At 70.5% G+C, this 54743-nt stretch carries 55 protein-coding genes and 1 pseudogene (2 of these 56 cut by a window edge); 31 read left to right on the top strand and 25 right to left on the bottom strand.

Annotated elements, in window-relative coordinates; all coding sequences use genetic code 11:
- A protein-coding gene (locus BLR99_RS00510; RefSeq protein ID WP_017438676.1) for a c-type cytochrome crosses the window boundary here: on the top strand, positions 1–195 show its 3' end. It extends 849 nt beyond the left edge of the window; only the last 195 of its 1044 coding nucleotides appear in the window; the start codon falls outside the window, past its left edge; it ends in the stop codon at positions 193–195.
- Here the strand turns inward: BLR99_RS00510 and fabB are convergent.
- The 3 genes from fabB to BLR99_RS00495 all read right to left on the bottom strand — a co-directional run bounded on the left by fabB (position 189) and on the right by BLR99_RS00495 (position 3297).
- Entirely contained in the window at positions 189–1415 is a 1227-nt protein-coding gene (gene fabB / locus BLR99_RS00505; RefSeq protein ID WP_017438675.1) for a beta-ketoacyl-ACP synthase I, read from the bottom strand. The genes BLR99_RS00510 and fabB overlap by 7 nt on opposite strands.
- Complete coding sequence (gene fabA / locus BLR99_RS00500) at positions 1412–1954, bottom strand: 3-hydroxyacyl-[acyl-carrier-protein] dehydratase FabA (protein ID WP_011797196.1); 543 nt, start codon at positions 1952–1954, stop codon at positions 1412–1414. The genes fabB and fabA overlap by 4 nt, the downstream gene beginning before the upstream one ends.
- Before the next feature lie 245 nt (positions 1955–2199).
- The gene (locus tag BLR99_RS00495) at positions 2200–3297 is read right to left on the bottom strand and encodes an asparaginase (RefSeq protein WP_011797197.1); all 1098 of its coding nucleotides are present in this window, start codon (positions 3295–3297) and stop codon (positions 2200–2202) included.
- A gap of 142 nt (positions 3298–3439) precedes the next feature.
- On the opposite strand from BLR99_RS00495, the gene BLR99_RS00490 reads away from it, so the two are divergent.
- The gene (locus tag BLR99_RS00490) at positions 3440–4378 is read left to right on the top strand and encodes a LysR family transcriptional regulator (RefSeq protein ID WP_048857662.1); all 939 of its coding nucleotides are present in this window, start codon (positions 3440–3442) and stop codon (positions 4376–4378) included.
- 51 nt (positions 4379–4429) lie between these two features.
- Here the strand turns inward: BLR99_RS00490 and lnt are convergent, their stop codons facing one another.
- The 5 genes from lnt to BLR99_RS00470 all read right to left on the bottom strand — a co-directional run bounded on the left by lnt (position 4430) and on the right by BLR99_RS00470 (position 8650).
- Complete coding sequence (lnt, locus tag BLR99_RS00485; RefSeq protein WP_048857663.1) at positions 4430–6034, bottom strand: apolipoprotein N-acyltransferase; 1605 nt, start codon at positions 6032–6034, stop codon at positions 4430–4432.
- 2 nt (positions 6035–6036) lie between these two features.
- A complete protein-coding gene (locus BLR99_RS00480; RefSeq protein ID WP_011797200.1) occupies positions 6037–6921 on the bottom strand; it encodes a CorC family transporter in 885 nt (294 codons plus the stop codon).
- A 242-nt stretch (positions 6922–7163) separates the two neighbouring features.
- The gene (locus BLR99_RS22350) at positions 7164–7343 is read right to left on the bottom strand and encodes a hypothetical protein (protein ID WP_133246128.1); all 180 of its coding nucleotides are present in this window, start codon (positions 7341–7343) and stop codon (positions 7164–7166) included.
- On the bottom strand, positions 7340–8008 hold the full coding sequence (locus tag BLR99_RS00475; RefSeq protein WP_074686535.1) for a GNAT family N-acetyltransferase: 669 nt from the start codon (positions 8006–8008) through the stop codon (positions 7340–7342). Before BLR99_RS00475 ends, BLR99_RS22350 begins: the two co-directional genes overlap by 4 nt.
- Before the next feature lie 159 nt (positions 8009–8167).
- Complete coding sequence (locus BLR99_RS00470; protein ID WP_013596422.1) at positions 8168–8650, bottom strand: Lrp/AsnC family transcriptional regulator; 483 nt, start codon at positions 8648–8650, stop codon at positions 8168–8170.
- Positions 8651–8815: 165 nt separating this feature from the next.
- On the opposite strand from BLR99_RS00470, the gene BLR99_RS00465 reads away from it, so the two are divergent.
- The 6 genes from BLR99_RS00465 to BLR99_RS00440 all read left to right on the top strand — a co-directional run bounded on the left by BLR99_RS00465 (position 8816) and on the right by BLR99_RS00440 (position 14680).
- Positions 8816–9772 (top strand): esterase/lipase family protein, encoded by a 957-nt coding sequence (locus BLR99_RS00465; RefSeq protein WP_048857664.1) that lies wholly within the window; start codon positions 8816–8818, stop codon positions 9770–9772.
- A 24-nt stretch (positions 9773–9796) separates the two neighbouring features.
- Entirely contained in the window at positions 9797–10798 is a 1002-nt protein-coding gene (locus BLR99_RS00460) for a lipase chaperone family protein (RefSeq protein ID WP_228193953.1), read from the top strand.
- Positions 10799–10962: 164 nt separating this feature from the next.
- Positions 10963–12099: a 4-hydroxyphenylpyruvate dioxygenase gene (hppD, locus tag BLR99_RS00455; RefSeq protein WP_011797205.1), complete on the top strand. Its 1137-nt coding sequence runs from the start codon at positions 10963–10965 to the stop codon at positions 12097–12099.
- Positions 12100–12209: 110 nt separating this feature from the next.
- Positions 12210–13178, top strand: coding sequence for a Bug family tripartite tricarboxylate transporter substrate binding protein (locus tag BLR99_RS00450; RefSeq protein ID WP_017439055.1), 969 nt, complete (start codon positions 12210–12212; stop codon positions 13176–13178).
- Positions 13179–13236: 58 nt separating this feature from the next.
- A complete protein-coding gene (gene phhA, locus BLR99_RS00445; RefSeq protein WP_041827599.1) occupies positions 13237–14076 on the top strand; it encodes a phenylalanine 4-monooxygenase in 840 nt (279 codons plus the stop codon).
- 217 nt (positions 14077–14293) lie between these two features.
- Positions 14294–14680 (top strand): hypothetical protein, encoded by a 387-nt coding sequence (locus tag BLR99_RS00440; protein WP_046059817.1) that lies wholly within the window; start codon positions 14294–14296, stop codon positions 14678–14680.
- Positions 14681–14711: 31 nt separating this feature from the next.
- Here the strand turns inward: BLR99_RS00440 and BLR99_RS00435 are convergent, their stop codons facing one another.
- Positions 14712–15632, bottom strand: coding sequence for an esterase/lipase family protein (locus tag BLR99_RS00435; protein WP_046059850.1), 921 nt, complete (start codon positions 15630–15632; stop codon positions 14712–14714).
- Positions 15633–15858: 226 nt separating this feature from the next.
- On the opposite strand from BLR99_RS00435, the gene BLR99_RS00430 reads away from it, so the two are divergent.
- The 7 genes from BLR99_RS00430 to rbsD all read left to right on the top strand — a co-directional run bounded on the left by BLR99_RS00430 (position 15859) and on the right by rbsD (position 24036).
- Positions 15859–17544 carry an AMP-binding protein gene (locus tag BLR99_RS00430; protein ID WP_046059816.1) on the top strand — a complete coding sequence of 562 codons (1686 nt, stop codon included), beginning with the start codon at positions 15859–15861 and terminating at the stop codon, positions 17542–17544.
- Positions 17545–17897: 353 nt separating this feature from the next.
- The gene (locus BLR99_RS00425) at positions 17898–18854 is read left to right on the top strand and encodes a sugar ABC transporter substrate-binding protein (protein WP_046059815.1); all 957 of its coding nucleotides are present in this window, start codon (positions 17898–17900) and stop codon (positions 18852–18854) included.
- A gap of 122 nt (positions 18855–18976) precedes the next feature.
- Positions 18977–20605, top strand: coding sequence for a sugar ABC transporter ATP-binding protein (locus tag BLR99_RS00420; protein ID WP_048857665.1), 1629 nt, complete (start codon positions 18977–18979; stop codon positions 20603–20605).
- Positions 20602–21591: an ABC transporter permease gene (locus BLR99_RS00415; protein WP_011797212.1), complete on the top strand. Its 990-nt coding sequence runs from the start codon at positions 20602–20604 to the stop codon at positions 21589–21591. Before BLR99_RS00420 ends, BLR99_RS00415 begins: the two co-directional genes overlap by 4 nt.
- Positions 21592–21608: 17 nt before the next feature.
- The gene (locus BLR99_RS00410; protein WP_017439625.1) at positions 21609–22670 is read left to right on the top strand and encodes a LacI family DNA-binding transcriptional regulator; all 1062 of its coding nucleotides are present in this window, start codon (positions 21609–21611) and stop codon (positions 22668–22670) included.
- Complete coding sequence (rbsK, locus tag BLR99_RS00405; RefSeq protein WP_046059811.1) at positions 22667–23647, top strand: ribokinase; 981 nt, start codon at positions 22667–22669, stop codon at positions 23645–23647. Before BLR99_RS00410 ends, rbsK begins: the two co-directional genes overlap by 4 nt.
- A complete protein-coding gene (rbsD, locus tag BLR99_RS00400) occupies positions 23644–24036 on the top strand; it encodes a D-ribose pyranase (protein ID WP_011797215.1) in 393 nt (130 codons plus the stop codon). Before rbsK ends, rbsD begins: the two co-directional genes overlap by 4 nt.
- A gap of 7 nt (positions 24037–24043) precedes the next feature.
- Here the strand turns inward: rbsD and BLR99_RS23625 are convergent, their stop codons facing one another.
- Positions 24044–24166 carry a hypothetical protein gene (locus BLR99_RS23625; protein ID WP_266104290.1) on the bottom strand — a complete coding sequence of 41 codons (123 nt, stop codon included), beginning with the start codon at positions 24164–24166 and terminating at the stop codon, positions 24044–24046.
- Between the two features lie 101 nt (positions 24167–24267).
- Between BLR99_RS23625 and BLR99_RS00390 the strand changes: the two are divergent.
- Positions 24268–25220 (top strand): annotated as a pseudogene (locus BLR99_RS00390) (MBL fold metallo-hydrolase).
- 67 nt (positions 25221–25287) lie between these two features.
- Here BLR99_RS00390 and BLR99_RS00385 read toward each other — a convergent pair.
- Positions 25288–27270 carry a lytic transglycosylase domain-containing protein gene (locus BLR99_RS00385; RefSeq protein ID WP_061855823.1) on the bottom strand — a complete coding sequence of 661 codons (1983 nt, stop codon included), beginning with the start codon at positions 27268–27270 and terminating at the stop codon, positions 25288–25290.
- A gap of 14 nt (positions 27271–27284) precedes the next feature.
- Between BLR99_RS00385 and BLR99_RS00380 the strand changes: the two genes are divergently transcribed.
- Positions 27285–27860 carry a 5-formyltetrahydrofolate cyclo-ligase gene (locus BLR99_RS00380; protein ID WP_011797218.1) on the top strand — a complete coding sequence of 192 codons (576 nt, stop codon included), beginning with the start codon at positions 27285–27287 and terminating at the stop codon, positions 27858–27860.
- Positions 27861–27982: 122 nt separating this feature from the next.
- Here the strand turns inward: BLR99_RS00380 and BLR99_RS00375 are convergent, their stop codons facing one another.
- Entirely contained in the window at positions 27983–29770 is a 1788-nt protein-coding gene (locus tag BLR99_RS00375) for a diguanylate cyclase (protein ID WP_228193952.1), read from the bottom strand.
- 204 nt (positions 29771–29974) lie between these two features.
- On the opposite strand from BLR99_RS00375, the gene BLR99_RS00370 reads away from it, so the two are divergent.
- The gene (locus tag BLR99_RS00370; RefSeq protein WP_011797220.1) at positions 29975–30661 is read left to right on the top strand and encodes a glutathione S-transferase family protein; all 687 of its coding nucleotides are present in this window, start codon (positions 29975–29977) and stop codon (positions 30659–30661) included.
- Here the strand turns inward: BLR99_RS00370 and BLR99_RS00365 are convergent, their stop codons facing one another.
- Entirely contained in the window at positions 30662–31123 is a 462-nt protein-coding gene (locus BLR99_RS00365) for a hypothetical protein (RefSeq protein ID WP_017438757.1), read from the bottom strand. It abuts the gene before it with no gap.
- Positions 31124–31314: 191 nt separating this feature from the next.
- On the opposite strand from BLR99_RS00365, the gene BLR99_RS00360 reads away from it, so the two are divergent.
- Positions 31315–32505, top strand: coding sequence for a YopJ family acetyltransferase (locus tag BLR99_RS00360; RefSeq protein ID WP_158296393.1), 1191 nt, complete (start codon positions 31315–31317; stop codon positions 32503–32505).
- Positions 32506–32550: 45 nt separating this feature from the next.
- Positions 32551–33810 carry a multifunctional CCA addition/repair protein gene (locus BLR99_RS00355; protein ID WP_048857667.1) on the top strand — a complete coding sequence of 420 codons (1260 nt, stop codon included), beginning with the start codon at positions 32551–32553 and terminating at the stop codon, positions 33808–33810.
- Positions 33811–33836: 26 nt separating this feature from the next.
- Here BLR99_RS00355 and trxC read toward each other — a convergent pair whose 3' ends face one another.
- Positions 33837–34292, bottom strand: coding sequence for a thioredoxin TrxC (trxC, locus tag BLR99_RS00350; protein ID WP_011797223.1), 456 nt, complete (start codon positions 34290–34292; stop codon positions 33837–33839).
- A gap of 123 nt (positions 34293–34415) precedes the next feature.
- Here trxC and otsB point away from each other — a divergent pair, with 123 nt between their 5' ends.
- Genes otsB through BLR99_RS00330 form a run of 4 tightly spaced genes read left to right on the top strand, consistent with a single transcriptional unit; the run spans position 34416 to position 38793 of the window.
- On the top strand, positions 34416–35153 hold the full coding sequence (otsB, locus tag BLR99_RS00345) for a trehalose-phosphatase (RefSeq protein ID WP_074686531.1): 738 nt from the start codon (positions 34416–34418) through the stop codon (positions 35151–35153).
- Positions 35150–37093 (top strand): glycoside hydrolase family 15 protein, encoded by a 1944-nt coding sequence (locus tag BLR99_RS00340; RefSeq protein ID WP_170838007.1) that lies wholly within the window; start codon positions 35150–35152, stop codon positions 37091–37093. Before otsB ends, BLR99_RS00340 begins: the two co-directional genes overlap by 4 nt.
- Before the next feature lie 36 nt (positions 37094–37129).
- On the top strand, positions 37130–38509 hold the full coding sequence (gene otsA, locus BLR99_RS00335; RefSeq protein ID WP_074686529.1) for an alpha,alpha-trehalose-phosphate synthase (UDP-forming): 1380 nt from the start codon (positions 37130–37132) through the stop codon (positions 38507–38509).
- 23 nt (positions 38510–38532) lie between these two features.
- Positions 38533–38793 (top strand): helix-turn-helix domain-containing protein, encoded by a 261-nt coding sequence (locus tag BLR99_RS00330; protein ID WP_041827601.1) that lies wholly within the window; start codon positions 38533–38535, stop codon positions 38791–38793.
- A 12-nt stretch (positions 38794–38805) separates the two neighbouring features.
- On the opposite strand, the gene BLR99_RS00325 is transcribed toward BLR99_RS00330, so the two are convergent.
- Complete coding sequence (locus BLR99_RS00325; protein WP_074686672.1) at positions 38806–39741, bottom strand: ROK family protein; 936 nt, start codon at positions 39739–39741, stop codon at positions 38806–38808.
- 153 nt (positions 39742–39894) lie between these two features.
- Between BLR99_RS00325 and BLR99_RS00320 the strand changes: the two genes are divergently transcribed.
- On the top strand, positions 39895–40353 hold the full coding sequence (locus tag BLR99_RS00320; RefSeq protein ID WP_074686527.1) for a GNAT family N-acetyltransferase: 459 nt from the start codon (positions 39895–39897) through the stop codon (positions 40351–40353).
- A gap of 58 nt (positions 40354–40411) precedes the next feature.
- Here the strand turns inward: BLR99_RS00320 and BLR99_RS00315 are convergent, their stop codons facing one another.
- The 3 genes from BLR99_RS00315 to BLR99_RS00305 all read right to left on the bottom strand — a co-directional run bounded on the left by BLR99_RS00315 (position 40412) and on the right by BLR99_RS00305 (position 43022).
- Positions 40412–41323 (bottom strand): amino acid ABC transporter substrate-binding protein, encoded by a 912-nt coding sequence (locus tag BLR99_RS00315; protein ID WP_017439509.1) that lies wholly within the window; start codon positions 41321–41323, stop codon positions 40412–40414.
- Between the two features lie 115 nt (positions 41324–41438).
- Positions 41439–41633 carry a DUF2905 domain-containing protein gene (locus tag BLR99_RS00310; RefSeq protein WP_017439510.1) on the bottom strand — a complete coding sequence of 65 codons (195 nt, stop codon included), beginning with the start codon at positions 41631–41633 and terminating at the stop codon, positions 41439–41441.
- Positions 41634–41873: 240 nt separating this feature from the next.
- Entirely contained in the window at positions 41874–43022 is a 1149-nt protein-coding gene (locus tag BLR99_RS00305; RefSeq protein WP_074686670.1) for a class I SAM-dependent methyltransferase, read from the bottom strand.
- Between BLR99_RS00305 and BLR99_RS00300 the strand changes: the two genes are divergently transcribed.
- Both BLR99_RS00300 and BLR99_RS00295 read left to right on the top strand, forming a co-directional pair.
- On the top strand, positions 43021–43842 hold the full coding sequence (locus BLR99_RS00300) for an SDR family oxidoreductase (protein WP_074686525.1): 822 nt from the start codon (positions 43021–43023) through the stop codon (positions 43840–43842). The two genes, BLR99_RS00305 and BLR99_RS00300, sit on opposite strands and share 2 nt — an antisense overlap.
- Positions 43843–43909: 67 nt before the next feature.
- Entirely contained in the window at positions 43910–44281 is a 372-nt protein-coding gene (locus tag BLR99_RS00295; protein WP_017440054.1) for a dihydroneopterin aldolase, read from the top strand.
- 17 nt (positions 44282–44298) lie between these two features.
- Here the strand turns inward: BLR99_RS00295 and BLR99_RS23320 are convergent, their stop codons facing one another.
- The 4 genes from BLR99_RS23320 to BLR99_RS00275 form a co-directional block, all read right to left on the bottom strand.
- Positions 44299–44496, bottom strand: a complete 198-nt coding sequence (locus BLR99_RS23320; protein ID WP_041828234.1) for a YbdD/YjiX family protein — start codon at positions 44494–44496, stop codon at positions 44299–44301.
- Between the two features lie 80 nt (positions 44497–44576).
- On the bottom strand, positions 44577–46640 hold the full coding sequence (locus tag BLR99_RS00285; RefSeq protein ID WP_011797242.1) for a carbon starvation CstA family protein: 2064 nt from the start codon (positions 46638–46640) through the stop codon (positions 44577–44579).
- A gap of 153 nt (positions 46641–46793) precedes the next feature.
- Positions 46794–47453 (bottom strand): response regulator, encoded by a 660-nt coding sequence (locus BLR99_RS00280; RefSeq protein ID WP_011797243.1) that lies wholly within the window; start codon positions 47451–47453, stop codon positions 46794–46796.
- Positions 47450–48886, bottom strand: coding sequence for a cache domain-containing protein (locus BLR99_RS00275; protein ID WP_074686521.1), 1437 nt, complete (start codon positions 48884–48886; stop codon positions 47450–47452). The genes BLR99_RS00280 and BLR99_RS00275 overlap by 4 nt, the downstream gene beginning before the upstream one ends.
- Before the next feature lie 161 nt (positions 48887–49047).
- Here BLR99_RS00275 and ttcA point away from each other — a divergent pair, with 161 nt between their 5' ends.
- From ttcA to BLR99_RS00255, 4 genes are all read left to right on the top strand, one after another.
- Positions 49048–49980 carry a tRNA 2-thiocytidine(32) synthetase TtcA gene (ttcA, locus tag BLR99_RS00270; RefSeq protein ID WP_074686519.1) on the top strand — a complete coding sequence of 311 codons (933 nt, stop codon included), beginning with the start codon at positions 49048–49050 and terminating at the stop codon, positions 49978–49980.
- A 66-nt stretch (positions 49981–50046) separates the two neighbouring features.
- Positions 50047–50748: a DUF4136 domain-containing protein gene (locus BLR99_RS00265; protein ID WP_074686517.1), complete on the top strand. Its 702-nt coding sequence runs from the start codon at positions 50047–50049 to the stop codon at positions 50746–50748.
- Positions 50749–50770: 22 nt separating this feature from the next.
- The gene (locus tag BLR99_RS00260) at positions 50771–51412 is read left to right on the top strand and encodes a histidine phosphatase family protein (protein WP_011797247.1); all 642 of its coding nucleotides are present in this window, start codon (positions 50771–50773) and stop codon (positions 51410–51412) included.
- A complete protein-coding gene (locus BLR99_RS00255; protein WP_011797248.1) occupies positions 51396–52574 on the top strand; it encodes a DSD1 family PLP-dependent enzyme in 1179 nt (392 codons plus the stop codon). Before BLR99_RS00260 ends, BLR99_RS00255 begins: the two co-directional genes overlap by 17 nt.
- Positions 52575–52582: 8 nt before the next feature.
- On the opposite strand, the gene BLR99_RS00250 is transcribed toward BLR99_RS00255, so the two are convergent.
- The 3 genes from BLR99_RS00250 to ruvB all read right to left on the bottom strand — a co-directional run.
- On the bottom strand, positions 52583–53197 hold the full coding sequence (locus tag BLR99_RS00250) for a phage tail protein (protein WP_011797249.1): 615 nt from the start codon (positions 53195–53197) through the stop codon (positions 52583–52585).
- A 98-nt stretch (positions 53198–53295) separates the two neighbouring features.
- On the bottom strand, positions 53296–53907 hold the full coding sequence (locus BLR99_RS00245) for a phage tail protein (RefSeq protein WP_011797250.1): 612 nt from the start codon (positions 53905–53907) through the stop codon (positions 53296–53298).
- Between the two features lie 555 nt (positions 53908–54462).
- Positions 54463–54743, bottom strand: partial view of a Holliday junction branch migration DNA helicase RuvB gene (ruvB, locus tag BLR99_RS00240; protein ID WP_074686515.1) — the 3' end only. Its footprint extends 793 nt past the window's final position; only the last 281 of its 1074 coding nucleotides appear in the window; its start codon lies beyond the right edge, outside the window; the stop codon is at positions 54463–54465.

Genomic DNA, 54743 nt, shown 5'->3' with positions numbered 1-54743 from the left:
CAGGCGCTCGACATCGCCGCCTTCCTGAACGACGACGCCACGCCCCGCCTGCAGAACCCGAACCGGCTGCGCCTCTACCCGGACCCGGCCCTGCGACCGCAGGGCTTCGCGATCCCGGAGCATTTCCCCGGCCAGCCGCAGGCCTACCGCCGGGCGAAGTTCGGCCCGTTCCGCGACGTCAACGAGAACTACTGACCGTCCCAGCGCCGCAGCACCAGGCTGGCATTCGTGCCGCCGAAACCGAAGCTGTTGGACAGCGCGGTACGCAGCGGTGCCTCGCGCGTGGCGGCCGCCAGGGGCATGCCTTCCACGGCGGGGTCGGGCGTCTCGACATTGGCGGAGCCGGCGATGAAGCCCTTCTGCAGCATGATGAGGCAGTAGATCGCCTCCTGCACCCCGGTGGCGCCCAGCGAGTGGCCGGTGAGCGACTTGGTGGAGGAGAACGGCGGCACCGCGTCGCCGAAGACCGCGCGGATGGCGCGCAGTTCCGGCACGTCGCCCACGGGGGTGGAGGTTCCGTGGGTATTGATGTAGTCGATGGGCGCGTCCAGGCCCTCGATGGCCTGGCGCATGCACGCGATGGCACCGTCGCCCGAGGGCGCGACCATGTCGGCGCCGTCGGACGTGGCGCCGAACCCGATCACCTCGCCGAGGATGGTGGCGCCGCGCGCCTGGGCATGCTCCAGGCTTTCGAGCACCACGGCACCGCCGCCGCCCGACAGCACGAAGCCGTCGCGGTTCGCGTCGTAGGCGCGCGAGGCTTTCTCGGGCGTGTCGTTGTACTTGCTGGACATCGCGCCCATGGCGTCGAACAGCAGCCCCATGCCCCAGGTGACCTCTTCGCCGCCGCCGGCGAACATCACGTCCTGCATGCCCCAGGCGATCTGCTGGGCCGCCGCGCCGATGCAGTGCGCGGACGTGCTGCAGGCCGAGGTGATCGAATAGTTGATGCCCTTGATGCCGAAGTTCGTCGAGAGGCAGGCCGAGACGGTCGAGCTCATGCAGCGCGTGACCTGGTAGGGCCCCACGCGGCGGATGCCCTTGGAGCGCAGGATGTCGGCGGACTCGATCTGGTTCTCGGGCGAGCCTCCGCCCGAACCCATGATGAGGCCGGTGCGCGGGTGCGAGACCTGGTCCGGCGCCAGGCCCGACTGGGCAATGGCGTCTTCCAGGGCGATGTGGGCATAGGCCGCGGCATCGCCCATGAAGCGCAGCTGCTTGCGGTCGATGCGCGCTTCCAGGTCGATGTCGGGCACGCCAGCCACCTGGCTGCGCATGCCCAGTTCGGTGAACTTCGGCATGGCACGGATGCCCGGGCGGCTCTCGCGCAGCGAGGCCTCCACGGTGGCGAGGTCGTTGCCGATGCAGGAAACGATGCCCGCGCCGGTGATGACGACACGCTTTCTCATGCTCATGCCCCCGCCTCCTCCCGCGCCGGCGCAGCCGCCGCGGCGTCTTCCTTCTTGAACAGGCCCACGCGCAGATCGGAGGCCACATAGATTTCCTGGCCGTCGGCCAGCAGGCGCGCATCGCCGATCGCCATGACCAGCTTGCGCTTGATGACGCGCTTGATGTCGATCTCGTAGGTGACGAGCTTGACGTTGGGGCCCACCTCGCCGGTGAACTTGACCTCGCCCGCGCCCAGTGCGCGCCCCCGGCCCGGCAGTTGCAGCCAGGTCAGGTAGAAACCGATGAGCTGCCACATCGCGTCCAGGCCCAGGCAGCCCGGCATGACCGGGTCGCCCTGGAAGTGGCAGTCGAAGAACCAGAGATCCGGCCGCACGTCCAGTTCGGCGCGAATCTTCCCCAGCCCGTGCGCGCCGCCGTCGGCGTCGATGTGCGTGATGCGGTCGAACATCAGCATGGGCGGCAGCGGGAGTCGTCCGCTGTCAGGGGTGAACAGCCTGCCTTCGCCCGAGGCGATCAGTTGTTCATAGGAAAAGGATTCAGCCATTGTCAGTCGTGCTCCAGGTCGGCGCGCAGCGCCGCGTTTCGTGTGCGCGGCCCTTGCATCGCCGAGGGCCGCGGATGCGCATTATCCAGTCTGCGGCGTACGCGCCTACCGCACGGGGGCGACAGACCCCATGCGGGAATGCCGCACCCGCTTGACGCCGCGCAATAAAAAGGGCCGCGCACGGCGGCCCTTCGGGAGATCCGGCCCGGCGGCAGGCGTGCCGCCGGGCCGTGCGGCCGAGCCGCTCAGTATTGCCAGAAGATGCGCTGCAGTTCCTGGCTGGTCTGGGGCTTGGTCAGGGCGACGGCCGCCAGGATGCGGGCCTTCTGGGGGTTCAGGTCGTGCGCGACAACCCAGTCGTACTTGTCGTCGGGCTGCTCGGCGTTGCGCAGCACGAACCCGTCGGCCACGCGCGAGGAGCGCACGATCTGCACGCCCTTGCCGCGCAGCTCCTGCAGGGCAGGCACCACGCGGTCGGCCACGGAACCGTTGCCCATGCCGGCGTGGATCAGGGCTTTCACGCCCGAATTGCCCACGGCATCGATGGTCGAGCGCGGCACGTTGCCGTATCCATAGACGATGTCCACGGGCGCCAGGGTGGTGATGTCGTCGATGTTGAACTCCGACTGCATCGTGTGGCGCTTGACGGGGGCGCGGAACCAGTAGGTCTTGCCTTCCACCACCATGCCCAGCGGGCCCCACTGGCTGCGGAACGCCTGGGTCTTGATGTTGACGCCCTTGGTCACGTCGCGGCCGCTCTGGATCTCGTCGCTCATGGTCACCAGCACGCCCTTGCCGGCAGACTCCTTGCTGGCGGCCACCGAGACGGCCTCCAGCAGGTTCAGCGCGCCGTCCGCGGACAGGGCGGTGCCCGGGCGCATGGAACCGACGACGACGATGGGCTTGTTGGTGTGGACGACCAGGTTCAGGAAGTAGGCGGTCTCTTCCAGCGTGTCGGTGCCGTGCGTGATGACGATGCCGTCCACGTCGGATTGCTTGGACAGCGCGGAGACACGCTTGCCCAGCTGCAGCAGCTGGTCGTTGGTGAAGCTCTCGGAAGCGATCTGGAAGACCTGCTCGCCCTTCACGGCCGCCACGTTGGACAGCTCCGGCAGCCCTGCCAGCAGCTTGTCCACCGGCACCTTGGCCGCGGCATAGGAAGCGCTGTTGGCGACCGTGGCGCCTGCGCCTGCGATGGTGCCGCCGGTGGCCAGCACCACGACGTTGGGCTTGGCCGCCGGCTGCGTGGGGGCGGCGGACTGCGTCTGCGCACCGGCCACGAGGCCCCAGGCAGCGAAGGCGGCGCCGGCCAGCAGGCGCTTGATATTCATTTGCGGGAACATGACTCGTTCATCTCCTTGATTAATTGTTACAAGCCCGTGAAACGGGTGCAGTATGGTAGGAAGGCCACAACACGGCAGTGGGGAATAATCCAGGGCCGGGTGTGAATGGAATTCACACCCCCTCCGATCCGCCTCCCATGCCATGAATCTCCGGCAACTAGAAGTCTTCCAGGCCGTCATGCAGACCGGCAACATGAGCGCCGCCGCCCGACTCGTCAGCATCACCCCGTCCGCCGTCAGCAAGACCATCGCCCATGCCGAACTGCAGCTCGGCTATCCGCTGTTCAACCGCGTCCGCGGGGCCCTGGTGCCCACGCCCGAGGCGCAGGCGCTGTTCGCGGCATCGGCCCAGATCCACCGCCAGCTCGAAGAGCTGCGCCGTACCGCCGTCAACCTGCGCCAGCCCGAGGGCGGGCAGGTGCGCCTGGGCGCGATTCCCTCGGTCACGCACACCTTCCTGCCCACCGTGCTGGAACTGCATGCACGCGAATCCCCTCGCGTGAAGGTGGAGGTGCGCACGCTGCACCCCGACCAGATGGCCCAGGCGCTGCTGACACGGACGGTGGATTTCGCCCTGGGCTTCTATCCCCATCCGCATCCGCAGGTATGCAGCGCCATCCTGGTCAGCGGGCCGCTATCGATCGCGGTGGGCCGCGACATCTGGCAGCGGGCCGTGCGCCTGAGCCGCAACGACCCGATCTCGTTCCTGTCCAACACGCCGATGATCCAGTTGCTGGGCGACGATCCCATGCGCGGGCCCATGGCCGGACTGGCCCGGGACCTGGGGGGGCATACCGAGCTGGGCATCCAGGTGCAGACCTCGCAACTGGCAGTGGAGCTGGTGCGGCGCGGCCTCGGCTGGACGGTGGTGGATTTCCTCACGGCCGGCAACCTGGACCCGGCCACGGTAGTGGCGGTACCGCTGCGCCACCTCCCGCCCATTCCCCTGCATGCCTACCATGCCGAGCACCGCCCGCCGGACCGGCACGCGGCCCGGATGCTGGCACGGCTGCCGGGGCTGCTGCACGCGGTGCTGCGGGGCGCGCCCTCGGCGGAGCAGCCGGTGCCATCCGGCGGCTGATCCGGGGCGACGCCGGGCGCCGGCCGGCGGCCGTGGCCCCATGCCGTGGTATCAGCGTCCGCGGGAGCGCAGCGCGAACGCCGCGGCCACCACCAGCCCGCCCAGCAGCCACAGCGGCCACAATCCGGCCCGTGCCGCCCACCAGGCGAACGGGGTGGGCGGCCCGTCGCGCCCCTCCACCTCGCCGCGCAGGATGCCGCGCTGCACCGAGGGCAGGCGCGCGGCCACCACGCCGCGGTGGTCGATCAGCGCGGTGGCGCCGGTGTTGGTGGCGCGCACCATCGGCCGCTCGAATTCCAGCGCCCGCATGCGGCTGATCGCCAGGTGCTGGTCGATGGCCACGGAATCGCCGAACCAGGCGATGTTGCTCAGGTTGATGAACACCGTCGGGGCGGCGGCGCGGTCCGCGAAGCGCGCGGCCAGCTCCTCGCCGAACAGATCCTCGTAGCAGATGTTCGGCGCCAGGCGCTGCCCGGCCCAGGCGAAGGGCGCCTGGACCATCCCGCCCCGGTTGAAATCACCCAGCGGGATGTTCATCAGTTCGGTGAACCACCGGAAGAACGGTGGGACGAACTCCCCGAACGGCACGAGGTGGTGCTTGTCATATTGGTAGGGCGCCGTCCCGCCCGGCGCGTAACCGATGACGGAGTTCGTATAGCCCCGCTCCGGGTCGCCCAGCGGGATGCCGATCAGCGCGGCCCGGCCGCCCCGCGGGCCGCTGCGGGTGAAACGCTCCGCGATGGACTCCAGGTAGCCCGGCACCAGCTGCTGGGGCAACAGCGGGATGGCGGTCTCCGGCGCCACGACCAGAGCGGCATCCGCTTCGCGCAACGCATCGCCGTACCAGCGCAGGGCCATGGGCACGCCGCTGCCGGCCTGGAATTTCTCGTCCTGCGGGATATTGCCCTGCAACAGCGCCACGGACAGCAGGGAGGGGGCTGCGGCCACCGGCGTGCCGCAGCGATCCACCGCGCAGTGGCGCTGCGCGGCCAACCCCGCCCAGGCGCATGCCAGCGCCACGGCCGCGGCCCAGCACCGGGGACGGCGCAGATCGGCGATGCGCAACTGCACGGCCAGCATCGCCAGCAGGGCCGCCACGGCGCCGATGCCATACACCCCCACCCAGCGCGCGAGCACCCGCAAGGGCCCCTCGACGTGCGCATATCCGCCGGCGCCCCAGGGGAAGCCGGTCCACCACACGCCGCGCGCCAGTTCGGCCAGCAGCCAGAGCGCGGCGAAGGAGGCGGCCTGCCAGCCCCTGCGGCGCGGAAGGCGGTCGCGCAGATGCACGAACACCGCCGACGCGGCCGCGTAGTAACTGCCCAGGAAGGCTGCCAGCGCCAGCACCGCCAGTGCGGCCAGCGGCGCCGCCAGGCCGCCGTAGGTGTGCATGGAAATGAACAGCCACCAGAAGGTGCCCGCGAGCCAGGCCGTGGCGAAGGCGGCGCCGAGACCGGCCCCCTGCCCTGCCCCGCGCGCCCACAGCAGGACGCGCGCGAAGGCTGCCAGCGAGGCGAGCTGCAGCCACCAGAGCGGCTCGCCGCCCCAGGGCCAGGCGATGGAAGCCGCCTGCGCCAGCCCGGCCAGCACGGCTGCCGTCCACAGGAGCGCCGCGGGCGCGCGCGGGCGCCCGTTGCCATAGGCTTGCAGGAGCATGGTCAGCCGGCGTCCGGTTCGGCGCCCGGGGGCTGCGGCGACACCTTGAACCAGCGCACCGCGCCGCCCTTGGTGTGCAGCACGACGAAGCGCAGGCCGCCGAGGTCCAGCGATTCCCCGCGGCGCGGCGCATGGCCCAGCTCGTGCGCGATCAGGCCGCCGATGGTCTCGAACTCCTCGTCCTTGTCGGAGCCTTCGAGGGCGGGCAGGTCGAAGGCCTCGGCCACGCGCTCCACGGGCGTGTCGCCGCTCACGCGGTAGGTCCGGTCCGCCAGGGCGAAGATGTCGCCCTCGTCCTCGGGGATGTCGAATTCGTCCTCGATCTCGCCCACGATCTGCTCGAGCACGTCCTCGATGGTGACCAGCCCGGCCACCCGGCCGAACTCGTCGATCACCACCGCCATGTGGATGCGGTTGGCGCGGAACTCGCGCAGCAGGTCGTTCAGCCCCTTGCTCTCGGGCACGTACACCACGGAGCGCAGCAACGCCCGGAGGTTCAGCTCGGGCGCCCGCTGCAGCTTGAGCAGGTCCTTCGCCATGAGGATGCCGATGATGTTCTCGCGCTCCCCCTGGTACACCGGGAACCGCGAATGGGCGGTGTCGATCACCTGGTGCAGCAGCGCCTCGAACGGCTGGTCGATGTCGATCAGGTCCATGCGCGGCGCAGGCACCATCACGTCGCTGGCCGTCATCTCGGCCATGCGCAGGACGCGTTCGAGCATCACGCGCGCATCGGCATTGATGACGTCGTTGTCCTCCGCCTCGGCCAGGGTGGCGATCAGTTCATCCTTGGAATCGGGGCCGGGATGGATGAATTCGATGAGGCGCTGCAGGAACGTGCGCTTGTCTTCGCGGTCGGAGGGGCGCGCAGGGTGGGGGTCGGACACGGTCTCGGTGTGCAGGACGTGCGGTGGTTGTCAGGCCTCCAAGGATAGCGGATGCCCGCGACACTCCCCGCTGGCGTGCCGCGGACCGGCCCTCATACCCTGGCACGAATTCGCCCGGCGCAGCCCGGCCGCTGCGGGCTGCCGCTTCCTGTCATGCCGCCTTCCGGGGCGGCGCTGGCGCCATGCGCGATGGCGGCCGGCGGCCCCTCTACACAGGCAGCACGGCAGGCGGACGAGATAGGTCACGTGCCGGTGTGGGCGAGGCTGGCGCGGGTGGGATTGCGGCTGGCGTCGGGGATGGTGGAGACGCTGCTGGTGGCGGGGGTGGTGGCGCTGGCGGCGGGGAGGATATCAAGATAGCCCGATGGCCGCGCCACGGCCTTGCGGGACGGCAGGTTCCGATGAGCGCGAAGAGGCTTCACGCCCCCGGCGGCGTCCCGCTCCGCGCAGCCTGCATCCCCGCAAGAAATGCCCGGAACTGGCGGGCCTGGCGCTTGAGCTGGTAATCCATCTCGGCCAGGCGGTGCACCACCTTCTGCGCCATGCGCGATTGCAGGCCTGCGGGCGCGATCTCAAGGTAGGCCTCGGATTCCGAGCCGTCCCGGCGCACGACGGCACCGGCATTGCGGGCGATGCGCAGCATGGCGGTGTTTTCGCTGAGCGCGTGGATGAACACCATGCGCACGTCCCGGTTGCGCGCATGCATCACGGCGCGCTCGAAGAGCCGGGCGCCGAAGCCGCGGCCCCGGGCCTGGGCGAGCACGGAGACGCCGAACTCGGCGCAGCTGCGGTGCTCGGCCGCGTCACCGTAGGCCAGGTGGGCGACGGCGATGAGTTCGAGCCGCCGGTTGTAGATGCCGAACACCTCGTCCCGCACGAAGTCGAGCTGCTGCACGTAGCGCAGCACCTGTTCGTCCGATGCGGCGTAGCCGAAGCGCAGGTAGCGGCCGCCGGGCTCCAGGCGCAGCAGGTGGACGGCGATGCGTCCACGGTGCTCGGGGCCCAGCGAGCGGATCGGCACCACGACAGGCGCGCCGCGCCGCACGGGCTGGCGCGGGGGGTGGGTGTCGGTGGCAGGCGCGGGCATGCGCGAATTTTAGGGTTTTCCCCTAGCGCATGGCGTGCCGTGGCCTGGAAACCACGCACACGCCGGCCTTCCGAACTCTCGGGCACGGGCAGTTCCAGACGCCCTGCCCTCGGCGCTCGGTTGCTACTTATTCAATGGCAAACATCTGTCGCCAATGTGTCAGACGGGCACCGCGGTGGTGCTCTTCACGCGGTCGAGCACGAAGCTGGTCTTGCAGTCCTGCACGCTGGGGTGCTTGAGCAGGGTGTCCATGATGAACCGGCTGTAGTGGGCCATGTCGGCCACGACCACGCGCAGCAGGTAGTCCATCTCGCCGGTGAGGGCGGAGCACTCCACCACTTCGGGCCAGGTCTGGACGCTCGCGCGGAACAGGTCCATGGGGTTGCGCTTGTGGCTTTCGGTGTGCTTTTCCAGGCGGACGTTGAGGTAGGCCGTGAGGCCCAGGCCCACGGCCTCCGGACGCACCAGGGCGACGTAGCGGTCGATCACGCCGGCATCCTCCAGGCGCTTGGCGCGGCGCAGCACCGCGCTGGGCGACAGGCCCACCTGTTCGCCGATGACGTCGTAGGTTTCGCGGCCGTTGTCCTGAAGGCAGCGCAGGATCGCCCGATCAAGCCGGTCCAGTGCGTGGGAAGCGCTCATGGCACAGGATTCTACGAAGCCCCGCGTGTGCGGGCACGGCCCGCCGGCGCCCTCCCCGGGTTTGTCCGGGTGGAACGCGGCCATGGGCGGCGAATAATGGAATTCACAAAAAAGAACGGTCGTTCTTTTTTGTGCGCATCACTACAACGACGGAGACAAGCAACCATGAACGGAACCCTTCGCGGCCTCGGCCGCTTCAGGGCGCTGGCGGCGCGCGCCGCCCTCGCCTTTTCCCTGGGCTGCGCATTCACCGTGCCGGCCGCCCATGCGCAGAGCGGCTACACCCAGACGCGCTATCCCATCGTGCTGGTGCACGGCCTGTTCGGGTTCGACTCGGCCCTGGGCGTGGACTATTTCTACGGCATTCCCGATGCCTTGCGCAGGGACGGCGCGCAGGTGTTCGTGGCCCAGGTGTCGGCCACCAACAGCACCGAGGTGCGCGGCGAGCAACTGCTCGCCCAGGTCAAGCAGGTGCTGGCGGTCACGGGCGCAGCCAAGGTGAACCTGGTCGGTCATTCCCACGGCGGCCCGACCATCCGCTACGTGGCGGGCGTGGCGCCGCAGCTCGTGGCATCGGTCACGTCGATCGGCGGGGTGAACAAGGGCTCCCGCGTGGCGGACGTGGTGCGCGGCGTGGCGCCGCCGGGCTCGGTGTCCGAATCGGTGGCGAGCGCCGCGGCCGGTGCGCTCGCGCAGGTGATCAGCGCGGCATCGGGCGGCTCCGGCCTGCCGCAGAAGCCGACGGCGGCGCTCGACTCGCTCACCACGGCCGGCGCGGCGGACTTCAACCGGCGCTTTCCGCAGGGGCTGGCCAGCGGTTGCGGCAACGGCGCCGACGTGGTGAACGGCGTGCGCTACTACTCCTGGACGGGCACGCAGCCGGTCACGAACGTGCTCGACCCGAGCGACGCGGGCCTGGCCCTGCTGGCGCCGGTGCATGGCGAGGCGAACGACGGGCTGGTGTCCGCCTGCTCCTCGCGGCTGGGCCGGCACCTGGGGGACTACCGCCAGAACCACCTCGATGAAATCAACCAGATGGTGGGGCTGCGGCACCTGTTCTCTCCCGACCCGGTGACGCTCTACCGCCAGCACGCCAACCGGCTGAAGCAGCAGGGGCTCTGAGCGATGGCGGCGGCACGCGGGCGCATGGCTGCTGCGCTGCTGGCGGCCGCGGCGCTGGGCCTGGCCGGCTGGTGGGCGCAGCGCGCTACGGCGTACGGAGCCGGAGAGGCGGGGGCGCGCCCTGCAACCCGCCTGGTGGCGGACGCCTCCGCATCCGCGCGCCGGCCGTCCGGCGGGCCCGATCCGCGGTTCCTGGCCTCCCGCTCCACGGCAGAGCTGGAGGCGCTCCAGACCGACCCGCTGCTGGGCGCAGGGTTGCGCGACACGCTGGAAACCCTGCTGCAGGAAGCCCTGGACGCCGGGCCGACCACCGACGCGGCCACGCTCAAGCGCCGGCTGGAGGGCCTGGTGGACCGCCATTTCCCGGCGGCGGTGCGTGCGCGTGCCCTGGCGCTGGCCGGCCGCTACGTGGATTACCGCGCGGCGCTCGGCACGGTGACGCCACCTGCGGACCTGTCCGACCCGAAGGCGCTGCGGGCCTCCATGGAGGAGCGCGACCGGCTGCGCGAGCGTTTCTTCGAGCCTGGCGAAGCGGCCGCCTTGTTCGGGGGCGAAGCAGTGCTGGACCGCCACACGCTCGCGCGGCTGGAGATCCTGCAGGACACCGGCCGCTCTCCGCAGGAGAAGGCCCGGGCGCTCCAAGCCGCCGAGGATGCGCTGCCCGCCGACCTGCGCGCCGCCCGCCAGGCCTACGCCACGCCGCAGGCGGTGGCGGAGCAGACGGCGGCGCTCGATGCCCGCCAGGCCGACGACGCGACGCGCCATGCGGAGCGCAGCGCCCGTTACGGAGCGGCGGCCGCCGACGCCCTGGCGCGCCTGGACGGCGAGGAGCGGCAGTGGCAGCAGCGGCTGGACCAGTACCAGCAGGCGCGGGCCGCACAGGGCGACGGTCCGGCGCTGCAGAAGCTGCGCGAGCAGTTGTTCACGCCCGAGGAGCGACTGCGCGTGGAAGGGCGCTGGCGCTGCGATCCACGCGCCCCGGTACAGCGAGCGGGAGCTGAGGCCGGCTCCATGGCCATGAAATGACCGCCAGGCGGACACCAGGCGGCCGCCGGCTGCGCCGCCTGGCCCCTTGACGCAGTTTTCCTGCACAGGCCCGGCAACGTTGCGATGTTTATGCCAGAAACATGAGCCTGCGTGCGCCTACAGTGGCATGACGCAGATCAACGCGCCAACCCCGGAGACAACGCATGAACACCCCGCTGCCCCACCCCGCCGTCCAGGACACCGCCGCCTGGGAGAACCCGATGGGTACCGACGGCTTCGAATTCATCGAATACGCCGCTCCCGATCCGCAGGCCATGGGCCGGGTGTTCGAGGGCATGGGCTTCAAGCCCGTGGCGCGCCACCGCCACAAGAACGTGACGCTCTACCGCCAGGGCGAAATCAACTTCATCATCAACGCCGAGCCCGACAGTTTCGCGCAGCGTTTCGCGCGGCTGCACGGCCCCAGCGTCTGCGCCATCGCCTTCCGCGTGCACGACGCCAAGGCCGCCTACGAGCGCGCGCTGAACCTGGGTGCCTGGGGCTACGCCGGCCAGGCCGGCCCGGGCGAGCTGAACATTCCCGCCATCAAGGGCATCGGCGACAGCCTGATCTACCTGGTGGACCGCTGGCGCGGCAAGAACGGCGCGCAACCGGGCGACATCGGCAACATCGGCTTCTTCGACGTCGATTTCGAGCCGCTGCCGGGCGTGACCGCCGAGGAGGCGCTGAATCCCAAGGGCCACGGCCTGACCTACATCGACCACCTGACGCACAACGTGCACCGCGGCCGGATGATCGAATGGGCGAACTTCTACGAGCGCCTGTTCAACTTCCGCGAGATCCGCTACTTCGACATCGAAGGCCAGGTCACCGGCGTGAAGAGCAAGGCCATGACCAGCCCCTGCGGCAAGATCCGCATCCCGATCAACGAAGAGGGCAAGGAAAAGGCCGGCCAGATCCAGGAATACCTGGACATGTACAACGGCGAGGGCATCCAGCACATCGCCATGGGCTCGGACGACCTCTACGCCACGGTGGACGCCCTGCGCGGCTCCGGCGTGCGCCTGCTGGACACGATCGACACCTACTACGAGCTGGTGGACAAGCGCATTCCCGGCCACGGCGAGAGCGTGGAAGAGCTGCACAAGCGCAAGATCCTGATCGACGGCAAGAAGGACGCGATCCTGCTGCAGATCTTCAGCGAAAACCAGCTCGGCCCGATCTTCTTCGAGTTCATCCAGCGCAAGGGGGACGACGGCTTCGGCAACGGCAACTTCAAGGCGCTGTTCGAGAGCATCGAGCTCGACCAGATGCGCCGCGGGGTGCTGCAGGGCGCCTGAAAGAACGCCTAAAGCCATTGGCAGGCCGATTGACGTAACCAACTGCATCGGCATGGCCCCCGTCTCTATACTGCGCCGTCCCAATGAGCACGAGAGAGAGAGAGACACCCATGTTGCGCCGCAGTTACCTTTTGGCCGTCCTGCTGGCGGGAGGGGCCTGGAGCGTCCAGGCCCAGAACGCCTCGGCGCCGCTGACCATCGTCGTTCCGTACCCCGCGGGCGGGCCCGTGGACGCGTCCGCCCGCATCGTGGCGGAGGGCGTGCGCGGCACACTCGGCCCCGTGGAGGTGCAGAACAAGCCGGGCGCCGGCGGCACGACGGGCGCGGCGCTGGTGGCCAAGGCTCCGAAGGACGCCAACTGGCTGGTGATGGGCGCGGTCGCCACGCATGCGGTGAATCCGTGGCTGCAGGCAGGCTTCCCGTACGACCCGCTGAAGGATTTCAAGCCGATCGCGCTCGTGGCGCGCACGCCCAACGTGCTCGTCATGGAAGCGGAGCGTGCCAAGTCGCTGGGCATCCGCACGACCGGGGAGCTGGTGCAGTACCTCAAGAAGAACCCCGACCAGTTGCGCTACGGATCGGGCGGCAACGGCAGCATCGGCCACATCGCGGCCGAGATGTTCAAGTCGCTCACCAATACGCGCGTGGCGCACGTGCCCTTCCAGGGATCCGCGCCCGCGCTCAAAGCCCTGCAGTCGGGAGAGGTCGCGTTCTTGTTCGACAACCTCGCCTCGTCGCTGCCGCTGGTCAAGGCCGGCAAGCTCAAGGCCCTCGGCGTGACCAGCCTGGGCCGGGACGACGAGCTGCCGGACGTGCGCAGCATCAACGACGAGGTGCCGGGATTCAACGTGGTGACGTGGTTCGGGCTGTTCGCCCCGGCCTCGCTGCCCGATGAGGATGCCCGCCGCTATGCGGCGGCCATCACCGCGGCGATGAAGGAGCCCGACAGTGCGCAGAAGCTCAAGGAGATGGGCATCGACGCCGAGGACCTGACGCTGGAAACCTTCGGCCAGTTCGTGCGCGCGGAGCACGCGAAGTACGGCTTCCTGATCAAGGCCGCGAAGATCAAGATGGACTGACAGCGCGGGGCGCCCTGGCATGGGCATTCCCGCGCATTGCATAACCAGGAGACATGCCATGGGACAAGCCCCCGTCGTTTACGGCCAATCCGACCGCCCCCCGCGCGGCGACTATGCCCGCGCCGGCAGCGACTACACCTGCGCGCAGGACTATGCGGCCTACACGCCGCAGGACCACGACACCTACCGGCGCCTGTACGCCCGCCAGTCGGCGCTGCTGCCGGGCCGCGCGAGCGAGGCCTTCATCGCCGCCCTGCCCTCGCTGGGCGCGAGCGACCGCATCCCGCGCTTCGACGAGATCAACGAGCGGCTGCAGCGCGCCACGGGCTGGGAGATCGTGGGCGTCCCGGGCCTGATTCCCGAGGTGCCCTTTTTCACGCTGCTGGCGAACCGCAAGTTTCCGGTGACGGACTGGATCCGCACGCCCGAGGAGTTCGACTACATCGTGGAGCCGGACATCTTCCACGACCTGTTCGGGCACGTGCCGCTGCTCTTCAACCCGGTGTTCGCCGACTATGTGCAGCGCTACGGCCAGGGGGGCCTGAAGGCGCACGGGCTGGGTGCCTGCGAGATGTTGTCGCGCCTGTACTGGTACACGATCGAATTCGGCCTGATCCGCGAACGCGGTGCGCTGCGTGCCTACGGGGCGGGCATCCTCAGCTCCTCCGGCGAACTGGAATATTCGGTGAACAGCCCCGAGCCGCAGCGCCTGCCGCTGCAGCTGGAACGCACCATGCGCACGCGCTACAAGATCGACACCTACCAGCAGACGTATTTCGTGATCGACAGCTTCGAGCAGCTGTTCGCGATGACGGAGCCGGACTTCGGGCCGGTGTACGAGCGCCTGCGCGGGCAGGCCGAGTTCGCCGCGGACGAGCGCGAGGCCGTGGCGGCCTGAGGGGCGCCGGAGGACCGCGCAGGGCCGGGAAGGGCCGGCCTGCGTTGGAAGGCGCCCTGCCGGATGACTTCGTGCGCCGGCAATACGTTTCGGGTGGCGCGGGGCGGGAGTGCCGAGGAACGGCGAGGATGGCAGCCAACCTTTTTTGCCGCGCCCGCCGCCGCGCGGGACCGCCCCGTACGGCGCTGCCGGCCCCTTCTTGCACGAGGAAGCCGCCATGACCCGTGTCTCCGGCATCACATCCAATCTGTTGCGTCCGCCTCCAGGCCTGTCGTCCGCGGCCCTGGAAGGCCGCGTCGCCCCCGTCGCGCCGCTGGTACGGCGCTTTCCCTCCGCCGCGCCCGAACCCACCGTGCCCGGCGTCGCGCGCCGCACGTCGTCGGCCGCCTCGATGGCGCCACGCGCCGCCGCGGGCCTGCTGGCGGGGCCGGAAGGGTTCGCCCGGCATGGCCGGCTGCCGCCGCAGTTCCATGCCCAGGGGCAGGCCCGCGCCTCGCGGCAGGCCACCCATGGCACGCCGCTCTGGAGTCCGCGCCCGGCAGCGGAGGCACTGCTGGCGGCGCGCTCCGGTACGCTGCTGCACCGGCAACCGCTCGCCGCCTGAAACGCACCGCTGCGGAGCCGGGCAGCCGTCGTCAGGGCTGCCCCGCGATTTCCAGGCACGCACGCACCACGTCCGGGTGGAATGCCACGTGCACGTGGGCCGCACCGGCCACGAAGCGGTTGTCCGCCCCGGCCAGCATGGCCGTGCTGGCGGGATAGACCACGTTGTCGCAGTCCGAGTGGAAGCAGGTGAAGCGTGCGCGCACGGACGGCGGCTCGGACGCGTCCAGGGCCTGCAGCCACGGGTGCCCCGGCACCATCTGCCGGCCGTTGGCCGAGCGGCTGAGCCGGGCCGCTTCCGTGCCGCCATGCGGCGTGCCGAGCGTGACCACGCGATGCACCCGGCCGATGCCCGTCTCGCCGCAGGCGCGCAGCCAGGCCCGGACCGCAAGGCCGCCCATGCTGTGGCAGATCACGAGCGGAGGCCGTCCCGTGGCTTCGGTCACCCGCCGCACGGCCGCGTCGATGGTGGCAGCGTAGTCGTCGATCGCACCGAAGGGCGGCTCCAGCGTCACGGCCACGAACGCATGGCCGCGGCGGCGCAGCAGCGCGAACCAGGGCATCCAGAAGCCGCGGTTGCACAGGAATCCATGCACCAGCACGACCCCGCGCGGCGTCGCGGTGGCGCCGGCCACCGCGGGTGGAGGCAGCCAGTCCGGCACGGCCGCATGGCGAAAGGGCTGCCACCATCCGAACACCCAACTCGCCCACCGGGTTTCCGCCCACCAGGCACGCAGCACACGCCCCGCAGGAGGGGCCGGTACCGGATCGCCCCGGTTGGCACGCAGCATGACCAGGAACTGCAGTCCCAGCCAGAGACGGGGTCCCACCAGCCAGAGGGCGGCGCCGGCCAACGCCCCGGCGGGTGACAGGGGCCAGAGCCACCCCAGCCAGCCCGCGGCCAGCGCGAGCTGCGCCATCACCATCCACCGCTGCCATCTTGCATTCGTCACGTCGTTCCTTTCCGGTGCCGGGCCGATCGTGCCCTCGTCCAGTCCGGATCCTGTCACACAGGAGACGCGAAGACGCGCACAAGGCCCAAGCCCTGGGACTGACCCGATGGACAGGCGCGCAGGGGTTTCCACAATCGTCGGCGGCTCCCGCCAATCGGCCCTTGCGCCCCTGCAATGCCGCATCAACCGCCCGCTGTCCGGCGGAGCGCGAAAGGAAGACGAATCCATGGACCGGATCTGGCTGAAGAACTATCCCCCCGGCGTGCCGCACGAAGTGGATCCCGAAAGCTACCGCTCGGTGGCGCACCTGCTGGAGGAATCGCTGCGCCGCCATGCGGACCATCCCTTCTCGGTCTGCATGGAGCAATGGATGGACTATGCCGAGCTGGACCGCCTGAGCACCCGGCTGGGCGCGTGGCTGCAGGCCCAGGGACTGCCGCAGGGCGCGCGCGTGGCGATCATGCTGCCCAACGTGCCGCAGTTCGCCGTGGCCATGGCCGCGGTGCTGCGCGCCGGCTACACCTGCGTGAACGTGAACCCGCTCTACACGCCGCGCGAGCTGGAGCATCAGTTGCGCGACTCGGGCGCGGAGGCGATCGTGATCCTCGAGAACTTCGCGCGCACGTTCTCCGAGGTGGTGGAGCGCACGGCCGTGAAGCACGTGGTGCTCACCGCGTTCGGCGACCTGCTCGGGCCCGTGCGCGGGCGCTGGCTCACCTTCGCGGTGCGGCATCTCGCACGCATGGTGCCCGCCTTCGACCTCCCCCTGTCGGACGGCCGCCGCGTGACGACGCTGCCCGCGGCCCTGGCCGAGGGCGCGCGGCACGCGCTCGCACCCAGCACCGCCAGGCTCGATTCCGCCGCGTTCCTGCAGTACACGGGCGGCACCACGGGGCTGTCGAAGGGCGCGGTGCTCACGCACCGCAACATCGTTGCGGCCACCCTCCAGGCGGAGGCCTGGTTCACGCCGGCGCTCGCCCGCATCGGCGACGTGCGCCAGGCCAACAGCATCGCGGCGCTACCGCTCTACCATATCTTCGCGCTCACGCTGTGCCTGCTGGCCATCCGCCAGGGCTCGCACCTCACGCTGATCCCGAACCCGCGGGACATACCCAAGCTCGTGGCGGTGCTGAAGAAGCGTCCCTTCCACCTGCTGCCCGCGGTGAACACGCTCTTCAACGCGCTGCTGCAGAACGCGGAGTTCCGCACGCTCGATTTCTCGCACCTGTGCGTGTCGCAGGCGGGCGGCATGGCCGCTTCGGAGAGCACCGCGCGGCAATGGCAGAAGGTGACGGGCAACACCATGATCGAAGGCTGGGGGATGAGCGAGACCTGCGCCATCGGCACCAACAATCCCGTGGACAACACGGAGTTCACGGGCACCATCGGCCTGCCGCTGCCCGGCATCGACATCGCCATCAAGGACGACGCGGGCGAGAGCCTGCCGGTGGGCCAGTCCGGCGAGATCTGCATCCGCGGCCCGAACGTGATGTCGGGCTACCACCAGCAACCCGGGGAAAACGCCCGCGCCTTCACGGCCGACGGTTTCCTGCGCACGGGGGACATCGGCGTGATGGATGAACAGGGCTACACGCGCATCATCGACCGCAAGAAGGACATGATCCTGGTTTCCGGCTTCAACGTGTTCCCCAACGAGCTGGAACAGGTCATCGCCCTGTGCCCGGGCGTGCTCGAGTGCGCGGCCATCGGGGTGCCCGACGAGAAGCAGGGCGAGGCGATCAAGGTCTTCGTGGTGCGCAGCGACCCGGCGCTCACCGAGGAAGCCGTGGCGCGGTACTGCAACGAGCATCTCACCGGGTACAAGCGCCCGCGCCACATCGAGTTCCGGGATGCGCTGCCCAAGACGAACGTGGGCAAGATCCTGCGGCGAGAACTGCGCTCGCCTCAGTAGCCGCGGGGCGGTGTTCGCGGCAGGCGGCCGCCCCGGCTGCGGCACCGGGGATCCGGGCCTGAAGCCCTGAAGAAGCGTCCGGGCCTGCCACGGGCGGCTCCCTGGCGCCCCGCTTCGCGTGACTTGGCAAGGGCCGCTTTCGTGGGAACCGGCCCTTTTTTGCATCCAGATGTAAACAATTTCAACCCGCCCCGACGGAGATGCCATGCATTCCGGTGTTGCAATGGATAAGCGCAAACGTTTGCGCAAACGTTTTCTTTCGCTACCATAGCACCCCCGCAGGATCCTCTGCCGCGAACGGCGGCAGGCCTGCGCCCGACTATTCTCTTTCCGCCCACAACCAGGAGACTTCCATGACCCTGAACCGCCGCACCCTCCAGACCGCCGCCGTCCTGGCCCTCGCCGGTGGCCTGTTCGCGCAGCCTGCCTTCGCGCAGGACAAGCCCAAGGTCGCGCTGGTGATGAAGTCGCTCGCCAACGAGTTCTTCCGCACCATGGAGGACGGGGCCAAGGCGCACCAGAAGGCGCATGCCTCGGAATACACGCTGGTGGCCAACGGCATCAAGAACGAGACCGACACTGCCGCGCAGATCAAGATGATCGAGCAGGCCGTGGCACAGAAGGTGAACGCCATCGTGCTCGCGCCCGCCGATTCCAAGGCCCTGGTGCCGGCCGTGAAGGCCGCGGTGGACAAGGGCATCCTCGTGGTCAACATCGACAACCGCCTGGATGCCGACGCGCTCAAGGAAAAGAGCCTGAACGTGCCCTTCGTCGGCCCGGACAACCGTGCCGGCGCCAAGCTGGTGGGCGACTACCTGGCCAAGCAGCTGAAGGCCGGCGACAAGGTCGGCATCATCGAGGGCGTGTCCACCACGTTCAACGCGCAGCAGCGCACGCTGGGCTTCCAGGACGCGATGAAGGCCGCCAACATCAACGTGGTCGGCGTGCAGTCCGGCCAGTGGGAAATCGAGAAGGGCAACACCGTGGCCGCCGGCATGCTGCGCGAGCACCCGGACCTGGTGGCGCTGCTGGCCGGCAACGACAGCATGGCGCTGGGCGCCGTGGCCGCTGTGAGGGCCGCCGGCAAGGCCGGCAAGGTGCAGGTGGTGGGCTACGACAACATCAACGCCATCAAGCCCATGCTGGCCGACGGCCGCGTGCTGGCCACGGCCGACCAGTACGCCGCCAAGCAGGCGGTGTTCGGCATCGAGATGGCGCTGAAGGCCCTCGCCGCCAAGACGCCGCAGGCCCAGCTGCCAGCCGAGGTCAAGACCGAAGTGGTGCTGGTGACCAAGGGCACCGGCAAGTAACGCAGCGGCGGCGCGCGAGGGCAGGAGGCGCTGCAGGGCGCCGCGTTCACCTTCCGCGCACCGCATGGCCGACGCCGCGCGCAACCCGCGCGGCATTCCTCTTTTTTCCGGGTTCGCACACCGTGGCCGACCATTCATCCCCCATCGCCGCCGCGCCGGCGCCCGCCCCCGTGCCCCTGCTGGAAATGCTGGGCGTGGGCAAGGACTACGGTCCCACCACCGTGCTGCACGGCGTGACGCTGTCGCTGCATGCCGGCGAAGTGCTCGCGCTCACCGGCGAGAACGGCGCGGGCAAGAGCACGCTGTCCAAGATCCTCTGCGGGCTGGAGCCCGCCACGCGCGGCAGCCTGCGCCTGGCGGGGCAGCCCTATGCGCCGTCTTCCCGCCGCGACGCCGAGCACCAGGGCGTGCGCATGGTCATGCAGGAGCTGGGCCTCGTGCCGACGCTCACCGTGGCCGAGAACCTGCTGATGGGCCGGCTGCCGCACCGCATGGGCTGGCTGCGCCGGCGCGCGATGCACGATGCCGCGCGCGCGCAGCTCGCCAAGATCGGGCTCACGGGCATCGATCCGGCGACACCCGTTTCCCGCCTGGGCATCGGCCAGCAGCAGATGGTGGAGATCGCCCGCAACCTGCAGGACGACACGCGCATCCTCGTGCTCGACGAGCCGACGGCGATGCTGACGCCGCGCGAGACCAATTACCTGTTCGAGCAGATCGCCCGGCTCACGGCCCGCGGCGTGGCCATCATCTACGTCTCCCACCGGCTGGAGGAGCTGCGGCGCATCGCCGACCGCGTGGCGGTGCTGCGCGACGGCGCGCTGGTGGACGCCCGCCCGATGGCGGGGCTGTCGGAGGCCGACCTCGTGCAGCGCATGGTGGGACGCGCGGTGAACGATCTGGAGCACCGCCCCCGCCGCACGGCCGGGCCGGTGGTGATGCGGGTGGACGGCATCGGCCGGGGCACCGCCGTGCAGGACGTGAGCCTGGCGCTGCGGGCCGGCGAGGTGTTCGGCATCGCGGGCCTCGTGGGCTCGGGCCGTACCGAACTGCTGCGCCTGTTGTTCGGCGCGGACCGCGCCGACCGCGGCAGCGTGACGCTGGCCGCCGGGAGCACCGTTTCCGGCGGGGCCGCGGAGCGCACCCATGTGCGCGGGTTCCGTTCGCCGCTGGCGGCGATCGCCGCGGGCATCGGGCTCGTGAGCGAAGACCGCAAGTCGCAGGGCCTGCTGCTCAGCCAGCCGATCCGGGTGAACGCCACGCTGTCGGACCTGTCCGCCGTTTCGCGCGCGGGCTGGCTGCGCCGCGCGCATGAGAGCACGGTGGTGCAGGGCTTCATCCGCACGCTGCGGGTGCGCTGCCGCGGGCCGGAGCAGCCCGTGGGGCAGCTGTCGGGCGGCAACCAGCAGAAGGTGGTGTTCGCGCGATGGCTGCACCGCGACGGCCGCGTGCTGCTGCTGGACGAGCCCACGCGCGGCGTGGACGTGGGCGCGCGCGCCGACCTGTACGCCGAGCTCGACCGCATGGCCGCCGAAGGCCGAGCCCTGCTCATGGTGTCGTCCGACCTGCGCGAGCTGATGGCCATGGCCGACCGCATCGGCGTGATGAGCGGCGGCCGCCTGGTCGCCGTGTTCGAGCGCGGCGAGTGGACCGAGCAGTCGCTGCTGGCCGCCGCTTTCTCCGAAGCCGAAGACCGCCCGCGCGCCGAAGGCGCCGGTTCCGCATCCCCCCTTTCCCCCGCTTCCGCATGACCGCCACCACGCACCCCTCTTCCGCTTCCGCCGCGCCGTCGGTGCCGCTCTGGCGCACGCAACTGGGTACCTACCTGGGCCTGGCCGCCGTGCTGGTGGGCATGGTGGCGCTGTTTTCCTGGCTGTCCGATTTCTTCTGGAGCGCCGAGACCTTCGTCACCATCGCCAACGAGATTCCCGCGCTGGCCGTGATGGCGGTGGGCATGACCTTCGTGCTGATCATCGCGGGCATCGACCTGTCGGTCGGCTCGGTGATGGCGCTGGCCGCGGCGACGTCGGCCGCGGCCATCCTGCAATGGGGCTGGAGCGTGCCGGCGGCCGCGGCCCTGGCGCTGGCCACGGGCCTGGTGTGCGGCACCATCACGGGCGCCGTGTCGGTGGCCTGGCGGCTGCCGTCGTTCATCGTGTCGCTCGGCATGCTGGAGGCGGTGCGCGGCAGCGCCTACCTCGTGACGGACTCGCGCACGCAGTACGTGGGCGACGCGATTTCCTGGCTCGCCGCGCCGGTGGCGGCCGGCGTCTCGGTGGCCTTCGGCATCGCGCTGCTCATCGTGGTGCTGGCCCAGCTCGTGCTGTCGCGCACGGTGTTCGGCCGCTGCATGGTGGGCATCGGCACCAACGAGGAGGCCATGCGGCTGGCCGGCGTCGATCCGCGCCCCATCCGCATCGCCGTGTTCGCGCTCACCGGCCTGCTGGCCGGGCTGGGGGGCCTGATGCAGTCGGCCCGCCTGGAGGCGGCCGACCCCAACGCCGGCGCCGGCATGGAGCTGCAGGTGATCGCGGCCGTGGTGATCGGCGGCACCAGCCTGATGGGCGGGCGCGGATCGGTGGTGACCACGGCCTTCGGCGTGCTCATCATCGCGGTGCTGGAGGCCGGCCTCGCGCAGATCGGCGCGAGCGAGCCGAGCAAGCGCATCATCACCGGCTGCGTGATCGTGGCGGCCGTCATCGTCGACACGCTGCGGCAGCGCCGCGCCGCGGTCTGACGCCGGCACGCGAAGACATGGCGACCATCAAGGACGTCGCGCGCGAGGCCGGGGTGTCGGTGACCACCGTTTCGCACGTGCTCAACGGCACGCGGCACGTGAGCGACGACGGGCGCGCGCGCGTGGAGGCCGCCATCCGGCAACTGGGCTACGTGCCCAGCGCGATCGCGCGCAGCCTCAAGAGCAACCACACGCGCACGCTGGGGATGCTGATCCCCAACAGTTCCAACCCCTACTTCGCCGAGGTCGTGCACAGCGTGGAGAACCGCTGCTTCGGCGCGGGCTACAACCTCATCCTCTGCAATACCCACGACGAGGCCCAGCGGCAAAGCTCCTACCTCCAGGTGCTGGCGGAGCGGCGCATCGACGGGCTGATCGTGGTGACCACCGGGCAGGACGCGGCGCTCGCGCGCCAGCTCGAGGGGCTGGGCGTGCCCACCGTGCTGGTGGACCGCGAGATCGAGGTCTCCCGGCAGCCCTGCGACCTGGTGGAGACCGCGCACCGCGAAGGCGGCCGGCTGGCTACGCGCCACCTGCTCTGGCTGGGCCACCGTCGCATCGCCTGCATCGGCGGTCCCCCGGACCTTGCTCCCAGCATGCAGCGCATCGAGGGCTGGCGCGACGCGCTGGCCGAAGCGGGCGTGGACGATGGCGGCCTGCTGTGGCACGGCGATTTCACCAGCCAGAGCGGCTACGAGGCCATGCAAGCGGTGCTGGCCTCGCCGCGCCCGCCCACGGCGGTGTTCATGGGCAACGACCTGATGGCCATCGGTGCGCTCTGCGCGGCCCACGAACGCGGGTTGCGCGTGCCCGAGGCCATGTCCATCGTGGGCTTCGACGATATCGCCCTCGCGGCCTTCACGAGCCCGCCCCTCACCACCGTGGCCCAGCCCAAGCGGCAGATCGGCGTGGCTGCCGTGGACATGCTGCTCGAACGCATCGACGGCGCGCGGCGCGAACCGTGCCAGTTGCTGCTGCAACCGGAGCTGCGGCTGCGCGCCTCGACCGCGGCATTGCCCCAGGGCCCCGTTTCCACCGCCGCGCCGCACGGCCGTTTTCCTTCCCGCCATCCCAAATGACCGTCTCTTCCCGCTCCGCTCAGGAGAACCATTCCCGCTCCGCTATGCCGCGCATCGCCGTCGTGGGCAGTCTCAACATGGACATCGTCCTGCGCGTTCCCCGGGCCCCCGGCGCGGGCGAGACCGTGATGGCCGATTCACTGCACCATATTCCCGGGGGTAAGGGCGGCAACCAGGCGGTGGCCTGCGCCCGCCAGGGCGCACGGGTGCATCTGCTGGGCCGCGTCGGGAACGATGCGCACGGCGCGGCGCTGCGCGCGGCACTGGAGGCGGACGCCATCGACCATGCCGGCGTGCAGACGGATCCCGAAGCCCCCACCGGCATCGCCTGCATCACGGTGGAATCCACCGCGCAGAACCGGATCGTCGTCGTCGGCGGGGCGAACGCCCGCTTCGAGGTCGATGCGCGGGCCCTGGACACGGCGCTGCAGGGCGCGAGCAACCTGCTGCTGCAGTTCGAGGCGCCCCTGCCCCAGGTCATGGCCGCCGCCAGGCAGGCGCGGCAGCGTGCCTGTCCCGTGGTGCTCAATCCTTCGCCCATGCAGCCGATTCCCGACGTCCTCTGGCCGCTGGTGGACACCCTGGTGGCCAACGAGGTGGAGGCCGCGCTGTTCGCCGACTGCGACGTGCAGACGCCCGAAGACGCGGCCCATGCGGCCCGCCTGCTGCGCGCCCGCGGTCCCCGGCAGGTGGTGGTGACGCTGGGCGCGGCGGGTGCCGTGGCCTGCGACGGCAGCGGCTGCCGCCACCATCCGGGCCTGCGCGTGGACGCCGTGGACACCACGGCCGCGGGCGACACTTTCCTGGGCGCCCTGACCGTCGCCCTGGCGCGCGGCGAATCGCTCGACCTGGCGGTGCAGACCGGCGTCCGCGCCGCGGCGCTGTGCGTGACCCGTCCGGGCGCGCAGCCATCGATCCCCACGCGCGCCGAAGTGGCCGCATCCCCCATGCCCCCTGAATGGAGCCGCATCGCATGAAACGCACCGCACTGCTGCACGCCGACCTGTCCCGCGCCATCGCCGCCCTGGGCCATGGCGACATGATCGTCATCGGCGATGCCGGCCTGCCGATTCCGCCCGGCCCCCTGCGCATCGACCTGGCCGTGACCCCGGGGCTGCCCGCGGTGGCCGACGTGCTGGCCGCCGTGCTCTCCGAAATGCAGGTGGAGCGCGCCCTGGTCGCCACCGAGGCGGTGGAGCGCGCTGGCGGGGCCCTGCCCGGCTGGGCCGGCGCGCTGCCCGTGGCCCCGCAGACCCTGTCGCACGAGGAATTCAAGCGCCTCACGCGCGATGCGCGCGCCGTGGTGCGGACGGGCGAGTGCACGCCCTACGCCAACGTGATCCTCTGCGCGGGCGTGACGTTCTGACCGGACTTCAGGTGCGTCCCAGCGGCATGGCACCGCGCGCGGACCACCACAAGCCCAGCAGGCGCAGTGCCCGCCCCGCGCCGGCTCCCGCGAACACGCCGTAGAGCAGGCTGACCGTCCCGGCGAACAACGGATCGCCCGACATCGCCGGATGCGGGGCGGCGCGAAGGGTTGCGCCGGATGGATGAACGGCGGGGGCCGGTGCCATACTTTCCCGCAGAGGCTCTTCCCATGCACATCCCCACGCCCCAGGCCCCCGTCGGCGGCACCGCGCCGCTCCTGCCGCCCGGCACCACGGTGCTCGAACGCGGCTGGCTTTCGGCCAACAACATCGTCTGCGTGGGAGAAGACGCGGCGGCCGTGGTGGACACGGGCTACTGCGCGCATGCGGCCCAGACGGTGGCGCTGGTGGCGGCCGCCCTGGAGGGCCGGCCCCTGGCGCTCATCGCCAACACCCACCTGCACAGCGACCACTGCGGCGGGAACGCGGCGCTGCAGCAGGCCTGGCCGGCGGCGCGCACCTGGTGCCGCCCGGGCAGGCCGAACACGTGCGCGACTGGGATCCGCAGGCCCTGAGCTATACGCCCACGGGGCAGGACTGCCCGCGCTTTCGCATGGACGGCCTGCTGCAGCCCGGAGGCACGGTGCGCCTGGGCGCGCACGACTGGCAGATCCATGCCGCGCCCGGGCACGACACGCATTCCGTGGTGCTGTTCGAGCCCCGGCACCGGGTGCTGCTGTCGGCCGACGCGCTCTGGGAGAACGGCTTCGGCGTGGTGTTTCCTGAACTGGAAGGCGAGCACGCGTTCGAGGATGTCGCAGCCACCCTGGACCTGATCGCCGGGCTGGCGCCGCGCACCGTCGTGCCCGGGCACGGTTCCGTGTTCACCGACGTGGAGCGCGCGCTCGGCGCCGCGCGGCGCCGGCTCGACGGGTTCGTGCGCGCGCCGGAGCGGCACGCGCTCTATGCCGCCAAGGTGCTGATCAAGTACAAGCTGCTCGAATGGCAGAGCGTGCCGCTCGCCCGGCTGCACGCCTGGGCCGAGGCCACGCCGTATTTCGGCCTGCTCCATGCCGGCCATTTCGCGGACCGGCCCCGCCCCGCATGGCAGGAGGCGCTGGTGCACGACCTCGTGCGCAGCGGAGCCGCCCGGCTGGAAGGGGAGACGCTGCACAACGCCTGAAGGGAGCGGGCCAGGGCCAGGCCGGCGTTGCCGCTGGACGGAGCGCGCGTGGCGCTCCCGTCCGTTCTCAGGGCAGTTCGCGGCTCGGGTCCGGCGTGGCCGCGTCGCGCGGGCCCACGTTGCCGAGCCGGCCCTTGAGCGACTGTGGCTGGCCCGTCAGGATCGCGGCATACATCGTGGTGTTGGAGAGCACCTTCTTGACGTAATCGCGTGTTTCCGAGAACGGGATGTTCTCGGCCCAGATCGCGGCCTCCAGCACAGGACCGTTGCGCCAGTTGCGCGGCCGGCCGGGACCGGCGTTGTAGGCGGCCGCAGCCATGGGCATGGAGCCCTCGAAGTCGTCGAGAGCGAGCTTGAGGTAGGCCGTGCCGATGGCGATGTTGGTGTCGCGGTCGTTGATCTGCTCGGGCGTGAAATCCGCCATGCCGATCTTGCGGGCCGTCCAGCGCGCGGTGGCCGGCATGACCTGCATGAGGCCCGACGCGCCGACGCCCGAGCGGGCATCCATGATGAAGCGGCTTTCCTGGCGGATGAGACCATAGACGTAAGCCGGGTCCAGTCCGATGGACTGAGCGCGCGCCACGACCGCACTGCGGAATGGCATGGGGAAGCGCTGGCCCACGTCGGCAAACGACTTGGTGCGTTCGCTGGTGTTGATGCAGCGGTCCCAGATCTCGCGCTGGCAGGCGAGATCGGCGGCGGCGAGCAGTTCCCGGTCGCCCATGCCGCCCGGCGAGTGCAGGTTGGTGGTGTAGTTCCATTCGCGCACGCCTTCGTGCCGCAACCCCAGGCCGATGGCGTAGAGGCTGCGCACGAAGCCCGGGTTCGCGCGCGCGGCGGCCTTTTCCTCGGGCGTGGGCGGCAGCGGCGGCGCGGGCGGGACCACGCGCTGGCCGAGTTCCTCCAGTGCGAGCTGCTCGTAGAAGCCGCCCGGGCCCGCGATGCGTTCGAGCAGTTCGCGCGCCTTCGCCCGGTCTTCGTCGCCCGGGCGGTTGGACAGCCAGGCCCGCGCACGCCAGTAGGTCCATGCGGGATCCTGCCGCCCCGCCGGGCTCATCGCGTCGATGGCGCGGGCCACCTGCTTCCACTGGCCCGCGCGCAGGGCGGCGCGCACCTTCCAGCCGAGCATGTCGTCGGTCAGGTCGGCATCCCTGGAGACATTGCCGAAATAGCCCAGCGCGTCCGGCGACAGCGCCACGGCGGACTGCTTGCCGATCACGCCCCACACCCAGTTGCGCTCTTCCGGGCTGAGCTGCGGACCCCATTTGGAATCCAGCAGGCGGGCCGCGGTGCCGGGGTCCGACATCGCCATCTTGATGAGGGACAGCACCACCAGTTCCTGCCGCATGCGGCCCGGTGCCGTGGCACGGCTCGCGAGGAACTTGGCGGGCGCGTCGAACACGTCGCGCAGCAGCGGCAGCGCCTCGGGAGCGACGATACCGACCGCATTGCGCGTGGCGCGCGCACGATTGGCCTCGGCCGCCAGCCGGGCCTTGCGCCACACGTCCAGCGCAGCGATGCGCTTGTCGGAGAAGAACTCGGCCGCGGCGTGCGTGCAGCCGTCGTCCGCCTCGCGCAACCCGTACCAGTTGCGCAATACCTCGTCGGCCGCGCCGGGGGCCGCGGAGCCCTTGATCTGGTCCACGAGCAGGGCGTAGCAGCGCACTTCGCGGTCGTCGTTCATGCGGTAGAGCGCATGCAATTCGCTGAACTGCGCCCAGTCGCGGCGCTGGCCGACGAGCAGCAGCCAGTCGTTGCGCAGCCGGTCTTCCTGGTAGGTGCCGGCGTAGCGCTGCAGGAAGGCCGACACGTCCTGCGGCGTGGCCTGGTCGAGCCGGGCGCGCAGTTCCCAGTAGGCGCCCCAGGGTTCCAGCACGTGGCCGCGCACGTCCGGCAGGAGCTGCGCGAGCCGCGCGCGGTCGCCCTTGCGGTAGGCCTGCTGCATTTGTAACAGCGCCTCATCGCCCCGGTTTTGGGCCTGGACAGGCGCCGACGCGGAGGCGAACGCCGCGGCAGCCAGGAGCGATGTCAGAATCGTGAGCAATTGCATTGGGGAATTATGTGATGGACAAAACAGCCCTGCGACGCGCATTGATCGAGGAACGCCTGAACCTGCCGGACCGCCTACAGCGGGCCGATCTTCTGCAACGCGTGATGCGCATCTGGCTGGTGGACCGCCCGGACACCGTCATCGGCGCCTACTGGCCCATCAAGGGCGAGTTCGACCCCCTGCCCGCGCTGCACCGCTGGAAGGAGGATGGCGAACTGCTGGACGAGCCCCAGCGCCGCCGCATCGGCCTGCCGGTGGTGAACAAGGAACACAAGACCCTCACCTTCCACGCATGGTATCCCGGCTGCCCGATGGAAGAGGATGCCTATGGCATCCCGAAGCCCAAGGACACCGAGGTCATCGTGCCCACCCTGCTGTTCGTGCCCTGCGTGGGCTACGGCCCCGGCGGCTACCGCCTGGGATATGGCGGCGGCTTCTACGACCGTACGCTCGCCACGCTGTACCCGGTGCCCACCACCGTGGGGCTGGGGTTCACCCACGGCTTCCTGGAAGACTTTGAACCAGAGCCTCACGACCTGCCACTCGACGCAATTCTCAATGACAACGGGGTCGTCTGGCCATTGAAGTGACTCCCCCCTGAGCCGCCTTCGGCGCCTCCGTGCAGTGCGGGTTCCAGGGCCGCACGCCAGGCAACCGTCGCACGGAGCCATCTCCATGCCAACGCACCGAAGGCAAGGCCAGGCAGTGACTGTCAGGGCGCCGGGGGCAAGTCGCTCGCGAAGGCGAAGCACTCCGCCCCGGCCTGCGGGCCGCGGCGCTTGCTGGCGTACATGGCGGCGTCGGCGGCGCGCAGCAGGGATTCCAGGGTCTGGCCGTCGCCGGGATGGCTGGCGATGCCCACGCTGAGGCCCACCGACAGGTTCCGGCCTTCGAAGCCGAGGGGCACGGCCACGGCATGGGCCATGGCGCGGGCCTTGTCCGCGAGGGCCGTGCGCGGCGGTGATCCGGCCAGGAGCACGGCGAATTCGTCGCCGCCCAGGCGTGCGATCAGGTCGCCTTCGCGCAGCAGGGCGCGCAGGCGCTGCACCAGGGCCACCAGCACGGCGTCGCCCGCCGCATGGCCGTAGGTATCGTTCACGGCCTTGAAGCCGTCCAGGTCCAGCAGCATGAGCGTGAACGGCTCGCCGGCCTCCAGGGCCGCCCCGGCACGGCGCGCCAGTCCGGCGCGGTTCGCCGCGCCCGTGAGGGCGTCCGTGCCCAGCACCTCCACCAGTTCGCGGGTACGCCGGCCGAGCGCCTGTTCGGACATGCGGAGCATGCGCAGCCGCGACGCCATGGCGGCGGCGAAGATGACGGTTTCCGCCACGAGCGCGGCCTGGGTCAGGTCCATCTGGCCCGGCGTCCAGGCCACCCAGCCCCAGCTCGCGACGATGATCGCGCAGATGCCCAGCAACAGCAGCAGCACGCCGGCGCTGTAGAGCACGGCGGGCCAGTAGCGCCTGCGCATCGCGATCAGCGCGCCGGCGGCCAGCACCACGGTGGACACCATCACCGACGCCTGCACGGCCCGGAACAGCCAGAGCGGATGGGGGCCGGACAGCCCGTACACGGTCGCCGCGCCCAGCGCCGCGACCAGTGCGAGCACCAGGCGATCGATGCGCGGCGCGTAGTGCGAGAGGCGCAGCAGGCTGCGCCCGAACAGCAGCTTGGACATGGCCCAAAGCGGCGGCGCCAGGGTGTAGAAGAGGCCCGCTGCCGCCGGCCAGTGGGCGAACGGATAGCGCAGCGTGTGCCCGTTCAGGCTGGCCAGCGCCAGCAGGGCACAGGCGCACGAGAGCGAATACCAGGCATAGATGCCCTCGCGGAACACCAGCAGCATCGCGAGGCTGAAGGCCAGCAGGCCCAGCAGCAGGCCATAGCAGGCACCGTCGAACATGCGCTTGTCCTGCGTGGCCTGCAGGTAGTCGGCCAGATCCCAGGCCCTGGCGGCATAGAAACGGGCGAAGGTCGATTCCACGCGGAAGTACGCCGTGTACGTCCGCTCATCCGGCAGCCGGAAGCGCCAGGCCATCTGCTCCGATCCCGCCGGCCGCGTGGCCCACGGATGGCGCATGCCCGTCACCACGGGCGGCGCCAGCGCGCGGCCGTCCGGGCCGTAGGGCCCGTAGAAGCGCAGATCGTGGGTGGACACCGTGGGCACGACCAGCAGCCATTCGCGCAGGGCGTCCGCCGGATCGGCCAGGCGCAGCTGCACGCGGAACCAGAGCACCCGGTCGGCCTCGGCGCCCCGCAGGGGATCGTCGGGATGGGCGAAGCGTGCCGCGTTCTCCGGCGCGAGGATGTCGCCGATCCCGAGGCGTCGGCCGGGGTCCTCCAGCACCTCCATGTGGGGTACGAGCGAAATTCCGCCCTCGCGCGCCGCGAGCCCCGCAGGCTCGACGGCTGCCGCCTGCGCGGCGGGCGCCGCGAGGACCATGCACAGCCACGCCAGGGCGGCGGTGCGCAAAAGCAGCAGGCGGGCGGAAGGAAAAACCGGCACGGGACGCAATGGCCTGGCGCGCAGGGGCCGCGGCACGGGCGAGGACTGGAAAGGAAAAGGCAGCGGCGGATTGTGCCGCAGGCCGCCCGGCGCCGCGTTGCATTGATGCGCGGCATGTATCAATCGGCGGGACATACGGCATTGGCAGGCGCGGCGCATGGCCCTAGCATCGGCCTTCCCTTTCACCCCCTGCGAGTGCTGCCCATGCTCCAGCTCTACATCGGCAACAAGAACTACTCCTCCTGGTCCATGCGCCCCTGGGTGCTGCTGCGCGAGGCGGGCATTCCCTTCGAGGAAGTGGCCGTGCGCTTCGACAGCTTCGAGCCCGGCTCCCGCTTCAAGCAGACCCTGCAGGCCGTGAGCCCTGCCGGCAAGGTGCCCGTGCTCGTCGATGGCGGCATCACCGTGTGGGACACGCTCGCCATCGCCGAATACCTTGCGGAACGGTATCCCGACAGGCACCTGTGGCCCCGGGACGCGGCGGCCCGTGCGCAGGCGCGCAGCGTGACCGCCGAGATGCACAGCGGCTTCGGCGCGCTGCGCAGCGCCTGCCCCATGAACATCGAGGCCCATCTGCCGGAGACGGGCGCCCTGCTCTGGCGCGACCGGCCCGGCGTGCGCGCCGACGTGCAGCGCCTCGTGGAAATGTGGGGCGCCCTGCTGCGCGAGCACGGCGGCCCGCTGCTCTTCGGGGACCGGTTCACCATCGCGGACGCCTTCTTCGCGCCCGTGTGCATGCGCCTGCGCACCTATGCCCTGCCCGTGCCGGAGCCGATCGCCGCCTACGTGGAGCACGTGGCCTCGCGGCCCGGCGTGAAGGCGTGGATCGACGCGGCGCTGGCCGAACAGGACTTCCTGGATTTCGAGGAACCCTACCGGCTCGGGCGCTGATCAGCCCTGGCGGAACTGCTTGCGCAGGAAGGCGCGGTGCCGCGCGATGTGCGCCATCTGCGCCGGCGCGATGGAGCCGCCCAGGTCCTCGTCCTCGGTATTGAGCACCCGGTTCGCGCAGGCCAGCGCCCGCGCCACCACCTCTTCCTGGGGCACGCCCTGCTGCGCGGCGAGCTCCATCGCCACGCTGCGCATGGCGCGCTGCGACAGCACCCACATCGCGGCGAAGGCGTCCCAGGCCGCCGCCGTTTCCTTGAACCGGTCACGCTCGGCCAGGATCTCGCTGAGCGGCTTGTCCAGCACTTCCTGCAGCGACTCCAGCCGCTGCTTCAAGGCCTCGGCCTCCTCCTCGCGGCGCAGCGCCTCCACGGCCGCGTTGGCGGCGGCATCCGGCGATTCGGGCACGGGCACGCTGCCGTCGGGGTTCATCTGGGCGATGGTGAGGGAGGAGGAAAGAGACATGGGCGGGGCATAAAAGTCGCTGGCGACTATACGCCCGGAATATGGCCCCTCCGCGGCCGCAGGGAGGCTTCGCGCTGTCAGCGCATGGCTTCGCACGGCACAGCACATCTACACCGCCTTGCGAATATGTTGGTGCCACCCGTCGCCCCCCAACGCGTCCAGGCACACCCCAAGCATCCGCTCCCACCCCCATGCTGACGCCCCTGCATTCCACCCGGCGCGATACCGGTTTGCCATGTCCTCCACCGCAAAACGCAGCGGAGGGGGGACGTGAGGCCTCGCGCTCGCCCGGCTCCAGCAGCCGGCTTGCTTCGCCGCAAGGACTGGAGGCGCGCCCGGTGCACGGTGCGGCGCCCACCCGCCGCCGCGGTCCGGATTTCGACGAGGAGTTGGCCGCACAGCGCAAGCCGCACCTGCTGTCTTACCTGCGCCTCCTGGAAAGCCGGATGGCGGACAGGACGGAACGCCCGGTCACGGGCGACACCAACGAGGACATGTACCACCTCGACGACCTGATGCAGGCACTCAACACCGCTGATCCATCGCTGCAATTGCGCAGGTACGCCTTCGAATTCGACCAGCGATGCACAGGGCTGGCGCAATCGGGCCTGGTGTCCCACCTCCTGCAGGGCATGCAGAATCAGGCGCAGTGGAATGCGATCTTCGACCGGGACGGCAAGCACCGGTCCGCCGCCAGCATACGGTGCGCGGAACATGCGGCCTCGTTCGTGGTCGTGGACAGCCTTGCTGCGGACAGCATCACCGAGAAGGCGCATACCGACATATGGCAGCGTGTGCTCGGCCAATTGCAATGGTTTCTCGAACGGAAGCGGAACTTTGCCGAACCCCACGTGCAGCTGCGGGCCCATGTCGTCTTCACCCATGCCCAGAAATCCAGCGAGGGGTGCACGATCTTCGCCTTGTCGGCCGCCAGAAAGATGGCCTCCGCCACCGCGATCGCGGACCTCCATCAGCAGGCACTTGCGCCCCGGCCATCGGACTCCTGGGCTGAGCCCGAGGTGAAATTCCTGGCCGCCAGCGTGCTGCCGCCGGCCTTCATGAAGCATGCGACCTCCGCCAGCGTGCTGCGCGACTATCTGGAAAAGCGCCGCCAGGGGCCGGTGGCCCTGGAACCCGGCCACGGCGCCGTCAACAAGCGCGGGGAGACGCTGCTTGAACGGCATGCCGCCTACGCGGTCACGCGGCCCAAAGCACCTGCGCCAGAGCCGACGTGGATGACGCCGATCCTCCAGTGCCTCGGGCTGGACACGGGCCCGAACATGGTGACCTACAGCGACTCCTACGCCCATAAGCGCATCGAGTTCGTGCGCCTGGCGCTGGCGCACTTCGCACCTCCCGTGACCGGCTCGTCCCCGCAGTAGGGCTTCGATCCGCGGCGGCTCCCCAGTGCACCGTACACTGCCCGCATGCAGATCTACATGGTGGGCGGCGCCGTGCGCGACCGGCTTCTGGGCCGCCCGGTGAACGACCGCGACTGGGTGGTGGTGGGCGCCACGCCCGGTGACCTGGCCGCGCGCGGCTTCCTGCCCGTCGGGCGCGATTTTCCCGTCTTCCTCCATCCCGAGACGCGCGAGGAATACGCGCTGGCGCGCACCGAGCGCAAGAGCGGGCGGGGCTACCGTGGCTTCGTGGTGGACACGGCCCCGGACGTGACGCTGGAGCAGGACCTGTCGCGCCGCGATCTCACCATCAACGCGATGGCGGTACGCGGCGAAGACCCTGCGGCATGGGAACTGGTCGATCCATACGGCGGCGCGCGCGACCTGCAGGCGAAGCTGCTGCGCCACGTGACCGACGCATTCCGCGAAGACCCGGTACGCATCCTGCGCGTGGCGCGCTTCGCCGCGCGCTTCACCGATTTCTCCGTCGCTCCGGAAACCATGGCGCTCATGCGGGAGATGGTCGATGCCGGCGAGGCGGCCGACCTCGTTCCCGAGCGCGTCTGGCAGGAGATCGCGCGCGGCCTGATGGAAGCCGCCCCGTCGCGCATGTTCGAGGTGCTGCGCGGCTGCGGCGCCCTGGCGGTGCTGCTGCCCGAGCTGGACCGGCTCTGGGGCGTTCCGCAACGCGCCGAATACCATCCCGAGGTGGACACCGGCGTGCACGTGATGATGGTGCTGGACATGGCCGCACGGCTGCATGCACCGCTCGCCGTGCGCTTCGCCAGCCTCGTCCACGACCTGGGCAAGGGCACGACGCCGGCCGACGTGCTGCCGCGCCATATCGGGCACGAGCAGCGCAGCGCCACCCTGCTGGCCGATGTGTGCGAGCGCCTGCGGGTGCCCGTGGAATGCCGCGAGACCGCCGACGTGGTCGCGCGCGAGCACGGAAACATCCACCGCAGCGCGGAGCTGGGCGCAGCGGCCCTGGTGCGGCTGCTGGAGCGCTGCGACGCGCTGCGCAAGCCCGCCCGTTTCGCCGACGTGCTGCTGGCCTGCGAGTGCGACGCGCGCGGCCGGCTGGGATTCGAGGAGACGCCTTATCCGCAGCGCCAACGCCTGCTGGGCGCGCTGCAGGCGGCACGCTCCGTCGATACCGCCGCCGTGGCCGCGCGGGCCCAGGCCCGCGGCGCCGCCGGCCCGCAGGTGGGCGAATGGATCCGCCGGGCGCGCGGCGACGCGGTGCAGGAGTGGATGGCGGCGCAGCCGCCCGCGGCCGGAACCTGACGGCCCCGTGCCGCGGGCCCGCGGCCTCAGGCGCCGCCGGCCGTCCGCACCCAGCGCGCGATGTCGGCGGCGCCCATCGCCCCCGAGATGCGCGCGACTTCCCGCCCCTGGCGGAACATCACCATCGTCGGGATGCTGCGGATGCCCAGGCGCGCGCCGATGGCGGGATGCGCCTCGGTGTCGAGCTTGGCGAGCCGCACGCCCGGCTCGAGCGCCCGGGCCGCCTGCGCGAAGGCCGGGGCCATGGTACGGCAGGGACCGCACCATGGCGCCCAGAAATCCACCACCACCGGAATGTGGCTGCGTTCGGTATGGCGCCCGAAGGAGGCATCGTCGAGCGCCACGGGCTCGCCCGTGAAAAGCGGCCGGTGGCACTGCCCGCAGTCCGCCTCGACCGTGCCGGGCGGCGCGGCCAGCCGGTCGGCCGCGATGCGGTTGGTGGTGTGGCAGTGCGGGCAGACGATGTGCAGGGATTCGGGCATGGGCGGCAGATGCGCGGCGCTGCCTGGGTTTTCAAGGCGCGCGCATGGCGGCTGGGCACGCCTACAGGGCGCCAGCCTCGCGGACTACAGGCTCGGCAATGCCATCTGGTAAGGTATGTGCCAATGCAAAAGCCACCGTTGCTGACCGCGCGCCACGCGCTGTTTCTCGACTTCGACGGCACGCTTGCCGACATTGCACCGCACCCCGATGCGGTGCAGGTGCATCCGGGCGTGGTGCCGGCCCTGCGGGTCCTGCACGAACGCCTGGAGGGCGCCCTGGCCATCGCCACGGGCCGCACGCAGGCCGATATCGATCACTTCCTCAGCCCCCTGCAGCTGCCGCTGGCCTGCGAACACGGCGCCCAGTACCGGATGGGCAACGGCGTCATCGGCGGCGTGCCGGCCCCCGATCTCGCACCCGTGGTGCGTGCCGTGCAGCCGCTGCTGGACCGTTATCCAGCGCTGGTGCTCGAACGCAAGAGCGCGGGCATGGCGCTGCACTACCGCCAGGCGGTGGAGCTGGAGCCGCTGTGCCGCGCCGCGCTCGAGCATGCGCTGGCGCAGGCGCCCGGCCTGGAACTCATGCAGGGCAAGTGCGTGCTGGAGATCAAGCCCTCCGGGCCGAACAAGGGCCGGGCGATCGCCGACTTCATGCGCCAGACGCCGTTCGCGGGCCGCATCCCCGTGTTCGCGGGAGACGACGTGACCGATGAATACGGCTTCGATGCGGCCCAGGCGCTCGGCGGCATCGGCGTCAAGATCGGAACCGGCGACACCCGGGCGCTGGCACGCTGCGGCGACACCACGGAGCTGCGCGAGTGGCTGTTCCAGATGGCATCGCCGGAAGGGTTTCCCGCATGACATCTCCGGCCTCCACGCCCCCTGCGTCGGCCCCGGCCCCGGCATCCGCTGCCGCCAGCGCCGCCGCGGCCGCGGCGGCCAGCGCGCCGACCTTCGCCGACGGCAACCTCGGGCTGTCGCACGATCCGCTGCCGCGCCCGCCGGGCTTCGCTGCGCCCGGGGAGGCCTCGCTGTCGCTCGGCATGGTGGGCAACTGCGCGGTCAGCGCGCTGGTGGACGCGAACGCCCACATCGTGTGGTGCTGCCTGCCACGCTTCGACGGCGATCCGGTGTTCAACGCCCTCATCCAGCCCGGCGAACAGGGCAGCCGATTCGCGATCGAACTGGAAGACCAGGTCGAGAGCCGCCAGTGGTACGAGCCCAATACCGCGGTGCTGCGCACACGCCTGACGGACCGCTCGGGCAACAGCATCGAGGTGACCGATTTCGCGCCGCGGTTCCACGCACGCTCGCGCTTCTTCCGCCCCATGCTGCTGGTGCGCCGCGTGCGCCCCGTGCAGGGCTCGCCGCGCATCCGCGTGACGGCGAACGTGCGCTTCGGCTGGGGCAGCGAGAAGCCCGGCGTCACGCGCGGCAGCAACCACGTGCGCTTCGTGGGCGCGGACCAGACGCTGCGGCTGAACACCGATGCCCCGCTCTCGCACGTGCTCTCGGGCCAGCCGTTCGTCATCTCGCGCGAGTACAACTTCCTGCTGGGCGCGGATGAATCGCTGCCCTTCGGCATCGCGGACACCGCCCGCTCCTACGAGCAGGAGACCGTGGCCTACTGGCGCCAGTGGACGCAGCGCCTGGCGGTGCCGCTGGAATGGCAGGACGCCGTGATCCGCGCGGCGATCACGCTCAAGCTCTCGCTCTACGAGGACACCGGCGCGATCGTCGCGGCCATGACGACGAGCATCCCCGAATCCGCCCACAGCGGCCGCAACTGGGACTACCGCTACTGCTGGCTGCGCGACGCATTCTTCGTGGTGCGTGCGCTCAACAGCCTGTCCGAGACGGCCACGATGGAGGACTACCTGCGCTGGCTGAGCAACGTGGTGGTGGAGGCCAGCAGCGGTCACATCCAGCCGCTCTACGGCATCGGCCTGGAGCGGGAGCTGCCCGAATATTTCGTGCCGCAGCTGGCCGGCTACCGCGGCATGGGACCGGTGCGCGTGGGCAACCAGGCGGCGGAGCACTTCCAGCACGACGTGTACGGCAACATCGTGCTCGGCGCGGCCCAGGCCTTCCATGACCGGCGCCTGCTGCATCCGGCCGGGCCGGCGGAGTTCGCCCGCATGGAGCAGATCGGCGAGCTGGCGGTGAAGGTATATGGCACGCCGGACGCCGGCATGTGGGAGCTGCGCACGCGCGCGAGGGTGCACACCTCTTCCGCGCTCATGAGCTGGGCCGCCTGCGACCGGCTGGCCAAGATCGCCGATTCGCTGCAACTCAGCGACCGCGCCGGCTACTGGCACGGCCACGCGCGGCGCATGAAGGACGAGATCCTGGAGAAGTCCTGGAGCGACAAGCGCCAGGCCTTCGCGGAAAGCTTCGGCGGCAGCGAGCTGGACGCCAGCGTGCTGCTGATGGCCGAGGTGGGCCTGATCGACCCGCGCGACCCGCGCTTCGTGAGCACCGTGGACGCCATGGAGCAGACGCTCTGCGACGGCCCCTACATGCGCCGCTACGAGGCCGCGGACGACTTCGGCAAGCCCGACACGGCCTTCAACATCTGCACGTTCTGGCGCATCGACGCCCTGGCGCGCATCGGCCGCCGCAGCCAGGCCCGCGAGATCTTCGAGGCCATGCTCGCCGCCCGCAACCCGCTGGGCCTGCTGTCGGAAGACACGCACGCGCAGACGGGCGAGATGTGGGGCAACTTCCCGCAAACCTATTCCATGGTGGGCATCATCAATGCCGCCATGCGCCTCTCGGCGCCCTGGGACAGCGTGATCTGACGGGCGCCCGCCTGGATTGAAAAACAAGGAATTCCCATGAGCCGACTCGTCGTCATTTCCAACCGCATCGCCGATCCCCGCAAACCCGCCGCAGGGGGGCTGGCCGTGGCCCTGGGCGAGACGCTGAGCCGCACCGGCGGCATGTGGTTCGGCTGGAGCGGCACCATCACCGAGGACGGCGTGCCCGGCGAGGGCAAGCTGCAGACGCGGCAGGCGGGCGGCGTGACGCTGGCCACGGTGGACCTGTGCCAGGAGGACCACGACAGCTACTACGCGGGCTACAGCAACAGCGTCCTGTGGCCGGTGTTCCACTACCGTCTGGACCTGGCCGACCTCAACGCAGGCTATATCGCGGGCTACCGGCGCGTGAACCAGATGTTCGCGCGCAAGCTGCTGCCGCTGCTGAAGGAGGACGACATCCTCTGGGTGCACGACTACCACCTGATCCCGCTCGCGGCCGAGCTGCGCGCACTGGGCTGCAAGCAGCGCATCGGCTTCTTCCTGCACATCCCCGTGCCACCGCCGCTCATCATGGCGGCCATCCCGCAGCACGAATGGCTGATGCGATCGCTGTTCGCCTACGACCTCGTGGGCCTGCAGAGCGAGGCCGACGTGTCCCACTTCACGCAGTACCTGAGCAACGAGGGCGGCGCCGAGAGCGTGGGCCCGCAGCGGCTGCGCGCCTTCGGCGGCACGGTGCAGGTGGGGGCGTTCCCGATCGGCATCGACGTGGACGAGTTCGCGCGCCTCACCGCCGCGCCGGACGCGGTGCAGACCTACGAGGCGATGAAGGACGAATATTCGCGCCGCCGCCTGCTGATGGGCATCGACCGGCTGGACTACTCCAAGGGCATTCCGCAGCGGGTGCGTGCCTTCCGCGAACTGCTGGCGCGCTATCCCGAGAACCAGCACAGCGCCACGCTCATCATGATCGCGTCCCCGACGCGCGACAGCGTGAACGCCTATGCCGACCTGCGGCACGAACTCGAGGGCCTGTGCGGAGCCATCAACGGCGACCACGGCGACCTGGACTGGATGCCCGTGCGCTACATCCACCGCACCGTGGCCCGCAAGCGCGTGCCCGGGCTGTGCCGGGCCTCGGCCGTGGGACTGGTCACGCCGCTGCGCGACGGCATGAACCTCGTGGCCAAGGAATACGTGGCGGCGCAGGACCCGGAAGACCCCGGCGTGCTCGTGCTCTCGCGCTTCGCGGGCGCGGCGGAGCAGATGAAGGAAGCGCTGCTGGTGAACCCGTACGACACCCAGGGCATGGCCGACTGTATCCAGACCGCGCTGCGCATGCCGCTCGCGGAGCGCCAGCAGCGCCACCAGGCCCTGATGGACCGCATCCGCCGGCACGACATCCACTGGTGGCGGCGCACCTTCCTGGAGGCGCTGGAGAAGGCGCAGGACTGAGCCGGCACGGGCACAATCCGCACATGGCCCAAGGCAAACGCATCTCCGTGGACATCTCCGAGGACGCCCTGCAGGCGATCCGCGCCCTGGGTGCGGCGGCGAAGCAGGCACGACTGGCGGCGGGCGACGGCCAGTCCGCGGCCGCGGCGCGCCTCGGGGTGCACGTGCAGACGATCGGCCGCATCGAATCGGGCGAGCCCGGCGTCGCCATCGGGCACGTCGTGGGCCTGCTGGCGCTCTACGGAGCCGCCGTCACCGCCAGCACTCCGGCCGCCGGGCCCTGAGCCTGCCCGCGCTCAGCCGGCCATGGCAAGCGCCGCGTAATCCCCTATCTGGTGCCCCAGGCCGGCCGGCACCACCAGCACGCCGCCGGTGAGCGCGGGCAGGCGGCCCGATACTTCGGCCTGCAGGCGGGGCAGCAGGAAATCCTGGTGGTGCAGGAATACGCTCCCGCCGACGCTGATGCGCTGCAGGTCCAGGATGGCGACGAGGTTGTAGAGCATGCGGCCGAGCACGCGGCACATCTGTGCCACGGCCTCGGCGGCGGCGGCATCCCCCTGGCGCGCGGCGCCGATCAGGCCGCCGGCATCGCGGCCCCAGCGGCGCGGGATGGCGTTGCCCGCCACCAGCGATTCCACGTCACCCACGTTGCCGCAGCCGCAGGCGGCCTCGGGCGGGCCGTCGCTGGAAAAGCTGTGGCCCGCGTGCCCCGCGTTGCCGTTCTTGCCGCGCAGCACGCTGCCGTCCACGCACAGGCCCACGCCGATGCCGGTGCTCCAGGTGACGTAGGCACAGTGGTCCTGCCCCTGCAGCGCCCCCCAGCGGCGTTCGGCCACCAGGGCCGCCACCGCGTCGTTCTGCACGTTCACGCGGCCCAGGGCTTCGGCCAGCGGCGCCTGCAGCGGGATGCTCGTCCAGTCGTTGGGCAGCAGGCTGCGGTCGGCACCGGGCAGGCCGCCGCAGATGTTCGGCGTGGAGACCTCGACCATGCCGTCCTGCAGGATAAATGGCCCGCAACTCGCCACGCCGGTGGACTGCAATTGCGCGCGCGATATGCCGGCCTCGGCACAGGCCTCGTCCACCATGCGCAGGCACTGGCGCGCCAGCGCGTCGGGCGGCCCTTCCTTCACGGTCGGCTCGCTGCGCCGCGCCACGAGCGCGGCCCGGTCCGTTCCCGCGGGCGCCAGCGCCACCGCGACCTTCGTTCCCCCTATGTCGATACAAGCTCTCATCGCCACCTCGGTCGATCGGAAAAGGCGCCGCGCCATGCCGGCGCGCGCCGTGAAACATCGAGCCGGCAGTATGGATGCAACCGGCGTGGCTGCAGTGTAGGCCGGGGGCGCCGGGTGCACACTGCGGGTCGATACACCAACCCGCAGACAACCATGCAAGTCATCCATTGCACCCTCGAACAACTCGATGCCATCGCCGGGCTGTTCAACGAATACCGCATCTTCTACGAGAAGGACAACGACCTCGCGGCCTCGCGGGCCTTCATCCAGGCCAACCTCCGGGAGAAACGCTCCGAGATCTTCCTGCTCCTCGACGACAACCGCCAACCCGCAGGCTTCTCGCAGCTCTATCCAGCGACCTGCTCTCTGTCCATGCGGCCTTACTACTACCTTTCAGATCTCTACATGGCCAAGACCTGTCGGCAGAAGGGATACGCCCGGTATCTGATGAACCACATTACCGACCATTTCTCGAAGGCAGGCGCCCAGCGCCTGACGCTGGACACCGCCACGAGCAACAGGGCGGCTCAAAGCCTGTACGAGTCGCTGGGCTACGAACGGGAAGAGGTGTACATCACCTACCACCAACTGCTCGGGAATTCGCCCGCATGAGAGCTGCCGCTTTCTCCGATGCGGCAGGACCGCATCGGAGAAAGCGGGCTTCAGCCCATCACAGCGAGTAGCCGAGCATCATCGCCACACCCGCCTCCTTGTTGGGACGGCTGAAGCTCTCGCGCGTCAGCCGGCCCACCGGGATGGCGATCTGGTTGTTCAGGAACCACTTCTTGTAGATGGGATCGATCTCGCGGCTGGTGTAGAGCTTGCCGAGCGTGCGGTCCACCACGGTCATGAGCGCGGTGTCGTTCTTGCGCACCATGATGGCGTAGGGCTCCACGGACAGCACGAAGTGGCCGAGCGCCAGGGCGTCCTGCGCCTTGTTGCGGGCCACCAGGCCGAGCAGCAGCGAGTCATCCTGGGCGAACGCCTTCACCGTCCCGGCGCGCAGGGCCTTGAACGCTTCGTCGTTGTTGTCGAAGACCTTGACCTTGGCCTTCACCTCGTTCGCCGTGAGCTGGGTGAGCAGCTTCTCGGAGGTGGAGCCCTTGCTCACGGCCACCGTCATGCCGGCGAGGTTCTGCACCGTGTCGGCCTTGGTGCCCTTGGGCACGAGCACGCGGATGCCCGCCACGAACATGGTGGGGCCGAACGCCACCCGCTCCTGCCGCGCCTTGGTGTTGGTGGTGGAGCCGCACTCCAGGTCGATCTCCCCCGCTTCCAGCTTCGGGATGCGCTCGGCGGCGCTCACCGTGCGGTACTTGACCTCCAGGTCCTTGAGCTTGAGCGTGTTCTTGATTTCCTCGACCACCGCCTGGCACAGGTCCACCGAATAGCCGGCCGCCTTGCCGCCGTTCTGGGCGTCCACGAACGAGAAGGGCCAGGCCGATTCGCGCACCCCCAGGGTGATGGTGCGGGTCTGCTGGATGCGGGCCATCGTGTCGGCAGGCGCCTGGGCCAGGACGGGAGCGGAAAGGGCGGAAAAGGCCGCGGCGAGCGCCAGCAGCCGGAAAGAGCGGCGGATCATGGGAGAGGACCGGATCGAGAAGGAAGGAAAAGTAAGAGGAAGGGGTGGTGGAGCCAAAGCCAGGCAATCACTGTGCCAGGGGAAAACGCCGTGCATGTGACGCCCTCGCCCGTGCTCAGATCCACTTGGCGACCAGGCTGGCCAACGCACTGAGCAGCAGGGTGCTGGCCAGGGGCAGGTGCCACTCGCGCCCGAACAGGCGGAAATGGAAATCCCCCGGAAGGCGCCCCACGCCGAGCCGCTGCAGGAAAGGCGCCAGCCCCTGGAGCAGCACCAGGGCGAGGAAGACGACGATGAGCCAGCGCAGCATGCCGCGAGTGTAGGTGCAGAGCCGGTTCGACGCATCCCCCCCGGTGCGCCGGGACAACGGGTGGGTGGGCTGGGCTTTCCGCGGAAGGGAATGCACATACCACAAGGTTGTGACTTTCTCACCTGCCGATCAAGTCGCACCAGGTCCAGGTTCTCCCGGCAGCGCAGATTTAGACGCCGTGCGCCGCCGCGTCGGTCTTCGGGGGCGGAAGCGCTCCGGGCCCGCGGCACCCGCGGGGCGCTACAGCCGGTGCGTGCGGTCCCCGCGCGCGAAGCCCACCGGCGTCCAGGCCGGCACGCCCGCGCCCACGGCCAGCACCTTGAAGAGTTCGCCCATCTCGTGCTCCATCATGAGCTTGGCGGCCTGCGCGCGCTGCGCCTGCGGCAGCGGCTCCAGCAGGGAGAGCAGGCCGCAGTTGATCAGGAAGTGCGCCTGCGTGGTGTAGCCCAGCACGTCCAGCCCCGCCTCCTGCGCGGCCAGGGCCATGGCGGTGAAATTGACGTGCGCGGTGATGTCCTTCGCCCCCACGTCGGAGAGCGGGTCGGAATCGACCTGGTGGGCCCGGTGGCACACCAGCGTGCCCATGTGGCGCTGCGGGTGGTAGTACTCGGCCTCGGGGAAGCCGTAATCGATCAGGAAAGCCGCGCCGCGCGCGAGGCGCTGCCCCAGCATGCGCAGGAAGCCCTCGCCCTGCGCATGGATCTCGGTGAGGTAGTCCTGCGGGCCCTCGGGCTCGACGGGCGGGCGCAGGGCCGTGGGGCGGTCCTCCCAGGCGAAGCGGGGGACGCCGCCGTCAGCGGGTTCCACGACCACGCCGCGCTCGTGCCACGTGCCGCCTTCCGCGCCGCCGTGGCGGGCCAGCAGTCGGACCGGCATGGCGTCGAGCACCTCGTTGCCCACCACCACGCCCTCGATGCGCTCCGGCAGGGACTGGGCCCATTGCACGCGGTCGCCCCAGGGCGCGAGCCGTTCGCGCTGGCGCTCGCGCAGGCTGCCCGACAGGTCCACGATGGTGTAGCGCCGCACGCAGTCGCCCAGCGCCTCCAGCAGCTGGGCGGCCAGCGCGCCGGAACCGGCGCCGAACTCCCATACGTCGTGCGTGCCGGTGGCGTCCAGTGCCTCGCGCACCTGCCGCGCCAGGGCCTGGCCGAACACGGGGGACATTTCCGGCGCGGTCACGAAATCGCTGCCGGACTGCGGCAGGGCACCGAACTTCGGCAGCGCGTTGGCGTAGTAGCCCAGGCCGGGCGTGTAGAGGGCCCATTCCATGAACCGGTCGAAACCGGTCCAGCCGCCGGCCTCGGCGATACCGTCGGCGATGCGCCGGGCCAGGGCGCTCGATAAACTGGGGGGCTGTTCTGTCGTCGTCACGGCCCGATTGTCCCCCATGCCCTCTTCCGCTTCTCCCCGTACCGTGCTGGTCACCGGCGCCGCCCGGCGCCTCGGCCGCGAGATCGCCCTGGCGCTCGCCGCCGCGGGCTGGCGCGTGGCCGTGCATTACCGCGGCTCGCGCGAGGAAGCCCTGCGCACGGCCGCCGACTGCGCCGCGCGCACGCCGGGCAGCGCGGTGTTTGATGCCGACTTCCACGACGAAGCCGCCGTGCGCGCCCTGCTGCCGCGCGTGGCCGCGGAACTCGGCACGGTGGATGCCGTGGTCAACAGCGCCTCGCTCTTCGAGCACGACGATGCGGCAAGCTTCGGCTTCGCGGCCCTCGAAAAACACCTGCGCAGCAACACCGCCGCGCCGATCCTGCTGGCGCAGGCGCTGCATGCGCATCTCGCCGCGCGCAGCGGCGCGGGGGCCGATACCGAGGCAGCAGCCGGCGCAGAGGCCGGCGCCCGCCCTCTGCAGGGCGTGGTCGTGAACCTGCTCGACCAGAAGCTCTGGAACCCGAATCCCGATTTCCTGAGCTACACGCTCTCCAAGGCCGCGCTCGAATCGGCCAACACCCTGCTGGCGCAGGCCCTGGCCCCGCGCGTGCGCGTGGTGGGGGTGGCGCCCGGGCTCACGCTGACCAGCCACATGCTGTCCGACGAGAAATTCCGCGAGCTGCACCGGCAAAGTCCCCTGGGCCGCTCCTCCACGCCCGAGGACGTGGCCGCCGCCGTGCGGTTCGCGCTGGAGAACCGCTCCATCACCGGCACCACGCTGCTGGTGGACGGCGGGCAGCACCTGATGCGCTTCGAGCGCGATTTTTCGCTCATGTGACGCCGGCCCCGCGCCCTTTCCGCTCCGCCTTTTCCTTCTCCTTTTTCCTTCCACAGCCATCATGTCCATGCACCACGACGGCGGCCTGCAGATCCTCACGCTCACCGGACTGCGCTTCGATGCCAACCTGGGCATCCTCGACCACGAGAAGACCGCGCCCCAGCCCATCCAGGTGGATGCGGAGCTCAACCAGGGCCGCCAGCCGCTGCTGCCGCACGACGACGACATCGGCCACGTGCTGGACTACCGCAAGGTGCGCCAGATCATCATCGACGAATGCACGGCCGAGCACGTCAACCTGCTCGAGAGCCTGATCGGCAAGCTCACGCGCCGGCTGATGCAGTTGCCCGGCGTGCTCGGCGTGCGCGTGAAGATCGCCAAGCTCGAAATCTTCGACGACTGCGAGGTGGCGATAAGGATGGAATGCGGGGAATGGTGACCCCGGCGGCCTGACATTCAGCAGCAGCGGCCGATGCGCCCGTTGCCGCCATAGCGCGCGTCCTGGCGCTCCCGGAAGAACTCGGCGTAGCTCATGACCGGCTCTCCGGGATGCGTGCGCTCGCGGTGGGTCAGGTAGGCATCGTAGTCGGGCAGGCCCACCATGAGGCGCAGCGACTGCGCCAGGTAGCGCCCGCCCGTGGCGACGGCTTGCACGGCCCCGCGCGCTGCCTGCAGCGGCCGGCCCGCGGCGCTGCGGGCGCCGCTTCCGTTCCCGCTGCCATCGGCCGCCGGACTCACCGCGCGCCCTCCGGCAGGGCCTCGAACGGGGTCTCCTGCGCCGTGGGACGGTTGGCGGCGCGGGCCTGCAGGCAGGCGCGCACGCTATAGACCAGCACGCTCAGCACCACGAAGATGAACAGCGCGCAGAGCCCGGCGTTGATGCGGTCGTTGAGCACGATGCGCGACATGGCCTCGGCCGTCTTGGCCGGCGCGATCACCGTGCCCTGGGCGATGCCCTCGGCGTACTTCGCTGCGTGCGACAGGAAGCCGATCTTCGGGTCGGCCGAGAAGATCTTCTGCCAGCCGGCCGTGAGCGTGCACGCCAGCAGCCAGGCGGCCGGGGCGATGGTCACCCAGGCGAAGGCCTCGCGCTTCATGCGGAACAGCACCACGGTGCCCAGCATCAGCGCCACGGCGGCCAGCATCTGGTTGGAGATGCCGAACAGCGGCCACAGCGTATTGATGCCGCCCAGCGGATCGACCACGCCCTGGTAGAGGAAGTAGCCCCAGGCGCCCACGCACAGCGCGGTGGCGACCAGGTTGGCCGGCAGCGAATCGGTGCGCTTGAGCGCGGGCACGAAGCTGCCCAGCAGGTCCTGCAGCATGAACCGGCCCGCGCGCGTGCCGGCGTCCACCGCGGTAAGGATGAACAGCGCCTCGAACAGGATCGCGAAGTGGTACCAGAAGGCCATCATGGCCGGCCCGCCCACCACCTGGTGCAGGATGTGCGCCATGCCCACGGCGAGCGTGGGCGCGCCGCCGGCGCGGCCCAGGATGGTGTGCTCGCCCACGTCCTTCGCGGTCTGCACCAGCATGTCGGGCGTGATCACGAAGCCCCAGGTGGAGAGCGTCTGCGCCACCGCCTCGGGCGTGGTGCCCACGAGCGCCGCGGGGCTGTTCATCGCGAAGTAGATGCCGGGGTTGATGCACGAGGCGGCCACCAGCGCCATCACGGCCACGAAGGATTCGGCCAGCATGCCGCCGTAGCCGATGTAGCGGGCGTGGGTCTCGTTCTCCAGCATCTTGGGCGTGGTGCCCGAGGAGATCAGCGCGTGGAAGCCCGAGACCGCGCCGCAGGCGATGGTGATGAAGAGGAACGGGAACAGGCTGCCCGACCAGACGGGGCCGTTGCCCTGCGCGAACTGCGTGATCGCCGGCATCTCCAGCGTGGGCGCCACCACCACGATGCCGATGGCCAGCGCCACGATGGTGCCGATCTTCAGGAAGGTGGAGAGGTAGTCGCGCGGCGCGAGCAGCAGCCACACCGGCAGCGAGGCGGCGACGAAGCCGTAGCCGATCAGCATCCAGGTGAGCGTGGTGCCCGAGAAGGTGAAGGCCGGGCCCCAGGTGGGGTGCGCGGCCACGGCCTGCCCGCCGAAGATCGCTGCCATCAGCAGCACGAAGCCGATGATGGACACCTCGGCGATGCGGCCCGGGCGCAGGAAGCGCAGGTACACGCCCATGAAGAGCGCCACGGGGATGGTCGCCGCCACGGTGAACGCGCCCCAGGGCGACTCGGCCAGCGCCTTGACCACGATCAGCGCCAGCACGGCCAGGATGATGATCATGATCATGAAGGTGCCGAAGAGCGCGATCAGCCCCGGCACGGTGCCCATCTCCTGCTTGACGAGGTCGCCCAGCGAGCGGCCGTCGCGCCGCGTGGAGATGAAGAGCACGATGAAATCCTGCACCGCCCCCGCGAACACCACGCCGGCCAGCAGCCACAGCAGGCCCGGCACGTAGCCCATCTGCGCGGCCAGGACGGGGCCCACCAGCGGCCCCGCGCCCGCGATGGCGGCGAAATGGTGGCCGAACAGCACATGCTTGTTGGTGGGCACGTAGTCCAGCCCGTCGTTGTGGCGCCAGGCCGGCGTGGCGCGCCGGGCGTCCAGCCCCAGCACGCGCCGGGCGATGAACAGGCTGTAGTAGCGGTAGGCGATGAGATAGACGCAGACCGCCGCGACGACGATCCAGAGCGCGCTGACGGCCTCGCCGCGCGTCAGCGCGACGGTGCCGAGCGCCCAGGCGCCGAGCACGGCGATGCAGAGCCACACCAGGTGGCGGCGGATGAGGGGCATGGACTTGTCTCCTGAATGCGGGATCGGCCCCGGTGGCCCGGGGGCAGGCCAGTATCCCGGCCAGGGGCGCCGCGCGCATCCGCCCTGCCACGTAGGCGGGCCGGGTGGAATTTCGTAAGGGACAACCCTAGGACTGTCGACAGGCCCCGGGCGTCAGCGGCCCGTGTCGAAGCGCTTGGCGTGCTCGACGGCATAGCGGATCAGCTCCGCCAGGCTGCCCAGCTCCAGCCGCCGGCGGATGTTCTGCCGGTGCGCCTCCACCGTGCGCACGCTCAGGCCGAGATCGCAGGCGATCTGCTTGCTGGAGGCGCCCCGGCCCAGCGCCGCCAGGATCTCGCTCTCGCGCGGGGTGAGCAGCGGCTTGGGGGCCTGGTTGCGGAAGAGCCGCTGCGACACGGCCGGGCTGAGGAAGGTGCCTCCCGCGGCCACCGCCTCCAGCGCCGCGACCAGCTCGGACGCCGGCGCGTCCTTGAGCACGTACCCGCTGGCGCCCACCTGCAGGGCGCGCTGCACGTACTCGGGGTTGTCGTACATGCTCAGCATGAGTACCCGCGGGGCGCCGTCGCCGGCCAGCAGGCGGGCGGCGAAGTCCAGGCCGCTCACGTCCTTCATGCCCACGTCCATGAGGACGATGCCGGGCGCCAGCCGCGCGATCAGCGGTCCGGCCTCTTCCGCGCCCGAGGCCTCGCCCACGATCGCCACCCAGGGCAGGCTGCCCAGGCGCGCGCGCAGGCCGTCGCGCACCAGGGCATGGTCATCGACGAGGAACAGGCGGACGGGACGCTCCAGCGGAGCGATGGCAGCAGCGGTCATGCGGGCTCCATCCTATCCGCGGGCACCTCGGCCACCACGCGCGTGCCGCCCGCGCCCGAACGCACCTGCAGCCGGCCGCCGATGGCCGCCATGCGCTCGTGCATGTTGCGCAGGCCGATGCCGCGCCGCGGATCGTGCTGCAGCGCCGCGGGATCGAAGCCCCGCCCGTCGTCGCGCACCTCCAGCTGCACGCCGCCGCCCACGCATTCCAGCGTCACGTGCACCTGCCGCGCCTGCGCATGCTTGCGCACATTGGTGAGCGCCTCCTGGGCGACGCGGAACAGCGCGGTGGTGACGTCCTGCGGCAGCGGACCCGGCGGCTGGGCCACGTCGGCGGAGGCCGCCACCGGGCCATGTTCGCCGAAGGCGCGGGCCAGGTGCTCCAGCGCGGCGGGCAGGCCCAGGGTGTCCAGCAGCGCCGGGCGCAGCTCGTGCGACAGGCGCCGCACCTCGCCCAGGGCCTCGTTGAGGTGCTGGAGCGCGGTGCCGAGGGTGGCCGGCGCCGGGCGCTCGCGCTCGATCTCCTCCACCGCCGACTCGATGAGCAGCTTGGCGGAGACCAGGGTCTGGCTGGTGCCGTCGTGCAGTTCGCGCGCCAGGTGGCCGCGCTCCTCCTCCTGCGACTGCACCACACGGCGCGCGAGCAGGCGCAGGCGGGCCTCCGACAGGCGGTGCTCGCTGAGGTTGAGCAGCAGCCCGCAGGCGCTGATCGCCGCGAAGCCCAGGGCGGCGAACCCCGCGATCCACCACATCGTGGTGCCCACGTTGGAGCCCACCTGGCGCTCCAGGCCGGCCTGCGTGGCCTCGATGTCGTCCAGGTACAGCCCCGTGCCCACCATCCAGTTCCAGTGCGGCAGGGCGATCACGTAGCCCAGTTTCGGCGCGAGCTGCCCGCCGAGGGAAGGCTTGGGCCAGGAATACTCCACGAAGCCGCCGCCGGCCTGCGCCTGCGCGATGAGCTGCTGGATGGTCGGCCGCCCCTGGGGATCGCGCAGGTCCCACAGCATCCTGCCCACCAGTTCCGGCTGGCGCGAGTGCATGAGGGAGCGGCCCTGCATGTTGTAGACGAAGAAGTAGCCGTCGCTGCCGTAGTCCAGCGCGGCCAGGCGGCGCATCGCCTCTTCCCGCGCCTTCGGGTCGTCGCCGCCCGCCTCGTAGAGCGGCCGCACGGTGCTCACCGCCAGGTCCACGTAGCTGCGCAGCTCGCTGCGGCGCTGCTGCAGGTACGACTGCTCCACCAGGGCGCGCTCGCGCCGCGCGAGGTCCTGCGCCTGGTGGCGCACCAGGGCCGTCACCAGCGCCAGGGTGACGAGCAGCGGCACCACCGCCAGCGCCACGATCTTCGTGCGCAGGCGGGCCGCGGGGTCCGCCGCGCCGGCCGCGGACGCGCCGTCCGGCGGGGCTCCGCGAAATACGTCCTTGCCTGTTCCCATGCGCCTTCCATCCGTCCCGGAAATGCGTTCCCGCCGTAAAATCGGCGGTCCCCCGCCCCTTGAACGGGCGCCGCCGCACGGCGGCGCCGAGCGGAAGCGGGAAGCACCGCGCAGCCCGCGCGTGCCCTTCCTGCTTCCGCGGACCCGATTGTCTCCCTCCCATGACCGCCCTGCCACAAGACACCGACTGGACCGCCGACGCCTCCCGCCCCGCGCAGGCCCGGATCGAACGCGAGGCGCACAAGCTCGAGAAGCGCCTGTGCCGCGAGGTCGGCCGCGCCATCGTCGATTACCGCATGATCGAGGAGGGCGACAAGGTCATGGTGTGCATGTCCGGCGGCAAGGACAGCTACACCCTGCTGGACATCCTCATCAAGCTGCAGAAGCGCGCGCCCATCCATTTCGACCTGGTGGCCGTGAACCTCGACCAGAAGCAGCCGGGCTTCCCGGAGCACATCCTGCCCGAGTACCTGGCCGCCACCGGCGTGCCCTTCCACATCGAGAACCAGGACACCTACAGCATCGTCAAGCGGGTGGTGCCCGAAGGCAAGACCACCTGCGGCCTGTGCAGCCGGCTGCGCCGCGGCATCCTCTACCGCGTGGCCGACGAGCTGGGCTGCACCAAGATCGCGCTGGGCCACCACCGCGACGACATCCTGCAGACGCTGCTGCTCAACATGTTCTTCGGCGGCAAGATGAAGGCCATGCCCCCGAAGCTCGTCAGCGACGACGGCCGCCACGTGGTGATCCGCCCGCTGGCCTACGTGCCCGAGAAGGACACCACGCGGTGGGCCCAGCAGCGGCAGTTCCCGATCATCCCGTGCAACCTCTGCGGCAGCCAGGAGAACCTGCAGCGCAAGCAGGTGGGCGAGATGCTGCGCGACTGGGACAAGCGCTTCCCCGGCCGCGTGGACAACATGTTCAACGCGCTGCAGAACATCGTGCCGTCGCACCTGATGGATGGAACGCTGCACGACTTCCAGCATCTGAAGGCCACGGGCATCGCGAGCGACGACGGCGACAAGGCCTTCGACGCCGAGGAGTTCCCCCCGGCGCCCGCCGTGCCGGGCCTGCAGGTGGTGCAGATTTCCTGACACGCCGCGGCCCTCCGAGCGACCCGTGAAGCCCTCCCCTTCGTACCGGATTCCAGGAGACCGCCCATGAACGCCACCACCGCCGGGCTGCCCCGGCTCTTCCGCAGCCTCGGGCTGCTGCTGGCCGCCGCCGTGCTGGCCGGCTGCGCCACCACCCGCACGGTGGACAGCACCGTGTCCACCTATTCCACCCTGCCGGGGCTGCCCTCCCCGCCCACCTATCGCCTGGAACGCCTGCCCTCGCAGCAGGCCCAGGCCGCGCAGTTCGCGCCCATCGAGGCGCTGGCCCAGCAGTCGCTCGCGCGCGTGGGACTGCAGCGCGACGACGCCAACGCCCGGCTGGTGCTGCAGATCGGCGCCAGCGCCAGCACCACCTGGCCCGCCTCCTGGCCCTACTACGGCCCCGCCTATCCCGGCTGGGGATGGGGGCTGGGCTGGGGCGGCCGCGGCGGATGGGGGCTGGGCATGGGCACCGGCTGGATGATGGACCGCCCGCCCACGCTCTACCGCCGCGAGGCCAGCCTGGTTCTGCGCGACGCGGGCACGCAGAAGATCCTCTACGAAACATCGGCCGTCTATGAGGATGTCTGGGTGAACGATCCGGCCATCTTCGGCATCCTGTTCGATGCCGCGCTCACCGGATTCCCGGCGCCCCCCGCCGGGCCGCGCCAGGTGCGCACCACGTTCGCGCCGGCGGGCACGGGCCCCGCGACCGCCGCCCCGGCCGCCACCACGCCCGCCACGCCGGGAGTGGTCGTGGCCCCCTGAACCGGGGCAGTCCCGTCACCGCATGCAGCAAGCCACCCGCATCATCGCCATCCGCCATGGAGAGACCGCCTGGAACGTGGACACGCGCATCCAGGGCCACCTCGACATTCCCCTGAACGACACCGGCCTCTGGCAGGCCCGGCAACTGGGCCGGGCGCTCGCGGACGAGCCCGTGGCCGCGATCTACGCCAGCGACCTGCGGCGCGCCCATGCCACGGCCCAGGCCGTGGCCGACGCCACGGGCGCGCCCCTGGCCACCGACGTTCGGTTGCGCGAACGCGCGTTCGGCCTCATGGAGGGGCGCACCTTCCGCGAGATCGAGGCCGAGCTGCCCGAGCAGGCCCGCCGCTGGCGGCAGCGCGACCCGCAGTTCGAGCCCGAGGGCGGCGAATCGCTGCTGGCCTTCCGCGAACGCATCACCGCCGCCACGCACGCCCTCGCCCGGCAGCACCCGGGCGAACTCATCGTGCTCGTGGCGCACGGCGGCGTGATGGACGTGCTCTACCGCGCCGCCACCGGCCAGGAACTGCAGGCACCGCGCACCTGGCTCCTGGCCAACGCCGCCATCAACCGGCTGCTCTGGACCGAAGACGGACTCACCCTGGTGGGCTGGGCCGACACGCAGCACCTCGAGGACGCCGCCCGCGATGAAAACCATGCCTGACGCCGCCGCCGCACTGCACGCCACCATCGGCCAGCGGGTGGACCTGATCGACACCCCCGCCGCGGTCGTGGACCTCGACGCCATGGAGCGCAACATCCAGCGCATGGCCGAGTTCGCGCGCAAGCACCAGGTACGCTGGCGCCCGCACGCGAAGATGCACAAGTGCGCCGAACTGGCGCTGCGCCTGCAGCAGGCCGGTGCCGGCGGCGCCTGCGTGCAGAAGGTCTCGGAGGCCGAGGCGCTCGCCGCCGGCGGCGTGACGGACATCTACATCAGCAACGAGGTGATCGCGCCGGCCAAGCTGCTGCGCGTGGCGCGCCTGGCACGGCAGCTCGCCGGCATGGGCGGGCGCCTCGCGATCGCCGTGGACAGCCTGGAAGGCATCGGCCGCCTGGCCGAAGCCATGGAGGGTGCGGGCGCGGATGCCGGCATCGACGTGTTCGTGGAGATCGACGTCGGCCAGGGCCGCTGCGGCGTGCCGCCGGGCGGGGCGGCCGTGCCGCTCGCGCAGGCGGTCGCCGGCCATGCCCGGCTGCGCTTCGCCGGCCTGCATGCCTACCATGGCCAGGCCCAGCACCTGCGCGGCGCGGCCGAACGGCGCGACGCGGTCGCCGCAGCGGTGGAGGCGGCCCGCGCCACGCGCGATGCCATCCAGGCGGCGGGCCTGCCCGTCCCCCTCGTCACCGGCGCGGGCACGGGCACCCTGGTGCACGAGGCCGCGAGCGGCGTGTACGGCGAGCTGCAGGCCGGCTCCTTCCTGTTCATGGACGCGGACTACGCGGCCAACGAGCGCGAGCCCGCGCAGCCGGCTTTCGAGCATGCGCTGTTCATCAAGACCCAGGTCATCTCCAGCCGCGACACGCACGCCGTCTGCGATGCGGGCCACAAGAGCCACGCCATCGATTCGGGGCTGCCGCAGGTCGCCTTCCTGCCGCCTGAACGTGCGCTGCGCTACGCCAACGGCGGCGACGAGCACGGCCTGCTGTTCGCGGACAGCCTCCGTGCCCGGCTGCCCGCCATCGGCCGCATGCTCTGGCTCATCCCCGGCCACTGCGACCCGACGGTGAACCTCCACGGCCACCTCATCGGCGTGCGCGGCGGGCTCGCGCACGGCGTGGTCGAGCGCATCCTGCGCGTGGACGCCCGGGGCGCGGTGACCTGAGGGCGGGCTCAGTCGGGCCGGGGCGGAAACAGCCCCTGCACGCAGATGATGAAGGCCACCGTCAGCGACGGCTGGAGCGTGCCCACCGTCCCGGACGCTGCCACCGGCAGGCTCAGAGGCTGCTGGGCACCCACCGGGGCGACGGTCACGGGGGCATCGAACGGCTTGAGGTTCGCATTCGGGGCATCGCTCGTCCATTTCCTGACGTCGAAGTTGCCTCCCTTCCCCTTGCACTGCACGACCGCGGGACCGGGCGTATCGGTCACGTTGGCCGGTGTCGGCGCGCTGTTCGCAGGAATGCCCAGGGATACGTTGCCGCCCACCGGCGGCAACTGGCTGGCGGAGACCATGCCCGCCGCCGCTCCGTTGAGCACCACGGAATGCGACGCGGCGCCCGTCGGGCCGGGCGGCTGATCCACCGTCTGCAGGCCCATGGGAACGCGGTTGCGCAAGTCGGGCAACTGGAAGGTGGTGCGCCCGTCGCCGCCGAAGCGGTTGCCCAGGATCGCGAACAGCGCCGGGTTCTGCGTGATGTTCAGGACCGACCCGTCGCACAGTGCCCAGCCGCGCGGCACGAAGGCCGCGGTCCACAGCAGCACGGTGCCGATGTAACTCTCATCCATGATTTCCCTCTTTCCTCAAGATGTCTGGAACGCTCCGCAGCCCGCGGCGCAGTCCTGCCGCTGGCGGCATGCGGAGCCCATGGGACACAGCCGGCCCGTCAGGGCCGGTCGGGATACAGCCCCAGCAGGCAGATGATGAAGTTCAGCGTCAGCGAGGGCTGGAGGGTGCTTACCTGGCCCGACAGCGACACCGGCAGCGACAGGGGCTGCTGCGGGGAACCCTGGCTGATGGTGACCGGCGCGTCGAAGGGCTTGAGGTTGGTGTTGGCAGCGTCGCTCGTGTAGATCTTCGCGCTGAAGTTGCTCGCCACACCCTTGGCCAGCACGGCATTGGGGCCCGGGACGTCGGTGAGATTCGCCGCGACCGGCGCGTTGTTCGCGGGAATGGACACCGACGCCTTGCCGCTCATCGGCGGCAACTGGTTGGCGGCGATCACGCCGGTGGCGGAGCCGGTCACGGTCAGGACCTGCGACGCCGCGCCCGTGGCGCCGGGCATCTGCGACGCCGCCTGCAGCCCCATCGGCACCCGGTTGCGCAGGTCGGGGAGGTTGAACGTGGTGCGCGCATCGCCACCGTAGCGCACGCCGATGAGGGAGTACAGCGCCTGGTAGTCCATGATATTCAGCTGCGTCCCGTCGCACAGCGCCCAGTTCCTCGGTACCCAGCTGCCGGCCCACAGCACGATGGTGCCGATATACGCTTCATCCATGGTTTCCCTCACTTTCGGTTGGACATTGATTTGAGTGGTCCCGTGCGCATGGCGCGGGACGCACCGCTCCGCTGCCCCCCGTGAAGGGGGCGGGTGAACGGTTTCGACGGGACGCCGCGGACTCCGGCCGGGCCGGAAAGACGCGTGCGCCGGCCCCTCAGTTGCGCGAGGGGTAGATGCCTTCGGTGGCGATGATGCAGTTCAGCGTGTGCCCGGCTGCAACGTGATCCCCGTGACGGGAATGCTCACGGGTGCCGCGGGCGTGCCGGAAGCCGGAGTCCACGGCGTGGCCCAGAAAATGATCTGTCCAAGAATCGGATCCATCGTGATTTCCCTCTCATCCGTTCATTGATTGCTCTGAACCCGGCCTTGGCGGAAGGCATTGTTTTCAATGCATCGCATAGTGGCTGGTTATCCCAGTAGACACCAGGCGCATGGCAAAACGCACGGGATTTCCCCGAATGACGCCTTGCGGCAACACCGGAAGTGGAACGCTTGCGGCCCGCTCCGGGAGGGCCCAAGATGGAAGGCGGACACCGCAATGTCCGCGGCCGGTCAGGCGGCCGGCAGCCCGCCGAACAGGTCGGTGTGCTGGCGCGAGGGCGCCACGCCCAGGTGCCGGAACGCCGCGAGGGTGGCGATGCGGCCGCGCGGAGTGCGCTGCAGGTAACCCTGCTGGATCAGGTAGGGCTCGATCACGTCCTCGATGGTGCCGGGCTCCTCGCCGATGCTCGCGGCGATGTTGTCGAGCCCCACCGGGCCGCCGTCGAAGCGGTGCACCACGGCCTCCAGGAGCTTGCGGTCCATCACATCGAAGCCCTGCGGATCCACGTCCA

Source organism: Paracidovorax citrulli, from assembly GCF_900100305.1.
Lineage (GTDB): Bacteria > Pseudomonadota > Gammaproteobacteria > Burkholderiales > Burkholderiaceae_C > Paracidovorax > Paracidovorax citrulli.
This window is presented reverse-complemented; position numbering and strand designations above follow the sequence as displayed.

Excerpts from the sequence above, each read along its gene's own strand:
- BLR99_RS00250 (WP_011797249.1), bottom strand. The coding sequence starts at position 53,197 with ATGGATGAGAGTTACATCGGCACCGTGCTGCTGTGGACCGCGGCCTTC.
- BLR99_RS00365 (WP_017438757.1), bottom strand. The coding sequence starts at position 31,123 with ATGTCTCTTTCCTCCTCCCTCACCATCGCCCAGATGAACCCCGACGGC.
- BLR99_RS00245 (WP_011797250.1), bottom strand. The coding sequence starts at position 53,907 with ATGGATGAAGCGTATATCGGCACCATCGTGCTGTGGGCCGGCAGCTGG.
- BLR99_RS00460 (WP_228193953.1), top strand. The coding sequence starts at position 9,797 with ATGGCTGCTGCGCTGCTGGCGGCCGCGGCGCTGGGCCTGGCCGGCTGG.
- BLR99_RS00355 (WP_048857667.1), top strand. The coding sequence starts at position 32,551 with ATGCAGATCTACATGGTGGGCGGCGCCGTGCGCGACCGGCTTCTGGGC.
- BLR99_RS00425 (WP_046059815.1), top strand. The coding sequence starts at position 17,898 with ATGACCCTGAACCGCCGCACCCTCCAGACCGCCGCCGTCCTGGCCCTC.
- BLR99_RS00305 (WP_074686670.1), bottom strand. The coding sequence starts at position 43,022 with ATGGGGGACAATCGGGCCGTGACGACGACAGAACAGCCCCCCAGTTTA.
- BLR99_RS00315 (WP_017439509.1), bottom strand. The coding sequence starts at position 41,323 with ATGATCCGCCGCTCTTTCCGGCTGCTGGCGCTCGCCGCGGCCTTTTCC.
- BLR99_RS00275 (WP_074686521.1), bottom strand. The coding sequence starts at position 48,886 with ATGGGAACAGGCAAGGACGTATTTCGCGGAGCCCCGCCGGACGGCGCG.
- BLR99_RS00450 (WP_017439055.1), top strand. The coding sequence starts at position 12,210 with ATGTTGCGCCGCAGTTACCTTTTGGCCGTCCTGCTGGCGGGAGGGGCC.
- BLR99_RS00490 (WP_048857662.1), top strand. The coding sequence starts at position 3,440 with ATGAATCTCCGGCAACTAGAAGTCTTCCAGGCCGTCATGCAGACCGGC.
- BLR99_RS00495 (WP_011797197.1), bottom strand. The coding sequence starts at position 3,297 with ATGTTCCCGCAAATGAATATCAAGCGCCTGCTGGCCGGCGCCGCCTTC.
- BLR99_RS00370 (WP_011797220.1), top strand. The coding sequence starts at position 29,975 with ATGCTCCAGCTCTACATCGGCAACAAGAACTACTCCTCCTGGTCCATG.
- BLR99_RS00325 (WP_074686672.1), bottom strand. The coding sequence starts at position 39,741 with ATGAGAGCTTGTATCGACATAGGGGGAACGAAGGTCGCGGTGGCGCTG.
- BLR99_RS00440 (WP_046059817.1), top strand. The coding sequence starts at position 14,294 with ATGACCCGTGTCTCCGGCATCACATCCAATCTGTTGCGTCCGCCTCCA.
- BLR99_RS00295 (WP_017440054.1), top strand. The coding sequence starts at position 43,910 with ATGCACCACGACGGCGGCCTGCAGATCCTCACGCTCACCGGACTGCGC.
- lnt (WP_048857663.1), bottom strand. The coding sequence starts at position 6,034 with ATGCTCCTGCAAGCCTATGGCAACGGGCGCCCGCGCGCGCCCGCGGCG.
- BLR99_RS00385 (WP_061855823.1), bottom strand. The coding sequence starts at position 27,270 with ATGCAATTGCTCACGATTCTGACATCGCTCCTGGCTGCCGCGGCGTTC.
- BLR99_RS00330 (WP_041827601.1), top strand. The coding sequence starts at position 38,533 with ATGGCCCAAGGCAAACGCATCTCCGTGGACATCTCCGAGGACGCCCTG.
- BLR99_RS00410 (WP_017439625.1), top strand. The coding sequence starts at position 21,609 with ATGGCGACCATCAAGGACGTCGCGCGCGAGGCCGGGGTGTCGGTGACC.
- rbsK (WP_046059811.1), top strand. The coding sequence starts at position 22,667 with ATGACCGTCTCTTCCCGCTCCGCTCAGGAGAACCATTCCCGCTCCGCT.
- fabA (WP_011797196.1), bottom strand. The coding sequence starts at position 1,954 with ATGGCTGAATCCTTTTCCTATGAACAACTGATCGCCTCGGGCGAAGGC.
- BLR99_RS00430 (WP_046059816.1), top strand. The coding sequence starts at position 15,859 with ATGGACCGGATCTGGCTGAAGAACTATCCCCCCGGCGTGCCGCACGAA.
- BLR99_RS00285 (WP_011797242.1), bottom strand. The coding sequence starts at position 46,640 with ATGCCCCTCATCCGCCGCCACCTGGTGTGGCTCTGCATCGCCGTGCTC.
- BLR99_RS00360 (WP_158296393.1), top strand. The coding sequence starts at position 31,315 with ATGCTGACGCCCCTGCATTCCACCCGGCGCGATACCGGTTTGCCATGT.
- BLR99_RS00320 (WP_074686527.1), top strand. The coding sequence starts at position 39,895 with ATGCAAGTCATCCATTGCACCCTCGAACAACTCGATGCCATCGCCGGG.
- phhA (WP_041827599.1), top strand. The coding sequence starts at position 13,237 with ATGGGACAAGCCCCCGTCGTTTACGGCCAATCCGACCGCCCCCCGCGC.
- BLR99_RS00300 (WP_074686525.1), top strand. The coding sequence starts at position 43,021 with ATGCCCTCTTCCGCTTCTCCCCGTACCGTGCTGGTCACCGGCGCCGCC.
- BLR99_RS00470 (WP_013596422.1), bottom strand. The coding sequence starts at position 8,650 with ATGAGCGCTTCCCACGCACTGGACCGGCTTGATCGGGCGATCCTGCGC.
- hppD (WP_011797205.1), top strand. The coding sequence starts at position 10,963 with ATGAACACCCCGCTGCCCCACCCCGCCGTCCAGGACACCGCCGCCTGG.
- rbsD (WP_011797215.1), top strand. The coding sequence starts at position 23,644 with ATGAAACGCACCGCACTGCTGCACGCCGACCTGTCCCGCGCCATCGCC.
- BLR99_RS00475 (WP_074686535.1), bottom strand. The coding sequence starts at position 8,008 with ATGCCCGCGCCTGCCACCGACACCCACCCCCCGCGCCAGCCCGTGCGG.
- BLR99_RS00310 (WP_017439510.1), bottom strand. The coding sequence starts at position 41,633 with ATGCTGCGCTGGCTCATCGTCGTCTTCCTCGCCCTGGTGCTGCTCCAG.
- BLR99_RS00340 (WP_170838007.1), top strand. The coding sequence starts at position 35,150 with ATGACATCTCCGGCCTCCACGCCCCCTGCGTCGGCCCCGGCCCCGGCA.
- fabB (WP_017438675.1), bottom strand. The coding sequence starts at position 1,415 with ATGAGCATGAGAAAGCGTGTCGTCATCACCGGCGCGGGCATCGTTTCC.
- BLR99_RS00280 (WP_011797243.1), bottom strand. The coding sequence starts at position 47,453 with ATGACCGCTGCTGCCATCGCTCCGCTGGAGCGTCCCGTCCGCCTGTTC.
- trxC (WP_011797223.1), bottom strand. The coding sequence starts at position 34,292 with ATGCCCGAATCCCTGCACATCGTCTGCCCGCACTGCCACACCACCAAC.
- otsA (WP_074686529.1), top strand. The coding sequence starts at position 37,130 with ATGAGCCGACTCGTCGTCATTTCCAACCGCATCGCCGATCCCCGCAAA.
- BLR99_RS00380 (WP_011797218.1), top strand. The coding sequence starts at position 27,285 with ATGGACAAAACAGCCCTGCGACGCGCATTGATCGAGGAACGCCTGAAC.
- BLR99_RS00415 (WP_011797212.1), top strand. The coding sequence starts at position 20,602 with ATGACCGCCACCACGCACCCCTCTTCCGCTTCCGCCGCGCCGTCGGTG.
- BLR99_RS00255 (WP_011797248.1), top strand. The coding sequence starts at position 51,396 with ATGAAAACCATGCCTGACGCCGCCGCCGCACTGCACGCCACCATCGGC.
- BLR99_RS00260 (WP_011797247.1), top strand. The coding sequence starts at position 50,771 with ATGCAGCAAGCCACCCGCATCATCGCCATCCGCCATGGAGAGACCGCC.
- ttcA (WP_074686519.1), top strand. The coding sequence starts at position 49,048 with ATGACCGCCCTGCCACAAGACACCGACTGGACCGCCGACGCCTCCCGC.
- BLR99_RS00265 (WP_074686517.1), top strand. The coding sequence starts at position 50,047 with ATGAACGCCACCACCGCCGGGCTGCCCCGGCTCTTCCGCAGCCTCGGG.
- otsB (WP_074686531.1), top strand. The coding sequence starts at position 34,416 with ATGCAAAAGCCACCGTTGCTGACCGCGCGCCACGCGCTGTTTCTCGAC.
- BLR99_RS00465 (WP_048857664.1), top strand. The coding sequence starts at position 8,816 with ATGAACGGAACCCTTCGCGGCCTCGGCCGCTTCAGGGCGCTGGCGGCG.